Below are 54,280 nucleotides of genomic sequence, written 5' to 3'. Positions count from 1 at the left end.
AGGCGCCCGACGCCATCGAGACCTTCCGCTCGCTGGATCTGGATGCGGCGGCGGTGGTGGCCTACGGCCAGATCCTCAAGACCGGGGTGCTGGAGGCGCCGCGTCTGGGCTGTTTCAACCTGCACGGCAGCCTGCTGCCCCGCTGGCGGGGCGCGGCGCCCATCCAGCGCGCCATCATGGCCGGCGACCGCCAGACCGGCGTTCAGATCATGCGCATGTCCGAAGGTCTGGACGAGGGCCCGATCCTGCTGTCCGAGGTTATGGACATTCGCGACGACGATACCGCCGCCACCCTGTCGGACCGCATGGCCCACGTTGGCGCCGGGCTGTGGCCCCGCGCTCTGGCGGCCATCGAGCGCGGGGGCGCAACTCCGGTGGAACAGACGGGCGAGCCCACCTATGCGAAAAAGATCACCCCCGCTGAGGCGCGCATCGACTGGTCCCGTCCGGCGGCCGAAGTCGACTGTCACATCCGCGGCCTCTCACCCTTCCCCGGCGCCTGGTTCGAGGGGCCGGACGGCGCCCGCATCAAGGCGCTGATGTCCCGCGTAGAGGATGGCTCGGGCCCGGCCGGACACGCGCTGGACGACCGTCTTCTGATCGCCTGCGGGACCGGCGCGGTGCGCCTGGCGCGGGTCCAGCGCGAGGGCAAGGGGGCGCAGGCGACCGAGGAGTTTGTGCGCGGTTACGCCATCGCGTCAGGAACGGTGCTGGGCTGATGCCGCGCTATCGTCTGACGCTGGAGTACGACGGCTCGGTCTTCAACGGCTATCAGGCCCAGGACAACCTGCCGACGGTGCAGGGGGTGGTGGAAGCGGCGATTCTGGCCTTCTGCGGCCAGGCCATCCGGTTGCAGGCCGCGGGGCGGACAGACACCGGCGTCCACGCCACAGGTCAGGTGGTGCACGCGGACCTGGACAGGGACTGGCCCGCCCGGACCGTGATGAACGCGCTCAACGCGCACATGATCGCGGCGCCCGTGTCCGTGCTGGCCTGCGAGATCGGCGGGCTGGATGACCGGGGCGAGGAGTGGCACGCCCGGTTCTCGGCGCGCGAGCGGCGCTATCTGTACCGCATCCTCAACCGCCCGGCCCCGCCCGCCCTCGACAAGGGCCGGGTGTGGCATGTGAAGAAGCCGCTGGACGTGGACGCCATGCAGGCCGCGGCGCAGGTCTTCGTGGGCCACCACGACTTCACCACCTTCCGCGATGTGAACTGCCAGTCGAAGTCGCCGGAGAAGACCCTGGACGTGGCCCGGGTCACCCGCACCGGCGAGGAGGTTCACCTGACCTTCGCGGCCCGGTCGTTCCTGCACCGGCAGGTGCGCTCCATGACCGGCACCTTGGCCGAGGTGGGCGCCGGCCGCTGGACCCTCGAGGACGTGCGCGCGGCGCTGGACGCGCGTGACCGCGCCGCCTGCGGCCCCGTGGCCCCGTCCTGCGGCCTGTATCTGACCGGCGTGGGCTACTGAGCGATCAGCAGCTGCCCTGAACGGTGCACTGCACGCCCTGGCCTGCGGCCTCCAGATCCTGGCCCACGCCGCGCACGGTGTTGCAGGCGGACACGGTCAGGGTGAGGGCGGCGATGGCGAGTACGGCGATCTTGCGCATGGGAAATCTCCACGAAAATTCGATAGCGGAATGTCCAGCTTCGCCGTGGGTTCCGCAAGCGCAATAGGCGCCGCCGCACGCGATCTGCTAGTCACCGTGGCCATGACGCAAACCCGCTCCCAGCCGCAAGGCACCGCCGCCCGCCGCCTCGTCGAGACCCTCGTCGTGAACGGCATCGACACCGTGTTCTGCGTGCCGGGCGAAAGCTATCTGGCCGTTCTGGACGCCCTGGCCGACGTGAAGGACCAGATTCGGGTCGTCACCTGCCGCCACGAGGCGGGCGCCGCCAACATGGCCGAGGCCTATGGCAAGCTGACCGGCAAGCCGGGCCTCTGCATGGTCACCCGCGGGCCGGGCGCCACCCATGCTTCGATCGGCGTGCACACGGCGCATCAGGACTCCACGCCCATGATCCTGTTCGTGGGCCAGATCGCCCTGACCGATCGGGGACGTGGCGCCTTTCAGGAGGTGGACTACCGCGAGGTGTTCGGCGGCCTGGCCAAATGGGCCACCGAGATCGAGACGCCTGCCCGGACGGTCGAGATCGTGGAGCGCGCCTTCGCCACCGCCCTTCAGGGCCGCATGGGCCCGGTGGTCGTGGCCCTGCCCGAGAACATCCTGCACGACGACGGCGGACCGGCCCCGGTCCGCGCCGTAACGCCCGCGCGCTCGGCCCTGCCCGCCGCCTTTGTGGCGCAGGTGCGCGAGACGCTGGCGAAGGCCGAACGCCCCCTGCTGGTGCTGGGCGGGTCCGGCTGGACACAGGAGGCCTCGGACGCGGTGGCAGGGTGGTGCGAGCGCATCGGCCTGCCGGTCAGTCTGTCGTTCCGGCGCAAGGACATTCTGAAAAACGACCACCCCTGCTACGTGGGCGACCTGGGTCTGGGCTGCAATCCGAAGCTGATCGCCCGGGCGAAAGGCGCGGACCTGATCATCGCCGTCGGCGCCCGGCTGGGCGAAAACCCCACCCAGGGCTACACCCTGTTCGAGCGCGAGGGTCTGGCCGACCGGCTGATCCATATCCACCCCGGCCCCGAGGAGCTGGGCCGGGTCTGGCCGACCCTGCTGTCGGCGGCGGCGGACAATTCCCTTGCCGCCCTGGCGCTTTCAGAGATCGATCCGGGCCGCACCTGGCATGACGAGGCCGCGATCGGTCACGGGGACTATCAGGCGTTCTCCACCCCGGTCCCGGTCACCGGCGCGGTGAACATGAGCGAATGCATGGCGCATCTCAACGACGCCGTGCCGCCCGACGCCGTGGTCACCAACGGGGCGGGCAATTTCGCCGCCTGGCTGCACCGCTTCTATCGCCACAAGGCGTGCCGCACCCAGCTGGCGCCCACCTCGGGGGCCATGGGCTACGGCTTTCCCGCCGCCATCGGGGCCAAGGCCGTGCATCCGGACCGCGAGGTCATCTGCATCGCCGGCGACGGCGACTTCATGATGCTGGCCCAGGAGCTGGCCACGGCGGTCCAGCACGGGCTGAACATCATCACCGTGGTGGTGGATAACGGGACGTACGGCACCATCCGCATGCACCAGGAAGGCCACTATCCGGGCCGGGTCATCGCCACCGACCTGAAGAACCCGGACTTCGTGAAATATGCCGAGGCCTTCGGCGCGTTCGGGGTGCGCTGTGAACGGACCGAGGATTTCCCCTCGGCCCTGACGGCGGCCCGCGCGGCGGCGAAGACCCAGCCCGCCCTGATCCACCTGATCACCGACGCGAGGACATCGCTCCCAACCGCACCATCAGCGGGTTGCGCAAGGGGTAGGGGTTGCCCTCTCCCTCACGGGGAGAGGGGGTGATGTTACGGGTTTGTTTCTCTTCAGATTTGTCCACGCTCTAGGCCCGCACAGAGCCTATCCAGCCCATGGAGAGTCAAGGACTTAGGCCCTGAGGCGACACAGACCCTGCACAGGGAGCCCGGAGCCAATGGCCTTTTTGATCGACCCCCAGGAGCTGAAACCTGGCCTCATTCTCTTCCGCCGCGCCGACGTCCAGCACCGCAATTGGTACTGCCGCATCAAGGTGCCCGGTTCGGATCGCTACAAGACGGTCTCGCTCCGGACCGCCGATGTCACTTCGGCCAAGGAAGCGGCCTTCGACGCGGACGCGGACCTTCGCTTTCGGGTCAAGCACGACGTGCCGGTGTTCAATCGCACCTTCGCTCAGATCGCCAAGATGTATGCCGAGCATCAGAAAGCCCGGTCAGAGGCAGGCGAAATCACCCACCACCGGTGGGAGGTGGTGGACTCCATCATCCGAGCGCAACTCGACCGATACGTGGGACCGAAGCAGATCGCCCACGTCTCCCATGATGACTTCCTCGGCTATCCACTCTGGCGTCGCCAGAACGGTGAAGGCCGGGGCGGCCGCCCGGTGTCCGACGCCACCATCCGCTACGAAATGTCGATCTTCCGCTCCGTGCTCGCCTACGCGGCATCGAAGCGGTTCGTGCCCGAGAACCACGTCTACAAGGGCAAGCTACCCTTGGCGAAGGTCCGACGGGAGGAGTTCACCCCGGAGGAGTACCGCAAGCTCCATACCTTCGCGCGCGCCTGGATCAAGCGCGCCCGCAACGAGCGGTACCGCTGGCATCGGCAGCTCGCCTACAACTTCATTCTAATAATGTGCAACACGGGCATGCGGCCCGCTGAGGCGAAGAATCTCCGCTGGAGGGATGTGGCGATCCGCACGGATGCGGACGGACGTCGCCTTGTCGTTCTCAACGTGCGCGGCAAGGACAAGGCTCGCCAACTGGTCGCCGCCGGCAATGTCGCCGACTACCTGGAGCGAGTTCGCGACCTGACGAAAAAAGTCACGGCGCCCGAGGGCGCCGTCTTCATCAATGGCAAGGGCGATCCCGCAGCCACGCTCTATGCCGATCAAATCGAGGCGCTGCTTAGAGAAGCAGGCCTGCTTCTCAGCGCCTCAGGCTCGACCCGATCCACCTATTGCTTCCGCCACACCTACGCGACCTTCCGACTGACCGAGGGTGTCGACGTCTATTTCCTGTCGAAGCAGATGGGCACGTCGGTGCAGATGATTGAGGACCACTATGGGCACATCAACCCAGTGAAAAATGCTGGCCGCATCCTTCAAGGCCTTCCCGGTTGGGAGGCTGTTTAGCGCCAAGAGCGGACACCAACTGCCCGCCAACAAGACGACATTCCAATCGAGGCTCCGGGCTATCGAATGCCTGTGACCTCTCCGAGTGCCAAACACGGGAATCCGCTCTATTGCGGACAACAACATTCTCCGCCGCGATGCACTACCCGACCGTCACCTGATGCTCGGGGGTGAGGCAGCGGCCCAAATTGCTCGCTTCACCCCGCACAGCAGGAGAGCTTTGCTACATCCATGTCGAAGGTCTGTGCGGCGAGTTTCAGACCTTCGACCGTGGTCAGATAGGGGAAGATCGTCGCCCCCAGCTCGGCGGCCGTCATGCCGTGTTTGATCGCCAGCACCATCGTCTGAATTGCGTCCGCGCCTTCGGGGGCCATGATCTGCCCGCCGAGAAGGCGGTCCGTCGTCTTGTCGGCGATCAGTTTGATGAGCCCGCGTGTGTCGCGCGCTGCCAGTGCCCGGGGCACCTGATTGAGTGCGAGCAAGGACACCTTGATATCCAGTCCGCGCGCCCTCGCCGCCGTTTCAGTAAGGCCGACACTCGCGACCTGCGGGTCGGTGAATACCACCGCCGGCATGGTGCTGTTGTCGTAGCGATGGTCATTGCCGCCGACGGCGTTGCGCGCGGCCAGCTTCGCGGCATAGGCCGCCATATAGACGAACTGGTCACGCCCGGTGACGTCCCCGGCTGCGTAGACGCCTGGGGCCGTGGTCTCGAGATGGGCATCGACGACGATCCCGCCATGGCGGGACAATGCGACGCCCCGTGACTCCAGTCCCATGCCGTCACTGTTCGGCTGGCGGCCCGTCGCGATCAGCACCTGCTCTGCGGCGATGACCTCGACCGCCGCATCCCGGTCGCGCGCCGCGCCCTTGCCGGGCGGACGGTCGCAGGTGAGTTCGATCCCGTGCTTCGCGTGCACAATCCGCTGGTAGCCGACCCCGGTGCACACCCTGATACCCTCCGCCTCCAGATAGGTCTTAAGGGCGACGCTGAACTCCGGGTCCATGTCGGGCAACAGCCGGCTGCGGCAACAGATCGTGACGGCCACGCCAAGCCGGGCGAACATCTGTCCCAGTTCAACACCGACTACCCCACCGCCGATCACCAGCAGCGACCGGGGCAAACGTTCAAGCGCCAGCGCCGAAGTGCTAGTGAGCCACGGGACGCTATCCAGCCCCGGAATTTCGGGAACGGCGGCGCGCGCGCCCATCGCCAGAATAATCTTGCCGACCGGCATCGGTGCATCATCGACGAGCAACCTGCCGTCGACAAAGCGCGCCCGGCCTTCGACATAGGTCACGCCCGGATAGGCCGGCAGCAGGTCGACATATTTCTTCTGCCGCAGACCCGCGACCAGCTCATCCTTCGAGGCCGCGAGCGCAGCCCAGTCTTCCAGCTTGAGGCTGCCCCCCAGGCCGGGAAACCGACGGGAAGCCTGGCCGGCATGAACCGCTTCAGCGGCCCGGATCAATGTCTTGGACGGGACGCAGCCGACATTGACGCAGGTGCCGCCGATCGTCCCATGGCCGACCAGCGCCACCCGGGCACCCAGATCGGCTGCGGTGATCGCGGCGGAGAATCCCGCCGACCCCGCGCCGATGACGGCGACGTCGAAACTCGCATGGCCGGATTTTTTCGCGGTACCCGAACAGCAGTCGAGGTCCTTTGCGGGCTTGTTCATCGTGCAGTCCGTTCTGTTGGGTGGGCCAGTAGTGTCATGGGTTCAGCCGACGCGCGCGTGAGTGGCCTCAGACCATCGATCCGATGTCCGAGGCGAAGCTGGGGTAGGCAAAAATCATGGCCTTGATCTGGTTGGCGGTGAGCCCCGCGCCCATGGCCATGGCGAACAGATTGATCTGTTCCTCGGCCCCCGGCCCGATCAGATGCGCGCCGAGGATCAAGCCGGTTTTCTGTTCCACCAGCACCTTGAATCCGCTCGTGGTCGCCCCGACCCGCATCGACGAATACCAGCCGGAGGTCTTCTCGAAATGCGTATCGAACTCCAGACCCTTTTCCGTCGCCGCCGTCTCGGACAGCCCCACGGTCGCGACCGGCGGCAGGGTGAAGACCACGCTGGGTATCGGCGGATAGGACACGAGCCGTGCGTCCTTCCCGGCCAGAAGGTTCTTGCCCGCGATCCGCCCTTCATAGGCCGAGACCGGGGTCAGGTTCAGCCCGCTGTCGGCACAATCCCCGGCGGCGAAAATGGCGGGATTGGTGGTACGCATGGCGGCGTCGACCTTGATTCCGCGCTTCCCGGCGTCCACCCCTGCAGCCGGCAGGTTCAGATGGTCGATATTGGGCACGCGACCGGTCGCATGGACCACCAGATCGCAGGTCAGCACCTGGATGCCGGACGGCGTTTCATAGGACACGGCGAATTCGTCGCCCTGCTTCTCGACCTTGAGGACTTTCGCCTCGGTCTGCACGTCGATGCCCAGTTCGGTCGAGGCCTCCACCAGCATCGCCACCAGATCGGCGTCGAAGGGCCCGAGCGGCCGCCCGGCCATTTCCAGAACCGTGACGGCGCTGGCTCCGGCGCGTTGGGCGATATGGGCGAACTCCATGGCGATGAACCCCCCGCCGACAAAGACGATCCTGTCGGGGCGCTCGGACAACTCCAGAAATTCCGTGCTGGTCGTCAGCAGGTCCTCGCCGGGAATGTTCAGCGTCATCGGCCGTGCGCCGGTGGCGATGTGGAAATGCTTCGCGCGCAGGGTCTCGCCGTTTAGCGTGATCGTATCGCGCCCGATGAAGCGTGCTTCGCCATGCAGCGGGGTGATTCCGGCCTTGCGGAAGCCCGCTTCGATGCGCGACGGCATGGCGTCGGTGAAGGTGCGCTTGAACGCCATCATCTCGGGCCAGTTGACCGAGGGCCGCGCCTCCAGGCCCTTGCCGGCCATGGTGTGGGCCCAGTCCACGCCTTCGGTGACGGCAATCAGCATTTTCTTGGGATCACAGCCCCGCAGCGCACAGGTGCCGCCGTAGGGCAGGCTGTCGATGCTGGCGACTTTCCACCCCGCCGCCGCCGTCATCCGGGCGACGCCGTTGCCGCCGGTCCCGGCCCCGATCACGATCAGGTCGTAGTCATATGTGTCGGTCATGTCAGTCTTCTCCATTTCGGGGGCCTGCAGCCTCTGACGATCGGCGCTGTCCGGTGGGCCGTCGATCAGGTGGTCTTCATCCGCCGCCGACGCCGCCAGACGGCATAGACCGTCAACGCGGCGAACACGGCCAGCGCGGGCAGCAGCACAACATCGAGCCAGCCCGTCAGCGCAGAAAGCCCGACGACGCCCAGCAGCACCACCAGCACCGGAGCAAAGCAGCACAGCGCCACAATGACGGTGCCGATCACCCCCATCCGCAGCAGCAGGCTGTCGGTCCCGTCCGTCTTGTCAGCCTTGTCAGCCATAACGCCGTTTGATCCTGAAGACGCGCAGCCTTCCCCGGCTGCAGCCCGAGGCCGGGATGCACGCGATGCATTGCGTTGGTGGCCTGGTCCCACCCCCATGCGGGGGGGCGGGAGCTCTGGCGCCGATGAAGGCCGTCTTGTTGCCTGCGGGGCCTAGTTTTGTACGACGCGGGCGGGATAGCCGGCATTGGTCGAGGCGGCCGCGATCTGCGCGGCCGTGGCGCGCGCCGGGTCGTAGGTGGCGCGGGCCGTCTTTGCGGCGAAGTCCACTTCGACCGAGTTGACGCCCGGCACGCTCTCCATCGCCCTGCGCACCGTGATCGGGCAGGTGGCGCAGGTCATGTGCTCAATGGCGAAAGTCGTCTGCTGCTGGGCAGCGGCGGTCGCCGCCGGACGGTTCTGTGCCGGTCCATCAAACGCGACGGCGGCACCGACGCCAGCCACGGCCACAACGGCCAGGCCGATCAGAAATGTCTTTTTCATGGGTCTTTCCTCTCAGTAAAAATAGGGAGCCCACCAGTTGAGGGTGAGCGCGATGATGACGACGGCCAACCCGAACCAAAGGGCCAGTTTCGTGGTCCGCGCCGATTGCGGGCGAGCGCAGTAGGTCCCGTCCTCGCAGGGCGGCTTCGGCTTGAAATAGACGTGCCAGAACCCGTAGCCGAGCAGGGCCAGGGTGACGGCGGCGACATAGGGTTTGTACGGCTCAAGCGCCGTCAGGTTGGCGATCCACGCCCCTGAAATGCCAAGCATGACCAGCACCAGCGGAACGATGCAGCAGGCCGACGCCAGCACCGCGCCGATCAGCGCGCCGCCCGCGATCCATCGGCCCTGCTTCGCGCCCTCGTCCGGCGTTGATGCCGGTGGCTCCGGCTCCGGTGCTGAAAACATCGATAAGTTCTCTCGATTTCTTTCTGACTGATTTCAGCGTAATCCCTGTAGTTGCTACAGACACAAGGGCTTTTTTCATGGTGCTTCAGACGGGCTTGTTGCGGGCCCAATTGGCGAAGCTGACCGGGTGCAACCTCGAAACCATCCGCTATTACGAGAAGGTCGGACTGCTGCCCCCGCCGCCTCGTTCGGCCAACGGTTACCGGGTCTATTCGCCAGACCTGACGCAGCGGTTACGGTTCATCCTGCGTGCGCGGGATATCGGCTTCTCGATGGAGGAGACCCGCTCGCTGCTGGCGCTGACAGACACCGGGACCCAGACCTGTGCCGAGGTCAAACACAAGACCGAAGTGCAGCTGGAGGATGTGCGCGCCAAGATTGCCGATCTGCGGCGGATGGAACGGATCCTCGCCAACGCCGCCGCGAAATGCTCGGGCGGGGAAGTACCGGAATGCCCGGTTCTGGAGGCGCTTACGTCAGACTGAGGGCGCAGAGCGGACCCTGGTAAGGTCTGAAATGAGTCAGGGTCGGACATTCCCCTCTTCTGGCACGTCAACGTCGGCTGCTGACTCATAGCAAGGGTTTGGAGCGTCCGCTCTGGGCCCTATGTGCCTGCATCTGGGCGAGCTGCCTTGGGTACCGAGGTTCGAGCGAACCCGATCACGAGAATGGCGATCGTGACCAGTTGGACGGCCACTCCCTCGACCGTCGGATAGAGGCCGAGGATTTCGATGCGGGGGACCCAGGCGAGCGGATGGACATCGAGCCAGCCGGCCTCCTGTAGCGCCGCCACCCCCTTGCCGATGAGCACGACCGACAGAATGGCCATCAGGATTGAGCTCAAGGAGAAGAACCTGCTGATCGGCAGGCGCTTGCTGTAGGCCAGCATGGCCCAGGCCACCACGGCCAGGATCGCCACCGCTGTCAGGGCGCCAGCCAGCATGCCCGCATGGCCCCCTTGGGTCCAGATCGCCGCATAGAACAGGATGGTCTCGAACACCTCCCGGTAGACCACCACGAAGACCAGCAGGAACAGGAACCAAGCTGAACCCTTCGAGAGCGCCTTGGAGAGCTTGTCGCGTATATAGGCCTGCCAGGCGTCGGCATGCGACTTGCCGTGCATCCAGATGCCGACGGAGACGAGCACGACCGCCGCCAGAAGCGAGCCAAACCCCTCGGTGAGCTCCCGGCTGGCGCCGCTGATGGAGATGAAGAAGGTGGCGGCCGCCCAGGTGGCCCCGCCGGCGACCAGCGCGGCGATCCAGCCGCCGTGGACGTAGCGCAACACCTCCGGCCGTTCGGCCTTCCTGAGGAGGGCGATCATCGCCACCACGATCAGCAGGGCTTCCAGACCTTCGCGGAGCAGGATGGTGAAGGCACCGAGGAAGCTGGCGAGATTGTCCGCCTCCTGGGGCGCAAGGGCGCGTTCGGCCGTGTCCAGCAAGGCGTTCGCGCGGGAGACCCGGTCCTCGACCTCCTGGACGGGCGCGCCTCGGCTGATCGAGACGCGCAGGTCGGTCATGGCCGTCTCGACCCGACGCAGCAACGCGCCGTCGCGGGCGCCGAGCGCCGGCTCCAGCGGCTCGAAGCCGTCTAGATAGGCCGACAGGGCCAGGTCGGTGGCGGTCTTGCGGTCGCCCCGGCGATAGGCGGCCTCGCTCTCCGCCAAGCGCGTCCGGGCCAGGGTCAAGGTCGATCCCTGCGGGCGGGCGGCCGCCTCCGGGTGGCGGCGCAGATAGGCGGTGACCGCCCGCGCCTTGGTCTCGCCGATCCGGCTCGCCAACTCCGCCGGCGTGGCCTGGGTGACGGCGGCCAGATCGGGATAGGCGGCGCGGATCGTGGGATCGCCCTTCCAGAGGCGCTCGCCTTCGGCGGCCTCGGCGTCGGTGAAGGCGAAGCGGCCCACGTAGAAGGCCAGGGCCCAGCGGTCCTCGGCCGGCAGATGGGCGAAGCTGGCCATGGCCGTGCCCTCCAGGCCCTGATCGATCACCTGATAGAGGCCGAACACGCTGCGCTGACGGGCGCGCTCCACGTCGGCGAAGGCGATCGCGGGCGGGTCGAGCCCCTCGGCGCCGGGACCGTCGGCCTGGCCGGTGGCGCCATGGCACACCGCGCATTGTTCCGCATAGAGCGTCGCGCCCCGGCTCAGATCGGGCGGGAACGATGGGGCGAGCGGGCTCGGATAGGCCGTGAGCACCGCGCCGGCCAAGGCCTTGGCCTGGTCGCCGACGACGCGCGGGTCCGCCTTGTTCCGAATGGCGGCCTGCAGGGTCTCGGCGTCCCGGACCAAGCCGGCCTTGGCCGGGTTGGCCGGCAGGGCGTCCAGACGGGTCCGGATCTGGCTGCTGAACTCGATCATCTCGCCGTATTCGGCCGGGTTGACGACCTCGCCGTTGGCCACCGCGCCGGCGTAGTCGACCGCCACATAGTCCAGCAGCCGCCAGGCGACCTGGGCCTCTGAAGCGGACGGCGACTGGGCCAAGGCCGGGCTGGCCAATCCCATGGCGAACAGCAGGGCGAGCAGGCGGAGCAGAGGACGCATGGGAAACCTAGTTGTGAGCGGCTCGCATTAGCATTCGGACCGCGAGACTGTCGCGCTTAAAGCGACGCCGAATGATCGTGCAGGGCTTCGATCACCTTGCAGGCGGAGACCCGGCCGCCCGCGCATTCGGCCGTCATCCGCGAGAGCTCGCCCTTCAGGACCCTGAGCTGGGCGATCTTCTGCTTCACCTCGGCCAGGTGGCGTTCGGCGATGACGTTCGCCTCGGCGCACGGGCGGTCCGGGTGATCGGACAGATCCAGCAGGGAGCGGATCGAGTCCAGATCGAACCCCAGCTGGCGGGCATGCCGGATGAACGACAGTCGGCGCTCCGCTGCGTCGTCATACATGCGCCGGTCGCTGGCGGTGCGCGGCGGCGCGGGAAGGAGGCCGATCTCCTCATAGAAGCGGATGGTCGGGACCTTGACCCCGGTGGCGGCCGCCAGCTTGCCGATGGGGCGCAGGCCCGACGAAGCGGAAGAGAGCAGGGTCATCGCGTCATCCCGGATTGGAGAGCTGAAGGCCGAAGAGCGTCGGGGCAGGAGGGATCATCGGCCCAGCCCGATAAGGACAATGGCGATGCCGAAGGCGCCGATCGTGGAGGCGCCGGTGAGGGCCATGCCGAAGGCGCGCGCGGCCGCGCCCCGGGCGTAACCGAGGGCGAAGAACACCCGGCCGACCAGATAGAGCGCAACCAGCACCGGCAGCAGGATCATCTCCTCCCCGCGCAGCACGGTGGCCAGAACCAGGTGGGCGCCGACCGCCAGGACCGTCTGTTCGAGAGAATTTTGAAGCACGGCGGCCGGCACGGCGAGCCTGGAGCTAGGCGCCGCATAGGCGGAGCCCGGCCGGTCGGCCTCGGAGCGGAACCGGATGCTGGCGACGACCCTCACGCAGCCCGCAAGCCACAGGAGGATCAACAGGTCCGTCCTGAGCGCATAGGCAAATCGATCGGCTGTCGTCAGGTCCGCCGCGGCGCCCAGAAGCGAAGGCGGCAGCCAGAGCCAGGCCGCGACCACGGCAGCGACGGTTATGGCGACCGCCAGCGCGGACCGGATGGCGATCGCCGTCTGTTCGGCGGACAACGTCATCAGGACGCGCGCTTCAGGTTCGCCGACGCCGCCGGGGCCTTCGATTCCCGGGCGGCCAGCAACAGCAACCCTACGCCGCAGACGATGGCTGCATCGGCCAAGTTGAAGGTTGGCCAGTGCGCCTCGCCCCAATGGAGGTCGATAAAATCGGTCACCGCGCCGAAGCGCAGGCGATCTATCAGGTTTCCGGCCGCTCCGCCGACGACGAGGCTAGCGGCCGCCCCCGTCATGGCGCTTCGTGTCCGCCAGATCCACGCCAGCAACGCCCCGATGATCAGGATCGTCACGCCGCTCAACACCCAGCGCCCCATCGGGCCGGAGTCGGCAAACAAGCCAAAGGTGACGCCGGGATTAAAGCCGAGCCGAAGAGCCAGGAAGGGCGTGAGATCGATCGCGGTCTCAAGGCCGCTGCGGGCGAGCGTCTTGGCGACCTGATCCAGGCCCGCGACCGTCGCGGCCAGCCCGAACGCCGTCGCCTGAAGCCGGCCGGGGCCGCGCCGCGTAGGGAGCACTGTGATCATGAGGTCTCCTGTGAATCTCCTGCCTTTATGAGCCCTCTAGCCACTAGAGGATCAAGGCGTGTTTTCCGGCATGGCCGTCCTTTCGCCAAGCGATGCATTTTTCATCTTGATCCTCGAGCGACTGGAGGATGCATCCTCAACGGTGACAGGTGGAGATCCATGACCGAACGTCCCTTATCCTCTGAACCGGCGGCTTCCGGCTGCGGCTGCGGCACGGCCGTGAAGTTCGACGGCGCCACCCCGGCGTACCGCCGCATCCTGATGGCGGTGATCGCCATCAACGGCGCCGCCTTCCTGGCCATCGCCGGCGGCGCGGCCCTGCAGGGCTCGGCCTCCTTGGGCGCCAATGCGCTCGACTTCCTGGCCGACGCGGCCACCTACGGCATCAGCCTGGCCGTGATCGGACGCTCGGTCGCCGTGCGATCCGGGGCGGCCATGGTCAAGGGCACCAGTCTCGCGGCGCTGGCGCTGTTCATCCTCGCCTATGCGGTCTGGCGGGCCACCTCCGGGGCGCCCCCCGAAGGCTTCGTCATCACCGGACTGGGTGCCCTCGGCTTCGTCGCCAACGCCCTGGCCGCGCTCCTGCTGGTCCGTCATCGCGAGGGCGACGCCAATGTCCGCTCGGTCTGGCTATGCACGCGCAACGACCTGATCCAGAGCTTGGTGGTTGCAGCCACAGGTCTGGCGGTGTGGCTGACCGCCTCCCGCTGGCCCGACCTGATCGCGGGCGCGATCCTGGCGGTGGTCTTCCTGCACTCCGCCTGGTCGATCCTGAAACAGTCGCGCGATGAACTGAAGGCCGCGGCGTGACCGCCAGCTTCACCCCCGCGCTCGGCCATGCGGCTCTGAGCGGCCTCTATGATCCGGCGATTGCCCTGCTGACGCGCGAACGGTTGTGGCGCGCACGGCTGCTTGATGAGGTCGCTCCGTCTCCCGGCGAGACGATCATCGACCTCGGCTGCGGGACCGGCTCCCTCGCGCTCGCCATGGCCCGCCGGGCCCCGGAGGCCCGGATCATCGGTCTGGACCCGGATGCCGACATCCTGGCGCGCGCGGCGGCGAAGGCCGACCGCGAAGGTGGGACCGTCCGTTTCGTCCAGGGCTTCGCGCGCGACGCCGCCACGCTTCTGGGCGAGGGCCTCGCCAACAAGGTCGTCTCGAGCCTGGTCTTCCATCAACTGCCCATGTCGGAGAAGCGGGCGGGTCTGGCCGCGAGCGACGGGCGCTCAGGCTGGGCGGAACACTGCATGTCGCCGACTATGGCCGGCAGACGGGCGTGATGCGCCTTCTGTTCCGCCTGGTGCAGTTGCTGGACGGCTACGAAAACACCCAGCCGAACGCCGACGGCGTCCTGCCGACGCTGATGGCCGAGGCCGGTTTCGGGCAGGTTCGGGAGATCGACCTCATCCCGACCGCGACCGGATCCATCTCTCTCTACCGGGCGGTGCGACGATGAGGCGATTGATGTCGCGGCGAGCCGTGATATGGGACGGCATGGGATTCCCTTCGGCCAGGCAGGGTTGGATGGCGGCGCTGCTTGCGTCGTTCCTGGCCCTGTTCGTCCTGGTCTCCGCCATCGACGCCGCCGCCTGCGCGCCCGAAGGTGGAAGCTCGCAAGGCGTGGCGGCATCGGACCTGGTCGTCGTGTCAGACGCGGGCCACGGTAAAGGTGAGGGCGCGGCGGATCCTGTCGCCTGCGCCCACGGTCACTGCCATCACAGCGGCGTCACGGTTCCGCCCGCTGTCAACGACATGAAGTCCGCGGCTCTCGATCGCGCGCCCCTGGCACCGTCGCTCGACCAAGCGCCGGCCTCCCGCAGCCCCGCCGGACCCAAGCGCCCGCCCAGAGCCTGACGTGACCGCGCTTGCGCGCCTTCACGTCAACCTTCTGGGACATGAGACATGCCATCCCCTATTCGCCGCCTGCCGCCCCTGGCGATCGGCTGCGCTCTGGTCGCGCTGACCACCGTACTGCCCCGCCCCGCTTGGGCCGACCCCGCGCCATCGTTCCAGACCCTGCTCGAGCGGATCGGGGCCAGCCCGTCCGCAGCTGAAGCCGACGCCCTCCTCGAGGCGGCGGAGGCCCGGGTGCGTCAGGCCCGCGTGCGGCCCAATCCGACCGCGGCCCTGGAAGCGGAGAATGCGTTCGGCAGCGGCCCCTTCTCCGGCTACGACAACGCCGAGACCACGCTCTCACTCACGCAGGACCTCGAACTATGGGGCCGTCGCGGCGCCCGGGTCGAGGTGGCGCGGGCGGAGGCCGGAACGGCCGCGCTGCGTCGCGATCAGGCGGTCGTCGACGCCGCCGGACGGCTGGCGCTCGTCTATGCTGAAGCCGAGGCCGCCGAGCGGCGCTTCGCCTTGGCCGAGGAGGCGCTCGGCCTGACCATCGCGGACGCCCGCGCGGCCCTCGTGCTCGTGGAGGAGGGGCGCGAGCCCCTGCTGCGCGGCATCCAGGCCGAGAGCGAGGCGGCGGCCGCCCGCGCCACCCGGGACGAGGCGCAGGCGGAACGCGACGCGGCCTTCGCCCGCCTGACGGCGGTCGCCATGTTGCCCACGCCGGCGACGTCGATCGCCGACAGCCTGCTGGACGATGCGCCGCTGCGGACGCCCCTCGAAGCCGCCCCGGGGCGCCGGCGGTGCGCGTCGCCGAGGCCGAACGCGAGGCGGCCGAGCGGCGGATCGCCGTCGAGCGGGTGCGCGCGCGGCCGGATGTCAGCGCCAGCGTCGGCGTCCGGCGATACGAAGCCGAGGACGCCACGGCCCTAACCTTCGGCATCAGCATGCCGCTGCCGCTGTTCGATCGGAACCGGGGCAATATCGACGCCGCACAGGCGGAGTTCCGCGCCGCGGACGCGCGTCTGGCCGGAGCCCGGCAGGACGCGGAGGCCGACCGTCAGGCGGCCGTCGCCCGGCTCAACGCGTCGGTGAGCCGCGTCTCGGCGGCCGACGCCGGGGTGACCGCGTCGCAGGAAGCCTATCGTCTGTCCCGGATCGGCTTCGAGGCCGGGCGCATCTCGCAACTGGAGCTGCGCGGAACCCGCGCCGCCCTGATCACCGCCCGCAACGCCGCCGTCGACGCCCGCCTGGCGCGCGTCCGCGCCGAAATCGATCTCGCGCGCCTGCAAGGCGCGCGCCCTTTGGAGGGGCCCAATAATGCGCAAGCTGCAAGCCAACAGAACGCTGCTCATCGGCGCCGCCGCCGCCCTCGTCCTGCTCGGAGGCGGCGGGCTGTTCCTGGCCCTCAATAGCTCTGACGCGCCGCCGGCGGCGGAGGGGGAGGCCGCTCAAGCGGAAGAAGAGGGGCAGGCGGAAGGCGAGGGAGCCGAGGCCCCCGCAGGCGTCGTGCCGCTCACCGCCGATCAGATCCGCGCCGCCGGCATCGGCGTCGTCAGCGTCGGCGGCGGCGGCGGATCCGAGACGCGGCTGGCCGGACGCGTCGAGCCCATGGTCGACGCGCGCGCCGCCGTGGCCGCCTCGGTGGGCGGCCGGGTCGAGCGCGTGCTGGTCGCGCCCGGGCAGTCCGTGCGCGCCGGTCAGGCCCTCGCCACACTGGTCAGCGGCGACGCTGCGACCTTCCGCGCCGATGCGGACGCGGCGGCGGCGCAGGCCGAGGCCGCGCGGCAGGCCTATCAGCGCGATCGCAACCTCGCCGACCAAGGCGTGGTGGCCCGGCAGGAGGTCGAAGCCTCCCGCGCCCAATCTCTCAGCGCCGAGGCGGCGGCGCGCGCCGCCCGCGCGCGGGCCGCGGCGGCCGGATCGCCGAACGCATCGGGACGGCTGAGCGTGGCTAGCCCGATCTCGGGCGTGATCACCTCGGTGCAGGTCGGTCCCGGGGGCTTCGTGCCGCAGGGCGGCGTGGTCGCCGAGGTGACCAATCCCGCCCGGATCGAGCTGGTCTTCAATGCGCCGCCGGCCTTGGCCGTCCAGGTCCGCGCGGGATCCCGCATGAAAGCGACAGGACCCAACGGGGAGTTCGACGCCGTCGTCACCGGCGTGGCGCCGGGCGCCGGCGCCGACAGCGGGGCCACGATCATTCGCGCCCGGCCTGTGGGCGCGTCGCTGCCGCCGGCGGGGTCCGCCGTCACCGGCGCCATCGTCACCGGTGAACCCACTACCGGCGGTCTGACGGTCCCCAGCGAAGCCGTGCAGACCATCGAAGGCGCGACGGTGGTGTTCGTCCAGGTCCAGGGCGGCTTCCGGGCCGTCCCGGTGCTGGCCGGTCGCCAGGCGGGAGGGCGCACGGAAATCCTGCGCGGCCTCGAAGGGGGCGAACGCATCGCCGCCGCCAACGCCTTCCTGCTCAAGGCCGAGCTCGCCAAGGGCGAAGCCGAGCACGGCCACTAGGAGGCGACATGTTCAAGCTCATCATTGAAGCCTCGGTCCGCTTCCGCTGGTTCGTCGTCCTGGCGACCGCGCTGGTCGCCGCCCTGGGTCTGTTCGAACTGACCAAGCTGCCGATCGACGCGGTTCCAGACATCACCAACCGCCAGGTCCAGATCACTACGGTCGCCCCGGCGCTCGCGCCTGAGCAGATCGAGCGACAGGTCACCTATCCGCTCGAGACGGCGATGGCCGGGATTCCCGGCCTGACCAGCACCCGCTCGCTGAGCCGCAACGGCTTCAGCCAGATCACGGTCATCTTCACCGACCAGACGGACATCTATTTCGCGCGCCAGCAGGTGGCCGAGCGGCTCGCCCAAGCCCGCGAAAGCATGCCCGAAGGGGTGGAGCCCGCCTTGGCGCCGATCACCACCGGCCTCGGCGAAGTGCTGATGTGGACGGTGGACTATCTGCCGTTCAACAGCCGGAACCTCGCCAGGCCGGGGCAGCCCGGTTGGCAGCCGGGCGGCGTCTATCTGACCCCCGAGGGCGAGCGGCTGGCCACGCCCGAGGCGCGCGCCACCTACCTGCGCACCGTGCAGGACTGGATCGTCGCCCCGCAGATGCGGACCACGCCCGGCCTCGCCGGCGTCGACAGCATCGGCGGCTATGTCAAGGAGTACGCCGTCCGCCCCGACGCCGCCCGCCTGTCGGCCTATGGGCTGGGTCTGGGCGATCTCGTCACGGCCCTGGAGCGGGCCAACACCCAGGCGGGCGCCGGGTACGTTCAGCGGGCCGGCGAGGCGTTGACGGTTCGCACCGACGCATTGGCCTCCACGATCGAAGACCTCGCCCAGGCCCCGGTCGTCAATCGGGGCGGCTGGTGGTGCGCGTCGCTGATGTGGCGACGGTCGAGGTCGGGCAGGCGCCGCGGCTTGGCGGCGCCACCCGTGACGGCCACGAGGCGGTGCTCGGCACGGCGCTGATGATCGCGGGCGGGAACAGCCGCACCGTGGCCCTGGCCGCCGGCGACCGCCTCGAGGAGGTGCGCGAGACCCTCCCGCCCGGGATCGAGGCGGTGACGGTGCTCGACCGAAGCGCCCTGGTGAACTCCACCATCGGCACAGTGGCGCGCAATCTGACCGAGGGCGCCCTGCTGGTGATCCTGGTGCTGTTCCTGCTTCTGGGGAACCTGCGGGCGGCGAGCATCACCGCCCTGATGATCCCGATCAGCTTCCTGTTCGCCGTCATCGGCATGAACCGCTTCGGCATCAGCGGAAACCTGATGAGCCTCGGCGCCCTCGACTTCGGCCTGATGGTCGACGGCGCGGTGGTGGTGGTGGAGAACACCTTGCTGATGATGACCCAGCGTAGGGCTCAACTCGGCCGGATGCTCAGTCGACACGAACGGCTGGGCGTCGCCATGGCCGCCGCGCGGCAGATGGTGAAACCCGCCGCCTTCGGCCAGCTGATCATCCTGCTGGTCTTCACGCCGCTGCTGATGCTGGAAGGCGTGGAGGGCAAGACCTTCATCCCGATGGGGGCGACCGTCATGCTCGCCCTTGTCGGCGCCTTCATCTTCTCCTTCACCTTCGTACCGGCCATGACCGCGCTGTTGGTGCGCGATCCCAAGAGCGTTCACGTCGACGCCGAGGGCCAAGTGCAGGAGCATGAGACCCGCGTCCTGCGCTTCGCCCGCCGCTGGATCGAGCCGGCGATCCGCGCCGCAGTGGACAAGCCCAGGATCGTGCTCGTCTCGGCCCTGGGCGCCCTGGTCGTCGGCGGCCTGGCCTTCACCACCCTGGGTCGGGAGTTCATTCCCACCCTGGACGAGGGCGACATCGCCATGCAGGCCCTGCGCGTGCCGTCCGCTTCGCTGGATCAGTCCCTGGCCATGCAGATGGCGCTCGAGCGGGTCATCAAGGCGCAGCCCGAGGTCGAGACGGTGTTCTCGCGCACCGGCACGGCGGAGGCGGCCGTCGATCCCATGCCACGCAACATCTCGGACAGCGTGATCATCCTCAAGGACCGCGGCGAGTGGCCGGATCCCGGCCTCGAGAAGGAAGCGCTCATCGAACGCATCGAGGAGGCGGCGGGTCAGCAGATCGGGAATAATTTCGAGTTCAGCCAGCCGATCGAACTACGCTTCAACGAGCTGATCTCCGGCGTCCGGACCGATCTGGCGGTTCTCGTCTATGGCGATGACTTCGACACCCTGCAGCGCGTGGGCAACCAGGTCGCCCGCGCCCTGGAGGAAACGCCGGGTTCCGCCGACGTGCGGGTCGAACTGACGTCGGGGCTGCCCACGCTGACGGTCAGCGTCGATCGCTTCGCGGCCGCCAACTACGGCCTGTCGGCCGCGGACGTCTCGGAGGCAGTCTCCACGGCCATCGGCGGCACAGAAGCGGGCCGCATCTTCGAGGGCGATCGGCGCTTCGACGTCGTCGTCCGCCTGCCCGAGGCGGCCCGTAACGATCCCGCCAGCCTAGCCGCCTTGCCGATCGTCTCCTCGACCGGCGTGGTCGTGCCCCTGTCCTCGGTGGCGCGGATCCAGACAGCCGAAGGCCCGAACCAGATCAGCCGCGACAACGGCAGCCGGCGCATGGTGGTGCAGGCCAACGTCCGCGGCCGGGATCTGGGCGGCTTCGTCGCCGATGCGCAGACGCGAGTGGAACAGATCGACCTTCCGCCCGGCGTCCGGCTCGACTGGGGCGGTCAGTTCGAGAACCTCAAGCGCGCCGAACAGCGCCTGGGCCTCGTCGTTCCGATCGTCTTCATCCTCATCGGGGTGCTGCTGTTCATGGCCCTCGGGTCGTTCGCCGAAGCCGGTCTGGTGTTTGCCTGCGTCCCGCTCGCCCTGGTCGGCGGGGCCCTGGCGCTGCTCTTGCGCGGCATGCCGTTCTCGGTCTCGGCGGCCGTTGGCTTCATCGCCGTTTCGGGGGTGGCGACCTTGAATGGCCTGGTGCTCATGCAGGCGGTCCGGGAGCGTCTGACCGCGGGCCTGGCGCCGCGCGAGGCCGCGATCGAAGGCGCCTCCAGTCGTCTGCGGGCGGTCCTGACCACCGCCCTGGTGGCCATCGTCGGCTTCATCCCCATGGCCATAGCGCATGGGGCCGGGGCCGAGGTCCAGAAACCCCTGGCGACGGTGGTCATCGGGGGCCTTTTGACGGCGACGGCGTTGACCCTGCTGGTGTTGCCCACCTTCGCCGCCAAGGCGGTGAAGCATCGCAAGGCGGAAGGGATCGAGGACTGATGAGCGAACGAGACGAGGCGGAGGGCATCCAGCGCCGCATCCTGCTGGTGGTGCTGATCCTCAACGCCGCCCTGTTTGTCGGGCTTGGGATCGGCGGTCTGCTCGCCAATTCCAGCGCCCTGCTGGCCAACGCCCTGGACAATGCGTCGGACTCCGCCGTCTACCTGATCAGCTTCCTGGCTGTGGGCCGCGCCCTGATCTGGAAGACCCGCGCCGCCCGGGCCTCCGGGATTCTGCTGCTGATCTTCGCGGCGGGCGTCCTGCTCGACGTGCTGAGACGGACGCTGATGGGCACGGAACCGATCGGCTGGACGATGATGGGCATGGCGGTGGTGGCCGCCGTCGTGAATCTCGTGTGCCTCGAATTGATCAGGCGCCAACGCAGCGACGACGTGAACATGAAGGCCGCCGAGACCTTCAGCTTCAATGATTTCGCCTCCAACGGCGGCATCCTGATCGCGGGCGGCCTGGTTCTGTGGCTGGACCAGGCCTGGCCGGATCTGGTCGTGGGCCTGATCGTGGCCGCGATCGCCGTGAAGGGCGGCGTCGATATCCTCCGGGACGCCCGGGCCGAGGCGAGACCGGCGGAGAAGGTCTGAGCGGCGGCGCATTCCCACCATGGCGGCCACGCCCATGACCACACGGCCGGGGCCAATGCCCGGCAGCTGACCATCGCCCTGATCCTGACCGAGATCTTCCTCGTCGCCGAGGTGATCGGCGGCCTGATGTTCAACAGCCTGGCGCTGTTGTCCGACGCGGCCCACATGTCACCGACGCCGCGGCGCTCGCCACCGCCCTGGAGGCGATCAGGATCGGCCAGCGCCCCGGCCGACGACGAGCGCTCCTTCGGCTACCGCCGCTTCGAGATCTTGGCCGCGGCCTTCAACGTGGTCCTGCTGTTCGCCGTGGCGGGCTATGTCCTCTGCGAGAGCATCTTCGATCCGGAGCCTGTCGGCTCGCTCGGCATGCTCGGGATCGCCGCCATCGGCCTTGTCGTCAATCTTATCGCCATGCGGGCCCCGGCGGTCGGCAAGGACAAGAGCCTCAACATCAAGGGCGCCTATCTCGAGGTCTGGGCCGCCATGCCCGGGTCGCTTGGCGTCATCGTCGCGGCCATCGTCATCACCGTCACCGACTGGCGCTGGTGGACCCCGTCGCGGCCATCCTGATCGGCCTCTGGGTCCTGCCTCGGACCTGGATCCTGCTCTGCGCGGCTCAGCCGGGCGTAGGACCGGCGTGGGCGCCGCCCTGCCGGGTCTTGGGGGCTGGAGCCGGTGCCGGTGCCGGAGCGGCGTCTAAGCCCGGGGCGGGAGCCTCCATTTCGTCGCAGCAATCCATCCCGGCGCCGGGGGCCATGTCCTTGCAGCAGGCGCAGGCGTCCGCCGCGAGTACGGCACCGGCGCTGAGGACGAGGATGGCTGCTGCCGCGGCGGCGATTTTGAGGGTCATTCTGATCTCCCGGAGGCTGCCGCGCTTTGATCGGCTCATAGGCACCCGTCGTCAATGGGTGTCGCCTGTCAGTCGAGTTGGCGTATGAACATCCAATCTCCGGCACCCTGTGAATGTCCGCTGCTGGCGCTTCTCAGTCCCTATCGGCCTGCCTCAATTTGTTGAGCCGATCCGCACAAATCGCCACCACCGCGCTCCTGAGCACGCCCAAGCGTTCCAGCATCCACGCCAGCTCCTCGCCCGTCACCCTGTAGTGTTCGGAGTATCGCGCCTTCACATAGGCGGCGCGCAGCAGTTCGAAGCACCGCTTCTGGAACTTGGTTTCAGTCGGCCAGACCTCAGCCAATCGAGCATCAATCGGCTCGGCGGTATTCCGCAGTCGGACGAGGTTGTGAGACTTCGGCGTGTAGAGCGTCGCGACCAGCAACACGGCATTGTAGAAATGCTCGGCCGCCTGATGGAGATCGAAGGCCGCAACCTTCGGCGCGTCGTCAGCGATGGCGTGTTCGGCCTGCCGGAGAAACTGTTGCCCGGCCGTAAAATGTTCGCGGTAGTACTTCTCCGCTTCTCGCAGAGCCGCATCGTCGGGCAGCGGCTGCGGATCAACGAACGGGTGACCGGGCTCATCGGCCAGGACGATGCCTTCGCGGACGATATCGACGAAGAAGTAGCGGCCTTGGGTCAGCTGGTCGTTCACGTCATCGAGCGAGTGCACGATCAGGCTCACGGGCGTTCGCAGATCGGCTCCGGAGGCCAAGTCCTTGAGCAGCCGCTTCTCGGCTCCTTCCCAGAACTCCAGCACGTCCGTCAGTTTCTCGTGGCTGACAACGACCAGCATATCAAAGTCGGAGAAGTAGCGGCCAACGGGATCCTCGACCCAGTCGCCCCGCGCATAGGAGCCGTAGAGGATGACCTTGAGGATCTGTCCGTCCTTAACCCCCTCCGCCTTACGGCTGGCGATGGCGCTGGCGAACTCCTCGCGCAGCACGGCGATCACGTGGTCCAGTTCGCGGCGCTTGCCGGCGGGCAGGTGATCGAGACTCGTCTTCATCGAACGAGTCTTGCGCCTGCCGGCCTGCTTCGCAAGGCGAAGCTCCTCGCGGCCGGCCCGGTGGTATTCGCGGCGGATCACCATGAGGTCGGAGCTTCGTCTGTGGCGGACTCCTTGTCACCCCGAAACCCGCGCCGACCCTTTCGCTCCAGGACCGCTAGGACGGCGTCCCGCCGGTCGGATCGCAGCATCTCGGAGACCAGCAGGAAGCCGCCGAACAGGACGTTGCGGTCGTCGCCGGTCAGTTCGACCAGCCCGGCCTTCTGCACCAGCCCGCCGAGTTCGATCAGGCGGCGCGTGCGAGCGCGGCGCTCGCTCTGCCGTTCGTGGTGATCGGCCCGGCGTCGCATCGCCTCAACCCGCCGGACCAGAGCGGGGAGTTTGGCCAGCCGTGCCGCTGTCGCCCGAAGCCGGTGGAGTAGCTCTGTCCGCCTTTCCTCCGCGAAAGAAGGCTTCGCCCTGGACCCGCCAGCGGCGTTGAGCGGCGGCGTCCGTCTCGCCTGCCGCCGACAGAAGCGCCCCGGCCAGAGCCTCGACCTCCAGAGCGTCGGCGCCGGTGGCGATGACCAGCTCGCCGAGCTGGGCGACGCGGCGAGCCTTTAGCGCCGCCGTTCGTTCGGCGAGGGCGGCCAGTTCGGCGTCGATGGCCTTGGGCTTGCGCATGTGTGGCGGCTCCGCAGTGATCCGGGGAGCCGGCAGTCTAGAGCGGCGGTGAGTCGCGCGCGCCTCCGTAAGCTTGCGGTGGCGCGCGCGTGAGGCGCTACTTCGCGGCGGGCTTGCGACCGCGCTTCGCCGCTGGCTTTCGACCGCCCTGGCCGAGGCCCGAGGCCTTCGCCAATTCGGAGCGGGCCTTGGCGTAGTTCGGCGCGACCATCGGATAGTCCTTCGGCAGTCCCCACTTGGCGCGGTACTCGTCCGGCGTCATGCCGTACTTCGTCGTGAGATGCCGCCGCAGCGACTTGTAGCGGCTGCCGTCCTCAAGACTGATCAGATAGTCGGGGGTGATGCTCTTCTTGATTGGCACTGCTGGCGCCTGCGGCTCTGGCTCCGGCGCTGCCGGCTGCGACGTGCCGGCCAACGCTCCGTGGACGGCGGCGATCATCCCGGCCAGCGCGCCAGCCTCGATCTGGTTGTTCGAAACATAGGCCGAGACGATGTCGGCGGTCATGCCGATCAGGTCAGCGTCGGCAGTCGGATTGTCCATCAAGTCAGCCCCGCACACGGATGGTGTTGAAAGCACCAGCCTCGCACGTCTACCCGCCGCTTGAAAACCAGCCGGACGGAGGGACGGCGGCTTCTCCCCCTCCGTAGGCTTGCGGGACGCGAGCGCCCGTCACGACGGACATGCTGTCCGGAGTGCGCGCTTATACGTCGTTCCGACGTGCGCTTTGCTTCAGGGCGCTGCGGTCGTGGCTATCTACCACTTCTCGGCCAAGGTCATCTCCCGCTCGACCGGCCGCAGCGCCGTGGCGGCGGCCGCCTACCGTTCGGCCTCGCGCCTGTTCGACGAGCGCACCGAGCAGCACCGCGACTACAGCCGCAAGAGCGGCGTGCTGCACTCCGAGATTCTGCTGCCGGACGGCGCGCCGGAGCGCTGGTCCGACCGGCAGGCGCTCTGGAACGAGATCGAGTGGGGCGAGAAGCGCAAGGACGCCCAGCTCGCCCGCGAGATCGAGTTCGCCCTGCCGCGCGAGATCGGCCCCGACGACGGCATCGAGCTGGCCCGCAGCTTTGTCCAGCGGGAGTTCGTGGCTCGCGGTATGGTCGCTGACCTCAATGTTCACTGCGATGTCGGCGAGAACGGCCTGCCCAAGCCCCATGCACACGTGATGCTGGCGTTGAGGGAGGCGACCGCCGATGGCTTCGGTCCCAAGGTCCGGGACTGGAACAGCGCCGCCCTTCTGGAACACTGGCGTGCGGCCTGGGCCGACCACGTCAACGAACGTCTCGCCCAACTCGATCTCGACATTCGCATCGATCACCGCCCGCTCAAGGATCAGGCGTCGAGCTGGAGCCACAGTCGAAGATCGGCCCGGCCGCCGCGCGATTGGAAGCGCGCGGCCGGGCCTCGGTACGGGCCGAAGAGCATCGCGAGATCGCGCGGCGGAACGGCGAGCGGTTGCTGCGCGATCCGGCGGCGGCGTTTGAAGCGTTGACCCACACCCAGGCGACGTTCAGTCGCCACGACCTGGCGCGGTTCGTGTTCCGCCACACCGACGGCAAGGATCAGTTCGACCGGCTTCATGCCCGGCTTCTGGCCTCGTCCGAGTTGGTCCGACTTGAGCCGGACGACAGGGGCCGGGAGCGCTTCACCAGCCGGGACATGATCCGGGCCGAAGACGCGCTGGTGCGCGCGTCGGATCGGTTGGCGGACGGCTATCATCGCGGCGTCACCGAGCGGTCCCTGCGAGCGGCCGCCGCCGCGCAGAAGCGGTCCGACCGACCGCTGAGCGGGGAACAGGTGCTGGCGGTGGCGCATGTGCTGGCGTCCGGCCGGCTGGCGGCTGTGGTCGGCTACGCGGGCACCGGCAAGAGCGCCATGCTCGGCGTCGCCCGCGCCGCTTGGGAGGCAGAGGGCTATCGCGTCGTCGGAGCGGCCTTGTCCGGGATTGCCGCCGAGAACCTTGAGAAGGGTTCAGGCATCGCATCGCGGACGCTGGCGAGCCTGGAACATTCATGGGCGCGCGGGCGTGACCGGCTGTCCGCAGGCGACGTGCTGGTGATCGACGAGGCCGGGATGGTCGGCACGCGGCAGATGCGCCGCATCCTTGAGGAAGCGGACCGCGCTGGCGCCAAGGTGGTGCTGGCAGGCGATCCCGAGCAGCTTCAGGCCATAGAGGCGGGTGCGCCGCTCCGGCGGATTGTTGAGCGGCACGGCGCGGTCGAGATCGCGGAGGTACGCAGGCAGCGGGAGAGCTGGCAGCGGCAGGCGACGAAGGAGCTGGCTACCGGGCGCACGGCCGAGGCCTTGGGCCGCTATGAGGCGGCCGGAGCTGTTCATGGGCACGACACAAGCGACGAGGCCCGCCGCGCCTTGGTGGACGACTGGCTGGCGGACCGAAGGCGCGAACCGACCGGTTCGCAGATGCTGATGGCCTATACCCGAGCCGACGTGGCGGAGCTGAACCGGCTGGCCCGGGACGCGCTGCGGGCGGAGGGTCAGCTGGGACCCGATCAGCGGGTGGAGACCACGCGGGGCGAACGGGCGTTCGCAATCGGCGACCGAGTAATGTTCCTGCGCAATGATCGGTCGCTCGGGGTCAAGAACGGCTCGCTAGGGACTCTGCTGTGGCTCAGTGCAAGCGAGATGGAGGTAAGGCTGGATGACGGCCGCCACGTACGGTTCGACCGCAAAGACTATGCGGACCTGGCGCACGGGTACGCGGCGACGGTCCACAAGATGCAGGGAGCGACGGTCGACAGGACCTACGTTCTCGCCAGCCGGAGCATGAATCGACATGCGTCGTATGTGGCGATGAGCCGGCACCGTGACGCGGCCAGCTTGCGGTATGGGCGCGAAGAGTTTGCGGGAAGCGCCGAACTCGCTAGGACCTTGGGACGCAGCGCGCCCCGCGAGAGAATTACGGAAGTAGATCGAAGCCGTTCACGGTAGTCCGCCGCTGGCTGCCGAGGAGCAGACCCGGTAGAAATCCCGGCTTCGGCCTCATAGGCACCTCTACGCTGACGAGTCAGGCTACCTAAGCGGAATGACATCTCCCAAGCGGCATCACTGGTGGCCTCAAGTTCAGTCTCGCTACTGGACCGGCGCAGATGGCCTGGTGAATGTCGTGCGCGCGGACGGGACAGGCTTTCGCGCCAATCCGATCAACCTCGGAGTCGAGTCCGAGCTATACACCCGCTTCGGGCCGGATGATTCAAAGGACCCTTCGATCGAGGACTGGTTCGCAAACACCGTTGATCAGCCTGCAGGCCTACTCATCGACCATCTTTCGGATGCAAGCCTGCGTAAGCGCCACCCCTACGCCGGTGACCCGGACAAAGCGGCTGTCAGCCGGCAGTTGGGCATGCGCACACCCGGCTATATCGACGTTCATCCTTTGCCAGATGAAGTCCGTATGGCGGCAGCCCGCTACGTCGCCGCTCTTCTCGTCCGGCACCCACGTTACCTCAGCAAGCTGACCGAGTTTCATCGGCTCTCCGCACCAGACAACACCAGCGCCAAGTCAGCCGCTCTGGACAACATGGGCCACGTCTTCGGCGTTTACGTCGAGACGATCCTCTCAGCGACCTTTATGATCTCCCAACGCACCGGGACAGCCGAGTTCATCTACGCTGACGGCGGGATCGTTGTTGATGAGCCGTGGGCCCCGGACATTCCGTTCACCATGCACGTTCCCTTGACGCCGGACGTGGCGCTTCAGGTGCTGCCAGTGCCCAATCCCATTCCTCTTCGAGAGGTCCCAGTAATCGAAGCCACGAACCCCGGCGTGGCGCGCATGAACCGCATCACGCTTTCCGCCGCGCAACGTTTCGTCTTCACTCGCCAAGCTCCGCCCACGACCTTCATTCGTCGCTATTTCGGCGTACCGGCGCCCGCCAGCATCGGATACCGGTTCATAAATGGACGGCTAGAAACCCGGTACGAACCGGGGCACATGTGACGGCTGCCCGCAGCTTCGAACGAGCGCACGCGAGGCTCGTCTCCATCCCCAGCCGGCACCTAATCCGGTTCTTGTCTCGCGACGCCTAGAACCGACGGCATCTTTTGATTCACCAGAACGTCGAACGCACTTAGCGTTTCGGAGAAGTCCGCCAAGGTGCCTGCGTCATCGGCAATGAACATGCTGATGCCTTGGGCGATCTCCAACATTGAAGGATCATCACTGCAACGTGGCTCGATCTCCCTGAACGCTTGGCTCAGGTTGGCCTTGTGACTCTTCAACGGTATGTCGCCCTGGTGCGCGACCTCGTTGCGCAAATCTTCGAGCGCCTTCAATACTCGGTTCAGTTTGTCCGCATCTGCGGGGTCTTTCCGCCACATCGCGCACAGAAGGCGCGCCTTGTGCGGGAAACTGAGTTTGGGACCTTTGCCGAAGAGCTTGTCGGGGTGTGGCAACAGCTTCCGCAGCACGACTTCCAGTTCGTATTCGACGGCAGCGTGGAACGTCAGAACCTCGATCGCAAAGGTATCAAGCACCTCGCCCTTCTTCGCGATCCGAAAGATGGCTTCTATGCCATCATAATGTGCGCCAGCCATCTATGCTCCCCCGTTTGTACGACCATCAATGCCCGTACAAACGCCTGCATTCCACCCGATGATAACGGTCGGCTCTGGGCACCGGACATTCGCCCCGGGGGGGCACCAGTGACATTGCGGCTCGGTCCTGTGCCGTCGAGTCGGACTACGCAGCGAGCTTCGCGTCCATTATGTGGAGGCGATAGAGCCGTCCGTCGCGGTATGTGGCCTTCGCCTGTACCTCAAGCATCTTCGTGACCGACTGGGTGTAAATGTTCTCCCCGTCTGTGAAGGCCGGGTCGCGAACCTCAGCCGAAACGAAGTGGCCAGGTTCGTTGGGATCTTCCACCTTCAGCGAGCGGCTATGTACGACGACGCCATCTACCCGGAGGACAAGAGTTTCCATTTCACCCACCTCCAGTTCTGCCTTGGACCGGACAGCTTGTGCCATGGGGACGTCGAAAACGGTCGTATCGTCATTTGCGGCCAGACTTAGGGATTCACAAGACCGGCCAATAGGCGCGACAATCTGGGCCGCGGCGGGCCGGGACAGCTCGATCACGCGTTCGATATGTTCCCGCTCACGCTGCCGGTCGTCCTTCTCCAGCCGCATCAGGTCCAGCATCGCCTCAACTTCCAACTTCGCCTGCTTTTTTTGGCCTGCCCAGCGCTTCACCACAGCACCCACTATGTGCATGGCCAGCTTGGCCCCTGCACTGATGAGAACGGGCTTGAGCAGCGGGAGGACGCCCTTGGACATCTCCACAACGGCGTCGAACTGAACACAACCGTCCCGAGGCGGTGTCGCTCTGATCGCAAGCACCAGCTTACCGCGAGAGCTTGGTACTGATCCTGTCGCGAGGGTGTTTAGCCCCAGCGAGAGGGTCCGCTCTAACCCGATCAGTGCTTCGCCGAAGTAGCGCATGTCGATGACATGATCATCAGCGTCGAGGCCGTCGAACCTGATGTTGAACCGAAACTGCTCCACATGCCCCTCCGCCGTAAGAAGTGACGCTAACAGCCGCGGAGCGCCACTGCCAAATATGGGATCAAAGCACCGGCGGTTGCCGGCAACCATGCGCTCCTCTCAGCCCCAGTGTCGCAAGCGTACGGCTTCACTTACTTCGCCTGCCGTATATGGACGGGGAAGAAACGAAAAAGCCCCTCGGCCGGATCGGACATGTCCCGGGTAGGCGATCTGCACAGCCCGTACACACCGGTCCGCCGGTCGAAATTGCTCAGCCACTGTGGTAGGTTAGCAAGTCGCCTTCTCCCTCAAGGGGAGAGGGCCCCGCTGTCTAGACCAGCGCGCCGTGGCAGTGCTTGAACTTGCGGCCGGAGCCGCAGGGGCAGTCGGCGTTGCGGCTGGTGCGCTCCCAGCCCGGGGGCAGGGCGTCCACCGGCAGGCGGGCGCGGTCGTCGCCCGACAGGGCGCCTTCAGGGTTCTGGGCCGCCGGGTTCTTCATCTCGTTCTCGCCGGTCAGCGGATTGAGGTGAATCTCCTGGAAGTCGCCGGCGGGCGGGGGCGGCGCCTCGAAGCGGAACTCCACCGTCATGACCCACCGGGTGACGTTGTGGCGCAGATTGGTCAGCAGCGTCTCGAACAGCGAGAAGGCCTCGGTCTTGTACTCGTTCAGAGGATCGCGCTGGCCGTAGCCGCGCAGGCCGATGACGCCGCGCAGGTGGTCCAGATGGACCAGGTGCTCGCGCCACTGCATGTCGATCATCTGCAGCAGGAACTGGCGCTCCAGGCCGCGCATCTGGCCGGCGCCGATCTGGGCCTCGCGCTCCACCGCACGGGCCTCGGCGGCGGCCTGCAGCCGCTCCTCGATCTCCTCGTTGGACACGCCTTCCTCGGCGGCCCATTCGCGCACCGGGACGTCCAGGCCCAGGGTCTTGACCACATCCTCCTCGAGCCCGTCGATGTCCCACTGCTCGGCATAGGCCTTGGGCGGCATGTGCTGTTCCACGATGTCCGACACCGTGTCCTTGCGGAACTCGCCCACCAGCTCGGACAGGTCCTCGGTGTCGAGGAATTCCTGACGCTGCTCGAACACCGCCTTGCGCTGGTCGTTCACGACGTCGTCGTACTTCAGCAGGTTCTTGCGGATTTCGTAGTTGCGCTGCTCGACCCGCTTCTGGGCGGTCTCCACCGCGCGGTTCAGCCACGAGTGGCTGATGGCCTCGCCCTCGGCGACCTTGAAGGTCTCCATGATCGAGGCCAGGCGGTCGCCGGCGAAGATGCGCAGCAGGTCGTCGTCCGTGGACAGGTAGAATTTCGACGTGCCGGGGTCACCCTGACGGCCGGTCCGGCCGCGCAGCTGGTTGTCGATGCGGCGGCTTTCGTGGCGCTCGGTGCCCAGAACGAACAGGCCGCCGGCCTCCAGGGCCGCCTGCTTGTGCTGTTCGATATCGGCCTGGAGGCGGGCGGACTCGGCGGCCTCCAGTTCGGGCGTGATCTCATTGCCCATGGCGCGCTGTTCCTGGGTCCAGCGCGACATGCGCATCTCCAGGTTGCCGCCCAGCTGGATGTCGGTGCCGCGGCCGGCCATGTTGGTGGCGATGGTCACCGCACCGGGCAGGCCCGCGTCGGCAACGATGAAGGCTTCCTGTTCGTGGTGGCGCGCGTTCAGCACATTGTGCGGCACGCCCTTGCCGCTCTTCTTCTCGACGGTGAAGGCGTCCACGCCCAGCTTGTCCAGCAGCTTGACGCCGGTGGGATCGGTCTCCAGTTCGGTGCGCGTCCAGATCGGCTTGATGCGCCGCCCGCCCGCCAGCTGACTGGCCTTTTCCAGCGCCTCGGGCTTGAGCCGCCAGACCTCGGCTTCCCAGGCGTGGGTCTGCAGCAGCTCGGACAGTTTTTCGGACTTCTCGATGGAGACGGTGCCCACCAGGATCGGCTGGCCCGCCGCGTGACGGTCGGCGATGGTCTGGGCGACGGCCAGGTATTTCTCGGCGGCGGTCCGGTAGACCTCGTCGTCGTGGTCGATGCGCAGGATCGGCCGGTGGGTCGGCACCTCCAGCACGTCCATCTTGTAGATGTCGTGGAATTCCGACGCCTCGGTGGCGGCGGTGCCGGTCATGCCTGACAGCTTTTCGTAGAGGCGGAAATAGTTCTGGATCGTGACCGAGGCCAGGGTCTGGTTCTCGGGCATGATCTTCACGCCCTCCTTGGCCTCGATGGCCTGGTGCAGGCCTTCGGACAGGCGGCGGCCCTGCATGATGCGGCCGTTGAACTCGTCGATCAGCAGGATCTCCCCGCCCTTGACGATGTAGTCCTTGTCCCGATGGTACAGGGTGTTGGCGCGCAGGGCCTGGTTCACATGGTGCACCAGGGAGACGTTGGCGGCTTCGTAGAGGTCGACGGTGCCTTCGACCAGCAGACCGCGCTCGCGCAGCATGTCCTCGACCCGTTCCGAGCCGATCTCGGACAGCAGGGCCTGACGCTGCTTCTCGTCGTGATCGAAGGTGGTCTCGTCCTGGATCATCTCCTTCACGATGCCGTCGATGATCAGATACAGCTCCGACCGGTCGTCCGTGGGGCCTGAGATGATCAGGGGCGTGCGCGCTTCGTCGATGAGGATGGAGTCCACTTCGTCCACGATGGCGAAGTGGTGGCTGCGCTGGACCATCTCGCGCCGGTCATAGACCAGGTTGTCGCGCAGATAGTCGAAGCCGAACTCGTTGTTGGTGCCGTAGGTGATGTCCGCGGCGTAGGACGCCTGACGCTGGCCCTGGGACAGGCCGTTGACGATGACGCCGACCTCCATGCCCAGGAAGCGGTAGACCCGGCCCATCCATTCGGCGTCGCGGCGGGCCAGATAGTCGTTCACGGTGATGACGTGCACGCCCTTGCCGCTGAGGGCGTTCAGATAGACGGGCGCCACGGCCACCAGGGTCTTGCCCTCGCCGGTGCGCATCTCGGCGATGCCGCCCTTGTGCAGGATCATGCCGCCGGCCAGCTGCACGTCGAACTGGCGCTGGCCCAGCACCCGCTTCGAGGCCTCTCGCACCACGGCGAAGGCTTCGTTGAGGATCTTGTCCAGGCTCTCGCCCCCGGCGACCCGGTCGCGGAACATCTGCGTCATCATGCGCAGTTCGTCGTCGCTGAGCGCCTCCATCTTGGACTCCAGCGCATTGATGCGCTGGACCTGGGCCATGAAGGACTTGACCTGGCGGTCGTTGGAGGAGCCGAGAAACTTTTTGGCGAAGCCGAGCATGAAAAATCCGGTCAGGCGGTCGAGCGGGCGCTCGTTCTGCTAGGTGAGGGCCCAGGGAGGGTCGGCGGACGACGCCGGGGGCCGGAGGTGCGAAGGACCCCGGCGGCCACGCCCGCAAGGGAATTCGAGGCCGCGCGATCCATCGAAAACCCCTCGACTTGGGCGCGGGCGAGACTTAAGCACCGGCCTATCCCCTGTCAACGCGAGGGCTTTTGCGGCACGGTCCCGGCAAGGGTCCCGCAGACCCGGATTCGAGGAGCGCCTCATGGGTCAGACCCTTCGTCCTTTCACTGTCCTGATGCTGGTCCTGACGCTTGCGGCCTGCGGCCGCGGCGCCGGGGACGAAACCCCGCCCGAGCCGGGCGACCGGGCCGTGGCCCGGGTCGAGGGGGCCGCCATCTGGGCGTCGGACGTCAAGCGCGAGGCGGTGGCCCAGGGCCTGATCGGCGAGGGCGAGCCGCTGGACGTGACCTCGGACCTGTTCCGCCGGGTGCTGGACGAGGTGATCGACCAGAAGCTGCTGGCGCGCGAGGCGGACCGGCGCGGTCTGGCGGACAGTCCGCTGGCCCAGCGGCGGCTGGAGGCGACGCGCGAGCGCATCCTGGGCGACATGCTGGTGGAGACCACGGTCAACCGGGCCATTTCCGACGAGGCGGTTCAGACCCTGTACCAGGAGCAGCTGCGCCTGGCCCGGAACTCCGAGGAGATCCGGCTGCGCCTGATCATGTCGGCCACGCGTGAGGACGCAGACGCGGTGCGCGGCATGCTGGCCGCCGGGGCCAATTTCGAGCAGCTGGCCATGCAGCGCTCCACCGACGAGGCGACCCGCTTCTCGGGCGGCGACCTTGGCTACGCCACCCTGGACGTGATGCCCGCCGTCTATGCGGCCGCCCTGCGCGACGCCGCGGCGGGCGACACGGTGGGGCCGTTCGAGGCCGAGGGCGGCTGGGCCGTGCTGCGGGTCGAGGACCGCCGGCGCGAGACGCCCCCGACGCTGGAGCAGGCCCGGCCCCAGATCGTGCGCTATCTGACCTATGAGGAGGTGCGCCGCCTGCTGGAGCAGCTGCGCGGCCGCGCCGAGGTCGAGGTGATGCTGACCGGGGACCCCCTGGCCGTGCCGGGCGCCCCGGAGGAGCCGGACTCCGCCCCGCCGGCCGCTGCAGAGGCCCAGACGCCCCAGACCGAGGACGCCGCGTGAGCAAGACCCCTTCGCCCCGCAAGGGCGTCTCCACCTCCATCGAAAAGGCGCTGGATCCGTTCGCTTCGGCCCTGAAACGGGTGACGCCCGCCAGGGCGACGCCCGCGACGCCCGCAAAGACAGGCAAGCCCGGGCTGGCTGTGTCGCCGCTGGCCGTGCCCTTCCCCGCCATCCCGCCCATCGCGGGGGTGGAGATCGCCACCGCACGGGCGGGCTTCTACAAGCATGACCGCCACGACCTGACGGTGTTCCGCTTCGCCGAGGGAACCAGCTGCGCGGGCGTGTTCACCCGGCATCAGGTGGGCTCCGCGCCGGTGGACTGGTGCCGCCGGCATCTGGAATCCGACAACGGGGGCCAGGATGTGCGCGCCCTGGTGATCAACGCCGGTTGCGCCAACGCCTTCACCGGCAAGGCGGGGGCCGACGCGGCGCGGCGCACGGCCTCGGCGGCCGCCAAGCGCTTCGACTGCCGCCAGCGCGACGTGATGCTGGCCTCCACCGGGGTGATCGGGGTGGTGCTGGACGACCGCAAGATCGCCGCGCGCATGGCCGACATCGAGGCGGGGCTGACGGCCGACGGCTGGGCCGCCGCCGGCCAGGCCATCATGACCACCGACACCTTCCCCAAGGGTGCGTTCGCCGAGGCGAAGATCGAGGGCGTGACGGTGCGCATCGCCGGCATCGCCAAGGGCTCGGGCATGATCGCCCCGGACATGGCCACCATGCTGGCCTTCATCGTCACCGATGCGGACATCCACCCCAATGTGCTGCGCGCCCTGCTGAACCTGCATGTGCGCACCACCTTCAACAGCGTGACCGTGGACGGGGACACCTCCACCAACGACACCTGCCTGCTGTTCGCTACCGGCGCCTCGGGCGCGCCGCGCATCGGGCGGGTGGGCGACCGGCGGCTGGCGGACTTCTCGAAGGCGCTGGACGCGGTGATGCTGGACCTGGCCCACCAGCTGGTGCGCGACGGCGAGGGCGCGACCAAATTCGTCAAGGTGACGGTGGAGAACGCCCGCTCGCCCGGCTCGGCGCGCAAGCTGGCCCGCTCCATCGCCGACAGCCCGCTGGTCAAGACCGCCATCGCGGGCCAGGACGCCAACTGGGGCCGGGTGGTCATGGCCGTGGGCAAGACCGACGAGCCGGTGGACCGCGACCGCCTGTCGATCCGCTTCGGGCCGCACTGGGCCGCGCGGGACGGGGCGCCGGCGTCCGACTACGACGAGGCGAAGATGAGCGCCTACATGAAGAAGCCCGAGCTGGAGATCACGGTCGACGTGGGTTCGGGTCGGGCCGCGGCCACCGTCTGGACCTGCGACCTGACCAAGGGCTACATCGAGATCAACGGCGATTACCGCTCGTGAGCACCCCTCTACCCACCCTCCTCGTCGTCGCCGCCGCCCTGATCGATGCCGACGGCCGGGTGCTGATCGCCCAGCGGCCCGAGGGCAAGCAGATGGCGGGGCTATGGGAGTTTCCCGGCGGCAAGGTGGAGCCTGGCGAGCGGCCCGAAGCGGCCCTGATCCGCGAACTGCGCGAAGAGCTGGGCGTCGAGACGAAGGAGGCTTGCCTGGCCCCGTTCGTGTTCGCCAGCCACGCTTACGAATCCTTTCACCTGTTGATGCCACTGTATCTGTGCAGACGCTGGGAGGGTGCGGTGACACGCCATGAGCACGCCGCCCTGGCGTGGGTCAGGCCGAACCGCATGTCGGACTATCCCATGCCCCCCGCCGACGCACCGCTGGTCGCCTATCTGCGCGACCTTCTGTGATCTGAACCGCGGAGGGGCGGCATGAAACGGTTTGTGCGTCGGCTGGCCTCGGACGAGCGTGGAGCCACGGCCATTGAATACGGCCTGATCTGCGCCCTGATCTTCCTGGTCATCATCGGGGCGGTGACCCTGTTCGGCGAGACCGCGACCAATGTGTTCATCGGCGCGGCCAACGCCGTGTCCGGCGCGGCGTCAGGCGGCTAACTGCCCGCCGCGCGCTGGAAGCTCTCCACCAGCGATCCGGCCACCAGCCGCCAGCCGTCCACCAGCACGAAGAAGATCAGCTTGAACGGCAGGCTGATGATCACCGGCGGCAGCATCATCATGCCCATGGACATCAGCACGCTGGCCACCACCAGATCGATGACCAGGAACGGCACGAACAGCAAGAAGCCGATCTCGAAGGCGCGCTTCAGCTCCGAGATCATGAAGGCCGGCGTGACCACCCGCAGGGGCAGATCCTGGGCGCTTTCCGGCGGATCGATGCGCGACATGCGGGTGAACAGCTCCAGATCGCGCGGCCCCACCTGATCCAGCATGAAGCCCTTGACCGGCTCGGCCGCCGCGTCGAACGCCTGGGGCAGCTCCATCTGCTGGTCCATCAGGGGCCGGATGCCGGAATCGTAGGCCGCCTGCCAGGTCGGCGCCATGACGATGGCCGACAGGAACAGGGCCAGGGACACCAGCACCGCATTGGGCGGCGACTGCTGCATGCCCAGGGCGGTCCTGAGCAGCGACAGAACCACCACAATGCGGATGAAGCTGGTGGTCATGATGACGATGGACGGCGCCAGCGACAGCACGGTGATCAGGCCCACCAGCTGGACCACCCGCTCGGTCAGGCCCGCCCCCGTGCCCAGATCGATGCTGATGGCCGACCCGGACTGGGCGGCCTCCTGGGCGATGGCCGCCACGGGCAGGATCAGGCCCAGGCTCAGGCTGACCAGGGTGACGATCAGCGACAGGCGCAGGGCGCGCTTCAGTTCGGCGCGGGTGGGCAGGGCGAGCACGGCCGGCCGGGTCACGCCCCGCCATCCTTGCCGCGAGGCTCGATCAGCTCCTTGCCCTCGCCCAGCAGGATCAGCCGCTCCTCATCGTCCACACGGACCAGAATCAGGCGGCGGGCGGGATCGAGAACGAGGGTCTCGACCACCTGCATGCGGCGCTCGCCCCGCACGCCCTGGAAGCGCACCATCAGGCCAGGCGCATAGCGGCGCAGGGCATAGGCCGCCAGACCGATCAGGCCCAGCGTGATGGCCAGGCCCAGAATCGCCCGCGCGAAATCAAGAAAACCCATTCAACCGCCCCGCCGGCCACACGCCGGATTCGCGCCTCAGCATTAAGGATCGTGGTTAACGACCCATTGAGGAAACGGCCTGTTAACCATGCACCCGGCATTTTCCGCCCAGTAGCCATTGTGGCGGGAATCTCATGCGCCTGGACAACATCCCCCTGTTCGACGCCATCCGCGGCCGACTCGGCTGGCTGGAGGAGCGTCAGCGGGTCATCGCCCAGAACGTGGCCAATTCCGATACGCCGGGATTCGCCGCCCGGGACCTGCGTGCGCCAGACGACTTCGCCCACGCCATGATGCGTCAGACGCAGGGGGTGGGCATGATGCGCACCAGCACGGCCCACATAGCCATGGAGCCCCAGCGCGGGATCAACTACGCCTCCATGACCTCCCCCGATTCCGAAACCACGCTGGACGGCAATTCGGTGGTGGTCGAGGAGCAGATGCTGCGCATGGCCGAGAGCCGCATGGCCCACGACGCCGCCATCGGCTTCTACCAGAAGTCCCTGAACATGCTGCGCATGGCCGCACGCAAGCCCGGCGCGGGCTAAAGGAGTGAGCAATGCCTGATCCCGTCCCCCCCCGGAACCCGACCATGAACATCGCGGCCTCGGCGCTGCGCGCCCAGCAATCGCGCATGCGCGTCATTGCAGAGAACATCGCCAACGCCCAGTCCACGGCCCTGGTGGCGGGGGGCGAGCCCTATCGCCGCCAGATGCCGGTGTTCCAGACCCAGGCGCTCGACGGCGGCACCGGCGTCCAGCTGGCCGCGGTGCGGCGCGACATGGGTGAGTTCCGCATGGAGTACGACCCGTCGCACCCGGCCGCCAACGAAGAGGGCTATGTGATGCGGCCCAACGTCGACACCCTGGTGGAGGCCATGGACATGCGCGAGGCCCAGCGGGCCTATGAGGCCAACCTCAACGTCATCGAGACGGCGCGGGCCATGGACACCCGCATCCTCGACCTGCTGAAGCGCTAGGAGGCTTAAGCCATGAACCCCATGATGGCGGCGCGGGCCTATGCGGCCACCCAGGGCGCGGCGGCTCCCTCGGCGGCCGGCGGAAACGTCGCCCCGGCGGGCGGCTCGGAATTCTCGAACATCCTGCAGTCGGTGATCGGCGACACGGTGCAGCAGTCGCGCGCGGCCGAGACCCAGATGTCGGCCGCCATCCAGGGCCGCGCCGAACTGATCGACGTGGTCACCGCCGTGACCTCGGCCGAGGCCTCCCTGGAGACCGTCATGGCCGTCCGCGATCAGGTCATCAGCGCCTATCAGGAAATCATGCGCATGCCGATCTGAGGCTGAGGCCTCAGCGCCGCGGCGGCCCGCTCCGGCACCACTGGGACGCCACCCATTTGACCCCTTTCACGGGCGGCAGGCCCGCATGGCGGGTGCGCGTGTCGACACGGCCGTCCGGCAGGGTGTTGGCCCACATCAGGGCGTCGCCCCGCGCGCCCCTGTGCCTCAGCCCCGTGCTCTCGAAGGCCGTTTCACCGCCTTCATAGTCCTCATTGAGATAGACCAGCAGGGTCGCGATGCGCTGACCCTTTCGGGCCATGTCCTCGGCCAGACCCGGCTGGTCGGGCGTCAGATAGTCCACGTGCCAGTCGAAGGTTTCGCCGGTGTCGTAGCGCAGCACCTGCAACGGCTCCAGGCCATGGGCCGGCAGACCGGTCACCCGGATCACCCGCTCGCGCAGCAGAACCATGACCAGATCCAGAGACCACAGGTCGAAGGCGCAGGCGCTGTTGGTTCGCGCGCCCTCGCGCCGCCCCAGCCCCGTGGCCGGGTCATAGACCTCGGCGGGCCCGACCCGTTCCGACGCCCTCTGGATGATCCAGTCGCAGGCCGCCGGGGGCAGGAACCCGGGAATGGACAGCACGTGCGGACCCGGCGAGATCATCATGGGGCGCGGCGGCGCCAGCCATGACGCCAGATCGACGGCCCGCGCGGCCTGATCCCAGGCGGCCGCATCGTCCCGTCCGGCCGCGACAGGCCCGGCGTCCGGCGCCAGCACGGCGAGCTGATCGCGGGCCGTTCCGGATCCCAGGGCCGCAGCGCGGGCCAGCTGCCCCAGCGCCAGGGTCCAGTCCGGCGGCATGCGGAATCCCACCGCCGCCAGCACAGCGAGGCGGTGGGCCGCTTCGGCGTCGCCGTCGTCGGACGCGCGGCGCAGATCGACGGGGTCGGGCGGCTGCGAGGGATCGGTCATGATCAAGCCTTAGCGCGAGCCGCCCGGGACGCCAAAATCTCTCAAAGGCTCGCCAAGCCGCGCGAAGGTCGTCTAGACATTCGGCCGCGGCGCGCGTGCCGCGAAGCTGCCCGTTGGATATTCCCCATGAAGCGCATCCTGTTGGCGAGCGTCGCCGTCCTGGCCATCAGCTGCCCCTCGTGGGCCCAGGAACCCCAGCCGGCCCCGACGCCCCAGCCGGTACCTGCCGACCAGTCCGACGCGGACAGCCCCGAACAGCAGGAGCAGGAGCCGCGGCCCCTCGAGCAGGAGCTGGCGCAACAGGAAGCCGTGGGATCAGGCCCCACCGAGCCGCCTCCCGGCGCGGGTGAGACGGACGAGGCTGGGATGTGAACAACCCCATGGGCCCGGCGCGCGACATCCCCATCGATGTCACCCAGGGCACCTGGATGTCCGTGGATGTCAGCCCCGACGGAACCGAGATCGTCTTCGACATGCTGGGCGACCTGTATGTCATGCCCATCGGCGGCGGCCCGGCCACCAATCTCACCTCGGGCGTCGCCTGGGACATGCACCCCCGCTGGTCGCCGACGGGCGCTCCATCGCCTTCACCTCGGACCGGGGCGGCGGGGACAACATCTGGACCATCGACCGGGCCGGCGGCGAGACCACCCAGATCACCCGTGAGACCTTCCGCCTGCTGAGCCAGCCGGACTGGACTCCGGACGGCCAGTTCATCGTGGCGCGCAAGCACTTCACCTCCGGCCGTTCGCTGGGGGCCGGCGAGATGTGGCTCTATCACCGCTCGGGCAGCGGCTCCGGGGTGCAGCTGACCGAGCGCCGCACCCAGCAGAAGGACTCGGGCGAGCCCGTGTTCTCGCCGGACGGCCGCTATCTGTATTTCAGCGACGACGCCACGCCGGGCGGCACCTTCGAATACAGCAAGGACCCCAACGGTCAGATCTATGTGATCCAGCGCCTGGACCGGGAGACCGGCGAGGTGGAGCCCTATGTGACCGGGCCCGGCGGCGCGATCCGGCCGACCCCGTCGCCCGACGGCCGCTGGCTCGCCTTCATCCGGCGGGTCCGGTACCAGTCGACCCTGTATCTGATGGACATCGAGTCCGGCCGCGAAATCCCGATCCATGACGGGCTGGACCGCGATCTTCAGGAAACCTGGGCCATCCACGGGGTCTATCCGGGCATCAGCTGGACCCCGGACAGCCAGTCCATCGTCTTCTGGGCGGGCGGCCACATCCGTCGCATCGACATCGACAGCCGCGAGGTCGCGGACATCCCGTTCCGTGTCACCGACACCCGCCGGGTGCAGGACGCCCTGCGCCGCCCGGTTGAGGTGGCGCCCGAGCAGTTCGACGTGCGCATGGTCCGCTGGGCCGAGACCTCGCCCGACGGCCGCCGCGCGGTGTTCGAGGCCCTGGGCCATCTGTGGATTCGCGACCTGCCGACCGGACAGGCGCGCCGCCTGACCCGTCAGGACGACCATTTCGAGCTGTATCCGTCCTGGTCCCGCGACAGCCGCTCCATCGTCTACACCACCTGGAGCGACGACGAGCTCGGGACCATCCGCGTGGTTCCCGCCTCGGGCGGGAACGGCCGCGTGGTCAGCCAGGGGCCGGGGCACTATGTGGAGCCGACCTTCTCGCCCGACGGCCGGACCATCGTCTACCGGACCGTGTCGGGGGGCGGGCTGCGCTCGGGTCTCTACAGCCGCGACACCGGCGTCTACGCCATGCCCGCGGGCGGCGGAGAGCCGACCCTGGTGGTCGGTTCGGGCTCGCAGCCCCAGTTCGGCGCCGACAGCGACCGGTTGTTCTTCACGGCCTCGGGCGCCGAAGGGGTGCGGGAGTTCCGCTCCATCGACCTGGACGGCTCGGACGAGCGCACCCACCTGACCAGCCAGTATGCGTCCGAGTTCTTCATCTCGCCGGACCAGAACTGGATCGCCTGGACCGAGCGCTTCAACGCCTATGTGGCCCCCTTCATCGGCACGGGCCGGGGCGTGTCGCTCAGCGCCGGGGGCGGGGCCCTGCCCCAGACCCGGGTCACCCGCGACGCGGGCGAGTGGCTGCACTGGTCCGGCGATTCCAGCCGCCTGCAATGGTCGCTGGGGCCGGAGCTGTTCTCACGCGATCTGAACGAGGCCTTCGCCTTCGTCGAGGGCGCGCCCGAGACACTGCCCGAGGCGCCCGAGCGCGGGATCAATCTGGGCTTCAGCCATCCGACGGCGGCGCCCGACGGCGTGCTGGCCCTGACCGGCGCCCGGCTGATCACCATGAACGGCGACGAGGTGATCGAGAACGGGACCATCGTCATCGACGGCAACCGCATCGCGGCGGTCGGCCCGGCCGGATCGGTCACGGTCCCGGCCGGCGCGCGGACGGTGGACGCCTCCGGCGCCACCATCATCCCCGGCATCATCGACGGTCACTGGCACGGCTCCATGGGGTCCAACGAGATCATCCCGCAGCAGAGCTGGGTGAACTACGCGTCCCTGGCCTTCGGGGTCACGACCATCCACGACCCGTCCAACGACACCAGCGAGATCTTCGCCCACAGCGAACTGGCGCGGGCGGGCAGGGTGCTGGGGCCGCGCATCTTCTCCACCGGCACGATCCTGTACGGCGCCGCCACGCCCTTCACGGCGGTGGTGGAGGATCTGGACGACGCCCGGTCGACCCTGCGCCGGATGCAGGCGGCGGGCGCCTTCAGCGTCAAGAGCTACAACCAGCCCCGTCGGGACCAGCGTCAGCAGATCATCCAGGCCGCGCGCGAACTGGACATGATGGTGGTGCCCGAGGGCGGCTCGCTGTTCCAGCACAACATGACCATGATCGTGGACGGTCACACCACCATCGAGCACGCCATCCCGCTGGCCAATCTGTACGCCGATGTGCACCAGCTCTGGAGCCAGACGGGCGTGGCCTACAATCCGACCCTGACGGTGGCCTACGGCGGCAACTGGGGTGAGAATTACTGGTACCAGGAAAGCGAGGTCTGGCGGAACGAACGCCTGCTGCGCTTCGTGCCCCGCCGCATCGTGGACGCCCGCTCGCGCCGCCCCGTGCATGTGCCGGACAACGAGCTGAACCACATCTCGGTCGCCCGGGAGGCCGCACGCCTGGCCGAGCTGGGGGTGCCGGTCCTGCTGGGGCCGCACGGTCAGCGCGAGGGGCTGGGCGCCCACTGGGAGATGTGGATGCTGGAGCAGGGCGGCATGAGCCCGCACCAGGCGCTGCAGGCCGGCACCATCCAGGGCGCCCGCGCCCTAGGCATGGATCGCGACATCGGGTCTCTCGAGCCCGGCAAGCTGGCCGATCTGGTGGTGCTGTCGCAGAACCCGCTGGAGAACCTGCGGAACTCCACCTCGATCCGCTACACGGTGATCAACGGCCGCATCTTCGACGACAACATGGACGAGGTGGGCGGCCAGCCACGCCGCCCGTTCTGGTTCGAGGGCGAGGACGGCGACACCCTGGCCCCGGACGAGGCCATCGGCCAGGTCCACGGCCATGACCACGGCGAGCACTGACCCGGAAACCCTCTTTCCCTTGAGGGGGAAGAGGGTCCGCTTCTAGCCCCGCGCCAGCCGCATGAATTCCTCGCGGGTGCGGGGGTCGTCGCGGACCACGCCGATCAGGTGGCTGGTGATCAGGCTGGCGCCCGGCACATCGACGCCGCGCATGGTCATGCAGCTGTGCTCGGCCTCGATGATCACGCCGACGCCCTCGGGACGCAGCACCTCGTGGATGGTGCGGGCGATGTCGGCGGTCATCTTCTCCTGGATCTGCAGGCGCCGCGCGAAGCCGCGCACCACCCGCGCCAGCTTGGAGATGCCCACCACCCGGTCGGTGGGCAGATAGGCCACGTGCGCCTTGCCCACCACCGGCAGCATGTGGTGTTCGCAGAAGCTGACGAAGCGGATGTCCTTGAGGATCACCAGCTCGTCATAGCCGCCCACTTCCTGGAAGGTGCGCTCCAGATATTCGCGCGGATCGACCTCGTAGCCGGCGAACAGTTCGCGATAGCTGCGGGCCACGCGGGCGGGGGTGTCGATCAGCCTTCGCGGGCGGGATCGTCGCCGGCCCAGCGGATCAGGGTGCGCACGGCGGCTTCGGCGTCGGTCTGGGAGACGGGGGTGTTGTCGTCGGTCATGGGGCGTCCATAGCGGATCGTGGCGATGAGGGTCCAATCGAGGAGTCCTTTTCCATACGATTTCTCCGGCTGAAGGGATGCGATCAGCCGATCTTAGCCCCCTGTTAACCATGCCCCCGGCATTTTCTGCCCGGTGTATTGTCGACTGACGGGGCTGAGCGCGTGACGGGGACCGAGGTGATGGATGTGGGGCGCGACGCCCTGTGGCTGACCATCCAGCTGGCCTCGCCGGTGCTGATCGTGGGGCTGGTCGTGGGCGTCGTCATCGGTCTGTTCCAGGCCCTGACCCAGATTCAGGAAGCGACCCTGATCTTCGCACCCAAGATCATCGCCATCTTCGTGTCGCTACTGCTGCTTCTGCCGCTGATGGGCGCCCTGATGGGCGGGTTCTTCCAGCAGATCACCGAACGCATCGCGGGGATGTAGGGCGTCCATGGAGCCTTACGCCGCCGCCGATCAGGTCTGGGCCGGCGGGCTGATCTTCGCCCGCGTGGGCGCCATGCTGATGACCATCCCCGGCGTCGGTGAGGCCTATGTGCCGCCGCGCATCCGCCTGTCCATGGCCCTGGTCATCTCCATCGCCCTTGCGCCCGTGGTGGTGGGCTATCTGCCCCCCCTGCCGGCCACCATGGGCGGGGTGGCGGGCTGGGTGATCCGCGAGGTGGCGACCGGCCTGATGATCGGCGCCCTGCTGCGCATGATGCTGTCGGCCCTCGCGACGGCGGGGGAGATCGTCTCGCTGCAGACCACCCTGGCCTTCGCCCAGACCGCCAACCCGTTCCAGGCCCAGCCCGGTTCGACCCTGGCCGCCTTCCTGACCCTGCTGGGCGTGACCCTGATCTTCGCCACCGACACCCATCACCTGTTCATCGCCGGTCTGGCCGGCAGCTATGAAGTGATCCCGCCGGTCAGCCCCCTGCTGCTGAATGACTTCGCCGCCATGGCCGTGCGCACGGTGGGCGACAGCTTTCTGCTGGGGGTGCAGCTGGCCGCCCCGGTGCTGGTCTTCTCCATGATCTTCAACCTGGCCTCGGGGCTGGTGGGCCGGGTCATGCCCCAGTTCCAGATCTTCTTCGCCACCGCCCCGCTCAGCATCATCCTGGGCCTGTCGGTGTTCGCCCTCAGCTTGGGCGTGGTGGGCACGGTGTTCATCGAGCGGTTCCGCACCCTGGCCATGGGGTTCACCGGAGGCGCCGGTGGCTGAGGAAAAGGACCAGGAGTCCAAAACAGAAGAAGCCACCCCGCGAAAATTAGACGAGGCGCGGAAAAAGGGCGACGTCGCCAAGACCCCGGACCTGGCCAGCTGGCTGTCGCTGATGGGCGCCTCGGCGGTGATCCTGATCGGCGGCGGTTGGTTCACCAGCCGGATGGCGGCCGAGCTGATGCCGTTCCTCGCCCAGCCCCACGCCATGGTCGACGCCCTGCACGCCGGAGCCGGGATCGAGATCGGGACCCGCGCCCTGTGGGCCACGGTCCCCCTGCTGGGCGCCATCGCCCTGGCCACCATCGTCGGCGGCGCGGGCGGCAATCTGGCCCAGTCGGGCTTCCTGTTCACCGGCGAGAAGATCAAGCCGAAGCTGGAGAAGATCTCGCCCCTGAAGGGCGCCAAGCGCATCTTCGGTCCCGACGGCCTGATGCAATTCGTCAAGACCTTCCTCAAGCTGGTGGCCATCGTCGCCATCGCCTGGGTGGTTCTGAAGCCCCACACCCGCGAAATGGAGGCCATGGCGGCCATGAGCCCGGCGGCCATCCTGCCCATGGCCCGCGATCTCGCCGTCGCCATCCTGGGCGCGACCCTGGCCTTTCTGGGCGTCGCCGCCTTCGCCGATTTCCTGTGGCAGCGCCACCGCTTCGCCAGGCGCATGCGCATGACCCGCGAGGAGCTGAAGGACGACTACAAACAGGCCGAGGGCGACCCCCACGTGAAGGCCAAGCTGAAGCAGATCCGCGCCCAGAAGGGCCGCCAGCGGATGATGCAGAACGTGCCCAACGCCACGGTCATCGTCACCAACCCGACCCACTATTCCGTGGCCCTGAAATACGAGCCGGGCGAGGACGCCGCGCCGCTCTGCGTGGCCAAGGGCGTCGACGCCCTGGCCTTGAAAATCCGTGAAGTGGCCCGCGAGCACGAGGTGCCCATCATCGAGGACGTGCCCCTGGCCCGCGCCCTCTACGCCACGGTGGAGGTGGACGAGGTCATCCCCCGCGAGCATTTCGAGGCCGCCGCCAAGGTCATCGGTTTCGTGCTGAACAGCCGCAAGCGTCGCTGAGACTGAAACAGGGTATGCTGATGATCAGCGAATCGGCTGCGAGGCCCCCATGGAAGCCCTGACACGGGACATCCCCACCCGGATGCGCATCGACCCCTGGCTGGTGACGGCGGCGGTCTGCTTCGTCATCGCCGTGGCGGCGGCGGCCTATCCGGCCTTCCGCCACGACCCCTGGAGCGCCCCGGGGCTGATCCTGATCGTGACTCTGGCGGCGGTGGCCCTGATGGGGGTGATGGCGTTCGGCCGCGCCGATGCGGGCGAGCGGCGGCGCGCGGCGGGCGACGCGGCGGTGGACCTGCTGGACGCCATGGCCGAACCCGCGGCCCTGGTCTGGAGCGGCGGACGGGTGCTGGCCTTCAACGCCGCCTGGACCGAGGCGGGCGGGGCGACCACAGCCCTGCCGTCGGGCCGTTCTGCGAGCTCCCTCTACATGGCCTTCGCCCAGGCGCGCGGCGGCGAGCCGGGCCGCGCGATGCTCAGGATCGGCGAGCGGGACGTGGAGGTCCTGATCGGCGCGGCGGGCGACGGACGCTTCCTGGTGCGCCAGGCCCCCGAAAGCGTGCTGGCCCCCCGCGACCCGGCCCAGCCCGCACGGGCGCCGGTGGTGGAGACCGGCGACGGCCGCGCCATGGCGGCGGGTGCGCCCTTCGGGTCCGCCGTGCTGGCGGGCGAGGACCTGTTCGCCGGCAAGGTGGAGGAGGCCAATCCCGCCCTGGCCGTGCTGACCGGCCCCGCGGCCGCGCGCGACGCCGCCTTCGGCCAGCTGTTCCTGCCCCAGGGCGTGGCCGAGGCGCGCGAACGCATCGCCCAGGGCTCGTCCGGCCCCATCGAGCTGATCGCCAAGGCGTTTCCGGACCGCAGCCTGCACCTGTATGTGGCCCCCGAGGGCGAGGGACGGCGCATCTGGCTGTTCGACGTCACGGCCCAGAAATCCACAGAGATGCAGCTGGCCCAGGCCCAGAAGATGCAGGCGGTTGGCCAGCTGGCGGGCGGCGTGGCCCACGATTTCAACAACATCCTGACGGCCATGCGCCTTCAGACCGACGCCCTGCTGGAGCGCCACCCGGTGGGCGACCCGTCCTATGACGGGCTGAACGCCATCCGCCAGACCGTGTCGCGCGCCGCCAGCCTGGTGTCCAAGCTGCTGGCCTTCTCGCGCAAGGAGACGGTAAAGCGCGAACGGCTGGACCTGGGCGAGCTGGTGGCCGATTTCGCCGTCCTGCTGCGCCGCCTGCTGCACGAGGACGTGCGGCTGGAGACCGACTACGGCCGCGACCTGCCCACCGTGACCGCCGACCGGGGCCAGCTGGAGCGGGCGGTCATGAACCTGGCCGTCAACGCCCGCGACGCCATGCGCGGGGTGGTGGAGCCGGGCGCGGGGCTGGTCACCATCCGCACCCAGCGTCTGTCCGCCGATCAGGCCCGGGAGCTGGGCTGGGCCGCCGCGCCTGACGGCGACGTGGCCCTGATCGAGGTGGCCGACACCGGCCCGGGCGTGCCGCCCCAGCTGCTGGACAAGATCTTCGAGCCCTTCTTCACCACCAAGCCCGTAGGCGAGGGCACGGGCATGGGCCTGGCCACCATCTACGGCATCATGCAGCAGGCGGGCGGCCATGTGGCCGTGCAGAATCTGGAAGGCCCCAGCGGGATCGAGGGGGCGGCCTTCCGCATGTTCCTGCCCGCCGCGAACGAGAAGGATCTGGCCGAGGCTGTGCAGGAGCCCAAGCCCAAGAAATCAGCCCCGCGCGACCTGTCCGGCGCCGGCCGCATCCTGTTCGTGGAGGACGAATCCGCCGTGCGCCTGATCGCCGCCAAGCTGCTGCGTCAGCGCGGCTATGAGGTGATCGAGGCCGCCGACGGCGAAGAGGCCCTTCTGCTGGCCGAAGAGCACGCCGGCCAGATCGACATGCTGATCTCCGACGTGGTCATGCCCGGCATGGACGGCCCGACCCTGCTCAAGAAAGCGCGCATCTATCTGGGCGACGCGCCGGTCATGTTCATCTCCGGCTATGCCGAGAGCGATTTCTCGGACCTGCTGACGGACGAGGCCAATGTCTCGTTCCTGCCCAAGCCGCTGGACATCAAGACCTTGGCCGAGCGGGTCAAGCAGGAGCTATACGCCGCCTGATCAGCCCTTGCCGCCGCGCCGATCACGGCGGTCGCGGCGTCCGTCCCGATCCCGGTCCCGGCGGCGGTCGTCGCGCCACTCGCGGCGATCGTGGCGGTCCCGGCGGTCATAGTGCCGGGGGCGGGGCGTGTAGACCGGCGCCACATAGACCGGCGCCCCATAGCCGTACGTGGGCGGGCAATAGTATTCGCTGACCCCATAGGCGTTGTGCCGGTAGTAGCAGTTGGCTGTGCTGGCGGCGATGGAGTCGGCCGCCAGGGCCAGGCCCTCCAGAAAGGCCGGATCGGTGACGCAGCCGGACACCCCGGCTCCGGCGGCGCAGGCGACGGCGAGATTGCGCATCCGGCGAATGATCGGTCGGGACATCGACGACCCCTTTCAGCGGCGGCCCTCCCGCCGTCCATCAGACCCTGGGGCCGAACCTTGGTCGCTGACAAGCCGGGAAGCCCTGACCATCCCTGACGCGAGGCCCGGGCCGCCGGCCAGGATGAAAGAGTTGTAACGCGCGCCGGACTTGTTCTCCTGCCGGGGGGTGATACCCCTTCATCCTGGGTTTTTCGGGAGCTTCGCCATGATCGACCGCCGTCGCCTTCTCTTCACCGCCGCCGCGGGGGCCGGTCTGGCCGCCTCCGGCCAGGTTCTGGCCTTCGCCCGTCAGGACACCGCCGAGGCCACCCTCGAAGGCCTGATGGAGCGCATCGTCCAGCAGATGGTCATGACGTCGCCCGAGACGGTGACCATGCTGGGCCTGGACACCGGGCCGATGGCCGCCCTGAAATCGCGCCTCGACGACCGCTCCGCAGCCAAGATCGAGGCTGACAAGGTGGTGTTCCAGGGCTTCATGACCGAGATGGAGTCCATCGACCGCGCGGCCCTGCCCGCGCGCAGCCAGATCCACTACGACACGGTCAAATACTTCGGCGATACGGTCGCCTCCAGCTACGAGTTCCCTTACGGCCAGGGCTTTCCGTCGCCCTATACGGTCAACCAGCTCGGCGGGTCCTACAACAGCGTCCCGGACTTCCTGGACGCCCAGCACCGTATTGAAACGGCCGAGGACGCGGAGGCCTATCTCTCGCGCCTGGAGGCTTTCCCAACGGCCCTGGACCAGGAAACCGAGCGGATGCACGCCGATTTCGCGGCGGGCGCCGTGCCGCCCGACTTCATCATCGAGCGCACTGTGGGTCTGCTGGGAAATCTGACGGGCACGCCGGCGGGCGAGTCGGTCATGACCACCTCCATCGCGCGCCGCGCCGCCGAGGCGAATCTGCCCGGCGAATGGGGTGAGCGCGCCCGCCGCATCGTCGAGGGCGGCATCTATCCCGCCGTGGAGCGTCAGGCCGAAGCCCTGCGCAGCCAGCGGGCGAACGCCACCCATGATGCGGGCGTGTGGCGGCTGCCCCGCGGCGAAGACTATTACCGCTTCGGCCTGCGCTATTTCACCACCACCGAGATGACGGGCGCCGAGGTGCACGCCATGGGGCTGGAGCAGGTGGCCGAACTGAGCGCCCGCGCGGACCAGATCCTGCGCGCCGAGGGCCGCACCGAGGGCACCGTCGGTGAGCGCATCTCGGCCCTGGCCCGCGATCCCGCCCAGGTTTATCCCAACACCGACGCGGGCCGTGAGGAGCTGCTGGCCTCCCTGAACGCCCAGATGGCCGACATGCAGGCCCGCCTGCCCGCCTATTTCGGCCGCATCCCGGTCTCGCCGGTGGAGGTGCGCCGCGTGCCGGTCACCACCGAGGCGGGCGCGCCGGGCGGCTATTACCAGCCGCCGGCTCTGGATGGCTCGCGTCCGGGCGCCTACTACATCAACCTGCGGGACACGGCTGAATGGCCGAAATTCACCCTGCCCACCCTGACCTATCACGAGGCGTCGCCGGGCCATCACCACCAGATCGCCCTGCAGATGGAGAACGACGACGCGCCCATGCTGATGAAGCTGCTGGGCTTCTCGGCCTATTCCGAAGGCTGGGGCCTCTACGCCGAACAGTTGGCCGACGAGATGGGCGTCTATGACAACGACCCGTGGGGCCGTCTGGGCTACCTGCAGTCCTTCATGTTCCGCGCCGTGCGCCTTGTGGTGGATTCCGGGCTCCACTCCGAACGCTGGAGCCGCGAACAGGCCATCCGCTACATGGTCGAGACCCTGGGCGACGCCGAGAGCACGGTCACCACCGAGGTGGAGCGCTACTGCGTCTGGCCAGGTCAGGCGGCCAGCTACAAGGTGGGCCAGACCGTGTGGGGCAACCTGCGCACCCGCGCCATGACCCAGCTGGGCGACCGCTTCGACATCAAGGGTTTCCATGACACGGCGCTCAACGCCGGCGGCGTGCCGCTGACCGTGCTCGAACGTGTGGTGGACGACTGGATCGCGGCCCAGCGGGGCTGACGCCGCCTCAGTCCGCCGTCATCCCCTCCGCCTGTCTGAAGCGGTTGTGGATGGCGGTGGCGGCCACCGCCGCCTCGGCCGAGGCCACGGTCAGCTGGTTGAGGCCGCGCACCACATCGCCGGCCGCATAGAGGCCCGGCACGCTGGTCTGCTGGTGATCATCCACGGCCAGACGTCCGTCCTCGCCCAGGGCCGCGCCCAGATCCACGGCCAGGCCGCACTCGGGCGTGGTGCCCAGGGCCGAATAGACCGCATCGAAGCTGGTCTGCTTTCCGCCCCATGACAGGGCGATCAGCCGGTCGCCCTCGATATGCACCTGCTCGATGGTGGTCTCGATCACCGGCACGCCCAGACGCTTCAGGTCGTCGCGCCGGGTCAGGGCCACGGGCGGCCCCACATGGATCAGGCAGACCTGCTCCGAATAGGTGCGCACGAAGGCCGCCTCCCGCGCCCCCAGATCGCCGTCGCCGATCACCGCGATGGATTTGCCGATGGCCTCGAAGCCGTCGCAGATGGGGCAGATGCGCACCAGCCCCCGGGCGATGGCGTCCTCGACTCCGGGCAGGTCCGGGTGATGGTCCACCACCCTGTGGCCAGCAGCACGGCGCGGGCGGTGATCCGCACATCCCCCAGCCGCGCGGTGAAGCCGTCGCCCTCGCGCGCCAACCCCTCCACGAACACCGGCCGGATCTGCGCCCCGTACTCCTCGGCCTGAAGCCGCATGCGGGTCAGGATGGCGTCGCCGCCGATGCCCTCCGGAAAGCCCGGCATGTTGTGGCTGAGCGGGATCCAGGCCGCGCGCGGCTCGCCCCCGTCGGCCACCAGCACCGAGCGCCGGAACCGCGCCAGATAGGTGGCCGCCGTCAGCCCCGCCGGGCCCGCGCCGATGATCAGGACATCGACCGCCGTCACGGCTCCCCGCGCGCGGGGGCGTGATCCTGCTCCACATAGGCGCGCATGACCTTCAGGTCCGCCGCGATCTGGAACAGGGCCACGTACAGCTCGCAGAACGACCGCCACAGCAGGGCCCCGATGGACAGCACCAGCAGGCCGATCACCAGCGTCGGGATCGCCAGCACCCACGACAGCCAGCCCGGCTCGTTCAGCGCCAGCCCCACGGCGCCGCCCACCACCGCGAACCCGCCCAGCACGATCAGCGCCAGCCCGGCCCAGTAGATCAGATGGATCACCGGCCCGGTCAGCAGCCGGTCGAAGGTCAGCAGATCGGTCAGGATCTCGCCCGGCGACGCCTTGCGGAAGGCTCCAGCGACGGACGGACAGTGGGCGCCCGGGCGGGCGAAAGGGGACGACGCGGCATGGCCGGTTGCTCCGAACGAAGACCACCCAGCGCTATCAGCGCCCCCGGTTTCGCGCAACGGGCGAATGGCCCGCCGCCGCGGCGGGCTTTGCACCGGCGGCCGCGCTCGCTATACCCCGCCCGACACTTTTCTCCCCAACCGGAAGGCGACGAAGCATGACCAGGATCAAGGTCGACAACCCCATCGTGGACATCGACGGCGACGAGATGACCCGGATCATCTGGCAGATGATCAAGGACAAGCTGGTCTTTCCGCATCTGGACCTTGAGCTGGACTACTACGACCTGGGCATGGAGCACCGGGACGCCACCGACGATCAGGTGACCATCGACGCGGCCGAGGCCATCAAGAAGCACGGCGTCGGCGTCAAATGCGCCACCATCACCCCGGACGAGGCGCGGGTCGCGGAGTTCGGCCTCAAGAAGATGTGGCGCTCGCCCAACGGCACCATCCGCAACATCCTCGGCGGCGTGGTCTTCCGCGAGCCCATCATCTGCTCCAACGTGCCCCGTCTGGTGCCCGGCTGGACCCAGCCCATCATCGTCGGCCGCCACGCCTTCGGCGACCAGTACAAGGCCACCGACTTCCTGTTCCCCGGCAAGGGCACCCTGTCCATCAAGTTCGTCGGCGACGACGGCGCGGTCATCGAGCACGAGGTGTTCAAGGCCCCCTCGGCCGGCGTGGCCATGGGCATGTACAACCTCGACGACTCCATCACCGAGTTCGCCCGGGCCAGCCTGGCCTACGGCCTGGCGCGCAACTACCCGGTCTATCTGTCCACCAAGAACACCATCCTCAAGGCCTATGACGGCCGCTTCAAGGACATCTTCCAGAAGGTCTTCGACGAGGAGTTCAAGGCCGAGTTCGACGCCCGCGGCCTGACCTATGAGCACCGCCTGATCGACGACATGGTGGCCGCGGCCATCAAATGGTCCGGCGGCTTCGTCTGGGCCTGCAAGAACTACGACGGCGACGTCCAGTCCGACGTGGTGGCGCAGGGCTTCGGCTCGCTGGGCCTGATGACCTCGGTGCTGATGACCCCCGACGGCAAGACCCTGGAGGCCGAGGCCGCCCACGGCACCGTCACCCGCCACTACCGCCAGCACCAGAAGGGCGAGGCCACCTCCACCAACTCCATCGCCTCGATCTTCGCCTGGACCCGCGGCTTCAAGCACCGCGGCAAGCTGGACGGCAATCAGGCCCTGATCGACTTCGCCGAGACCCTCGAAAAGGTCGTCGTGGACACGGTCGAGAGCGGCCACATGACCAAGGACCTGGCCCTGCTGGTCGGCGACCACCAGAGCTGGCTCACCACCGAGGGCTTCCTCGACAAGGTGGCCGAGAACCTGACAAAGGCCATGGCCTGATCCACCGGCCCCGAGGACGCTTCTGGGGCCGATTTTGAGACCTGAGCAGCGGCGCCGACCCCGGTCGGCGCGCTTGCCAATTTCAGACCCTGTCGCCCCTAGAACCCCGGCAGCGGCGCGTCCGGGTCCAGCCCCACCGCCCTGCACGCCGCCTTTCTCGCATTGGCCCGCACCCTGCGGATCTGCTCCTTGAAGGCCTCCCGCTCGGCGTACCGGTGGGACCAGTAGCGCACCAGAATCGGATCGCGCGGCCCCGGATCGTCCGGGTCCACCCGGAACCGCTCGCCCACCCGCCCGTCCTTGTTCATGACGATGTCGTACAGGGTCTCAAGGTCGATGGTCTCGATGGTCACCGCCGGCCCGCCCCGTTTCTCCGCCATCCGGCCATAGGCCTCCGACAGCCGCGCCAGCTTCTCCGCCTCCACGAACAGCCGCGCCCGCATGGCCCGCACCGAGGCCGCCATGGCCTGTTCGGCCAGAGCCGCCGGATCGCCCAGCATCGCTTCGTCGTCCGCGCCCGGCGGCCCGAACAGGCCCGCCTCCGGGTCCGGCCGCGTCTGGTCCGCCCGCTCCTCCTCGGCGATGGCCTCGGCGTGGGCCCGCGCATCCGCATCGGCGCTGCGCTTCTTGCTCCAGCCCCCCTCCCAGGCATGGCGATAGATGGAGCTGGGCGACACCTTCCACCGCACCGCCAGCTCCTTCGCCGTCGCCCCGTTCCGGTACGCCTCCCGGATCTCGTTCCAGCTTTCCTCGCTCAGCCGAAACCACGTCGGCTGCGCCTCTTCGATCTTGCGTGTCATGGGGTGATGATGGCGCAGGCCCGAACGCGTGCGGACAAATCGCCCCCAAACGACCGCCCGATCCTTGCGGATCAAGACCTTGGGGCTCCGAACGCGGCGGCGTATGGCGCGCCCCACCCCAACCCCCACCCCAACCCCAATCCCCGTCATCGTCCGGCTTGACCGGACGATCCAGACTCACGGCGCCGCGTGCGTGCGCAGCGCCCGACGAGGCGCCTGGTCAAACCCATTCCTGTCCCGCTACCCTGGGTTGGCGGGGGACAACGCATTGGCGGATCAGAACGTCACAGGCAGCAATTGGTCGGACGATGAGCTTGACGCCATCGTTGCGGACCACTTCGCCATGCTGCGCGCCCAGTCCGAGGGGGAGCCCTATGTGAAGGCGCACCACGCCCGGGCCCTGATGGAACAGACAGGCCGCTCCCACCGCTCGGTCGAGTTCAAGCACATGAACATCTCGGCCGTGCTGGCCGAACTGGGCCTGCCCACCATCCGCGGCTATCGCCCCATGGCCAACTATCAGGCCGCCATCTTCGATGCGCTGGATCGCTATCTCGACGCCCGCCCCGATGCCTGGGCCCTCGGCCTGCCCGACCAAGCCTCCGGCCTCGCCGAAGAGGGCGCGGTCTATTCCTCCCCCATCGGGGGAGGGGGACCGCCGCAGGCGGTGGAGGGG

General features: G+C 68.3%; 56 protein-coding genes and 4 pseudogenes (1 of these 60 cut by a window edge). 35 read left to right on the top strand and 25 right to left on the bottom strand.

Annotation, left to right across the window (positions count from 1 at the left end; all coding sequences use genetic code 11):
- Both fmt and truA read left to right on the top strand, forming a co-directional pair.
- Positions 1-719 carry the 3' portion of a methionyl-tRNA formyltransferase gene (gene fmt, locus MBEBAB_RS02000; protein ID WP_021696251.1) on the top strand. Its footprint begins 196 nt before the window's first position, so 719 of the gene's 915 nt are visible here — the last part of the coding sequence; its start codon lies off the left edge, out of view; its stop codon occupies positions 717-719.
- Positions 719-1,471 carry a tRNA pseudouridine(38-40) synthase TruA gene (gene truA / locus MBEBAB_RS01995; RefSeq protein ID WP_021696250.1) on the top strand — a complete coding sequence of 251 codons (753 nt, stop codon included), beginning with the start codon at positions 719-721 and terminating at the stop codon, positions 1,469-1,471. The genes fmt and truA overlap by 1 nt, the downstream gene beginning before the upstream one ends.
- Positions 1,472-1,475: 4 nt before the next feature.
- Here truA and MBEBAB_RS01990 read toward each other — a convergent pair whose 3' ends face one another.
- Complete coding sequence (locus tag MBEBAB_RS01990; protein ID WP_021696249.1) at positions 1,476-1,610, bottom strand: entericidin A/B family lipoprotein; 135 nt, start codon at positions 1,608-1,610, stop codon at positions 1,476-1,478.
- 30 nt (positions 1,611-1,640) lie between these two features.
- Here MBEBAB_RS01990 and MBEBAB_RS01985 point away from each other — a divergent pair, with 30 nt between their 5' ends.
- Both MBEBAB_RS01985 and MBEBAB_RS16755 read left to right on the top strand, forming a co-directional pair.
- Positions 1,641-3,419 carry a thiamine pyrophosphate-binding protein gene (locus MBEBAB_RS01985; protein WP_021696248.1) on the top strand — a complete coding sequence of 593 codons (1,779 nt, stop codon included), beginning with the start codon at positions 1,641-1,643 and terminating at the stop codon, positions 3,417-3,419.
- A gap of 127 nt (positions 3,420-3,546) precedes the next feature.
- A complete protein-coding gene (locus MBEBAB_RS16755) occupies positions 3,547-4,743 on the top strand; it encodes a tyrosine-type recombinase/integrase (protein WP_045318690.1) in 1,197 nt (398 codons plus the stop codon).
- 197 nt (positions 4,744-4,940) lie between these two features.
- Here the strand turns inward: MBEBAB_RS16755 and merA are convergent, their stop codons facing one another.
- From merA to MBEBAB_RS01955, 5 genes are all read right to left on the bottom strand, one after another.
- Positions 4,941-6,425, bottom strand: a complete 1,485-nt coding sequence (gene merA, locus MBEBAB_RS01975; protein WP_021696246.1) for a mercury(II) reductase — start codon at positions 6,423-6,425, stop codon at positions 4,941-4,943.
- Positions 6,426-6,492: 67 nt separating this feature from the next.
- On the bottom strand, positions 6,493-7,848 hold the full coding sequence (locus MBEBAB_RS01970; RefSeq protein ID WP_021696245.1) for a dihydrolipoyl dehydrogenase family protein: 1,356 nt from the start codon (positions 7,846-7,848) through the stop codon (positions 6,493-6,495).
- 65 nt (positions 7,849-7,913) lie between these two features.
- Positions 7,914-8,156 (bottom strand): mercury resistance system transport protein MerF, encoded by a 243-nt coding sequence (gene merF, locus MBEBAB_RS01965; protein WP_021696244.1) that lies wholly within the window; start codon positions 8,154-8,156, stop codon positions 7,914-7,916.
- A gap of 153 nt (positions 8,157-8,309) precedes the next feature.
- Entirely contained in the window at positions 8,310-8,639 is a 330-nt protein-coding gene (locus tag MBEBAB_RS15430; RefSeq protein ID WP_021696243.1) for a cation transporter, read from the bottom strand.
- A 12-nt stretch (positions 8,640-8,651) separates the two neighbouring features.
- On the bottom strand, positions 8,652-9,047 hold the full coding sequence (locus tag MBEBAB_RS01955; RefSeq protein ID WP_021696242.1) for a mercuric transporter MerT family protein: 396 nt from the start codon (positions 9,045-9,047) through the stop codon (positions 8,652-8,654).
- 77 nt (positions 9,048-9,124) lie between these two features.
- Between MBEBAB_RS01955 and MBEBAB_RS01950 the strand changes: the two genes are divergently transcribed.
- Entirely contained in the window at positions 9,125-9,532 is a 408-nt protein-coding gene (locus tag MBEBAB_RS01950; RefSeq protein WP_045318677.1) for a MerR family transcriptional regulator, read from the top strand.
- Between the two features lie 119 nt (positions 9,533-9,651).
- On the opposite strand, the gene MBEBAB_RS01945 is transcribed toward MBEBAB_RS01950, so the two are convergent.
- From MBEBAB_RS01945 to lspA, 4 genes are read right to left on the bottom strand one after another with little or no spacing between them, the layout of a single operon-like run.
- Entirely contained in the window at positions 9,652-11,589 is a 1,938-nt protein-coding gene (locus MBEBAB_RS01945; protein ID WP_021696240.1) for a cytochrome c/FTR1 family iron permease, read from the bottom strand.
- 56 nt (positions 11,590-11,645) lie between these two features.
- Positions 11,646-12,080, bottom strand: coding sequence for a MerR family transcriptional regulator (locus tag MBEBAB_RS01940; RefSeq protein ID WP_021696239.1), 435 nt, complete (start codon positions 12,078-12,080; stop codon positions 11,646-11,648).
- A 54-nt stretch (positions 12,081-12,134) separates the two neighbouring features.
- A complete protein-coding gene (locus tag MBEBAB_RS01935) occupies positions 12,135-12,677 on the bottom strand; it encodes an MAPEG family protein (RefSeq protein WP_021696238.1) in 543 nt (180 codons plus the stop codon).
- Positions 12,677-13,198, bottom strand: a complete 522-nt coding sequence (lspA, locus tag MBEBAB_RS01930; protein WP_021696237.1) for a signal peptidase II — start codon at positions 13,196-13,198, stop codon at positions 12,677-12,679. Before lspA ends, MBEBAB_RS01935 begins: the two co-directional genes overlap by 1 nt.
- A gap of 159 nt (positions 13,199-13,357) precedes the next feature.
- On the opposite strand from lspA, the gene MBEBAB_RS01925 reads away from it, so the two are divergent.
- From MBEBAB_RS01925 to MBEBAB_RS01890, 10 genes and pseudogenes are all read left to right on the top strand, one after another.
- The gene (locus tag MBEBAB_RS01925; RefSeq protein ID WP_021696236.1) at positions 13,358-14,008 is read left to right on the top strand and encodes a cation efflux transmembrane domain-containing protein; all 651 of its coding nucleotides are present in this window, start codon (positions 13,358-13,360) and stop codon (positions 14,006-14,008) included.
- Positions 14,005-14,478 (top strand): class I SAM-dependent methyltransferase, encoded by a 474-nt coding sequence (locus MBEBAB_RS01920; protein ID WP_021696235.1) that lies wholly within the window; start codon positions 14,005-14,007, stop codon positions 14,476-14,478. The genes MBEBAB_RS01925 and MBEBAB_RS01920 overlap by 4 nt, the downstream gene beginning before the upstream one ends.
- Complete coding sequence (locus MBEBAB_RS16750) at positions 14,478-14,654, top strand: hypothetical protein (RefSeq protein ID WP_021696234.1); 177 nt, start codon at positions 14,478-14,480, stop codon at positions 14,652-14,654. The genes MBEBAB_RS01920 and MBEBAB_RS16750 overlap by 1 nt, the downstream gene beginning before the upstream one ends.
- A gap of 68 nt (positions 14,655-14,722) precedes the next feature.
- Positions 14,723-15,052: a hypothetical protein gene (locus MBEBAB_RS15980; RefSeq protein ID WP_052516705.1), complete on the top strand. Its 330-nt coding sequence runs from the start codon at positions 14,723-14,725 to the stop codon at positions 15,050-15,052.
- Between the two features lie 48 nt (positions 15,053-15,100).
- The gene (locus tag MBEBAB_RS17065; protein ID WP_021696233.1) at positions 15,101-15,967 is read left to right on the top strand and encodes a TolC family protein; all 867 of its coding nucleotides are present in this window, start codon (positions 15,101-15,103) and stop codon (positions 15,965-15,967) included.
- Positions 15,880-16,449: a TolC family protein gene (locus tag MBEBAB_RS17060; protein WP_242397028.1), complete on the top strand. Its 570-nt coding sequence runs from the start codon at positions 15,880-15,882 to the stop codon at positions 16,447-16,449. Before MBEBAB_RS17065 ends, MBEBAB_RS17060 begins: the two co-directional genes overlap by 88 nt.
- Positions 16,355-17,545 carry an efflux RND transporter periplasmic adaptor subunit gene (locus MBEBAB_RS01905; protein WP_045318676.1) on the top strand — a complete coding sequence of 397 codons (1,191 nt, stop codon included), beginning with the start codon at positions 16,355-16,357 and terminating at the stop codon, positions 17,543-17,545. Before MBEBAB_RS17060 ends, MBEBAB_RS01905 begins: the two co-directional genes overlap by 95 nt.
- Before the next feature lie 8 nt (positions 17,546-17,553).
- Positions 17,554-20,774, top strand: a pseudogene (locus tag MBEBAB_RS01900) (efflux RND transporter permease subunit).
- Complete coding sequence (locus MBEBAB_RS01895) at positions 20,774-21,373, top strand: cation efflux transmembrane domain-containing protein (protein WP_021696229.1); 600 nt, start codon at positions 20,774-20,776, stop codon at positions 21,371-21,373. The pseudogene MBEBAB_RS01900 and the gene MBEBAB_RS01895 overlap by 1 nt, the downstream one beginning before the upstream one ends.
- 111 nt (positions 21,374-21,484) lie before the next feature.
- Complete coding sequence (locus MBEBAB_RS01890; protein ID WP_021696228.1) at positions 21,485-21,943, top strand: cation diffusion facilitator family transporter; 459 nt, start codon at positions 21,485-21,487, stop codon at positions 21,941-21,943.
- 413 nt (positions 21,944-22,356) lie between these two features.
- On the opposite strand, the gene MBEBAB_RS01880 is transcribed toward MBEBAB_RS01890, so the two are convergent.
- From MBEBAB_RS01880 to MBEBAB_RS01865, 4 genes are all read right to left on the bottom strand, one after another.
- Positions 22,357-23,358, bottom strand: a complete 1,002-nt coding sequence (locus MBEBAB_RS01880; protein ID WP_021696227.1) for a HEPN domain-containing protein — start codon at positions 23,356-23,358, stop codon at positions 22,357-22,359.
- Complete coding sequence (locus tag MBEBAB_RS01875; RefSeq protein ID WP_021696226.1) at positions 23,352-23,624, bottom strand: conjugal transfer protein TraD; 273 nt, start codon at positions 23,622-23,624, stop codon at positions 23,352-23,354. The genes MBEBAB_RS01880 and MBEBAB_RS01875 overlap by 7 nt, the downstream gene beginning before the upstream one ends.
- A gap of 4 nt (positions 23,625-23,628) precedes the next feature.
- Positions 23,629-23,937 (bottom strand): conjugal transfer protein TraD, encoded by a 309-nt coding sequence (traD, locus tag MBEBAB_RS01870; protein ID WP_021696225.1) that lies wholly within the window; start codon positions 23,935-23,937, stop codon positions 23,629-23,631.
- Positions 23,938-24,034: 97 nt separating this feature from the next.
- Positions 24,035-24,478: a Ros/MucR family transcriptional regulator gene (locus MBEBAB_RS01865; RefSeq protein ID WP_021696224.1), complete on the bottom strand. Its 444-nt coding sequence runs from the start codon at positions 24,476-24,478 to the stop codon at positions 24,035-24,037.
- A gap of 205 nt (positions 24,479-24,683) precedes the next feature.
- Between MBEBAB_RS01865 and mobQ the strand changes: the two genes are divergently transcribed.
- The 3 genes from mobQ (at position 24,684) to MBEBAB_RS01855 (ending at position 27,896) form a co-directional block, all read left to right on the top strand.
- On the top strand, positions 24,684-25,430 hold the full coding sequence (mobQ, locus tag MBEBAB_RS17055) for a MobQ family relaxase (protein ID WP_021696223.1): 747 nt from the start codon (positions 24,684-24,686) through the stop codon (positions 25,428-25,430).
- Positions 25,322-26,887 (top strand): Ti-type conjugative transfer relaxase TraA, encoded by a 1,566-nt coding sequence (gene traA, locus MBEBAB_RS01860; RefSeq protein WP_242397023.1) that lies wholly within the window; start codon positions 25,322-25,324, stop codon positions 26,885-26,887. Before mobQ ends, traA begins: the two co-directional genes overlap by 109 nt.
- Before the next feature lie 94 nt (positions 26,888-26,981).
- Complete coding sequence (locus MBEBAB_RS01855; RefSeq protein ID WP_148291402.1) at positions 26,982-27,896, top strand: DUF4238 domain-containing protein; 915 nt, start codon at positions 26,982-26,984, stop codon at positions 27,894-27,896.
- Positions 27,897-27,955: 59 nt separating this feature from the next.
- On the opposite strand, the gene MBEBAB_RS01850 is transcribed toward MBEBAB_RS01855, so the two are convergent.
- The 3 genes from MBEBAB_RS01850 to secA form a co-directional block, all read right to left on the bottom strand.
- Positions 27,956-28,492, bottom strand: coding sequence for a hypothetical protein (locus tag MBEBAB_RS01850; protein WP_045318674.1), 537 nt, complete (start codon positions 28,490-28,492; stop codon positions 27,956-27,958).
- A gap of 145 nt (positions 28,493-28,637) precedes the next feature.
- Positions 28,638-29,459 carry a DUF7946 domain-containing protein gene (locus MBEBAB_RS01845; RefSeq protein ID WP_045318673.1) on the bottom strand — a complete coding sequence of 274 codons (822 nt, stop codon included), beginning with the start codon at positions 29,457-29,459 and terminating at the stop codon, positions 28,638-28,640.
- A 310-nt stretch (positions 29,460-29,769) separates the two neighbouring features.
- Positions 29,770-32,691 carry a preprotein translocase subunit SecA gene (gene secA / locus MBEBAB_RS01840; protein WP_021696220.1) on the bottom strand — a complete coding sequence of 974 codons (2,922 nt, stop codon included), beginning with the start codon at positions 32,689-32,691 and terminating at the stop codon, positions 29,770-29,772.
- Between the two features lie 265 nt (positions 32,692-32,956).
- Between secA and MBEBAB_RS01835 the strand changes: the two genes are divergently transcribed.
- From MBEBAB_RS01835 to MBEBAB_RS01820, 4 genes are read left to right on the top strand one after another with little or no spacing between them, the layout of a single operon-like run.
- The gene (locus MBEBAB_RS01835; RefSeq protein WP_021696219.1) at positions 32,957-33,889 is read left to right on the top strand and encodes a peptidylprolyl isomerase; all 933 of its coding nucleotides are present in this window, start codon (positions 32,957-32,959) and stop codon (positions 33,887-33,889) included.
- Positions 33,886-35,259, top strand: coding sequence for a bifunctional glutamate N-acetyltransferase/amino-acid acetyltransferase ArgJ (argJ, locus tag MBEBAB_RS01830; protein ID WP_021696218.1), 1,374 nt, complete (start codon positions 33,886-33,888; stop codon positions 35,257-35,259). Before MBEBAB_RS01835 ends, argJ begins: the two co-directional genes overlap by 4 nt.
- Positions 35,256-35,666: a (deoxy)nucleoside triphosphate pyrophosphohydrolase gene (locus MBEBAB_RS01825; protein ID WP_021696217.1), complete on the top strand. Its 411-nt coding sequence runs from the start codon at positions 35,256-35,258 to the stop codon at positions 35,664-35,666. The genes argJ and MBEBAB_RS01825 overlap by 4 nt, the downstream gene beginning before the upstream one ends.
- A gap of 21 nt (positions 35,667-35,687) precedes the next feature.
- Positions 35,688-35,870, top strand: a complete 183-nt coding sequence (locus tag MBEBAB_RS01820; protein ID WP_021696216.1) for a Flp family type IVb pilin — start codon at positions 35,688-35,690, stop codon at positions 35,868-35,870.
- Here the strand turns inward: MBEBAB_RS01820 and fliP are convergent.
- Positions 35,867-36,649: a flagellar type III secretion system pore protein FliP gene (fliP, locus tag MBEBAB_RS01815; protein ID WP_370541063.1), complete on the bottom strand. Its 783-nt coding sequence runs from the start codon at positions 36,647-36,649 to the stop codon at positions 35,867-35,869. The two genes, MBEBAB_RS01820 and fliP, sit on opposite strands and share 4 nt — an antisense overlap.
- A gap of 38 nt (positions 36,650-36,687) precedes the next feature.
- Positions 36,688-36,963, bottom strand: coding sequence for a flagellar biosynthetic protein FliO (locus MBEBAB_RS01810; RefSeq protein WP_021696214.1), 276 nt, complete (start codon positions 36,961-36,963; stop codon positions 36,688-36,690).
- Positions 36,964-37,097: 134 nt separating this feature from the next.
- Here MBEBAB_RS01810 and flgB point away from each other — a divergent pair, with 134 nt between their 5' ends.
- The 3 genes from flgB to fliE are packed head-to-tail and all read left to right on the top strand — an operon-like array spanning position 37,098 to position 38,263.
- On the top strand, positions 37,098-37,511 hold the full coding sequence (flgB, locus tag MBEBAB_RS01805) for a flagellar basal body rod protein FlgB (RefSeq protein ID WP_021696213.1): 414 nt from the start codon (positions 37,098-37,100) through the stop codon (positions 37,509-37,511).
- Positions 37,512-37,522: 11 nt separating this feature from the next.
- Positions 37,523-37,942 (top strand): flagellar basal body rod protein FlgC, encoded by a 420-nt coding sequence (gene flgC / locus MBEBAB_RS01800; RefSeq protein WP_370541061.1) that lies wholly within the window; start codon positions 37,523-37,525, stop codon positions 37,940-37,942.
- Positions 37,943-37,954: 12 nt separating this feature from the next.
- Positions 37,955-38,263, top strand: a complete 309-nt coding sequence (gene fliE / locus MBEBAB_RS01795) for a flagellar hook-basal body complex protein FliE (protein ID WP_021696211.1) — start codon at positions 37,955-37,957, stop codon at positions 38,261-38,263.
- A 10-nt stretch (positions 38,264-38,273) separates the two neighbouring features.
- Here fliE and MBEBAB_RS01790 read toward each other — a convergent pair whose 3' ends face one another.
- The gene (locus tag MBEBAB_RS01790; RefSeq protein WP_148291401.1) at positions 38,274-39,176 is read right to left on the bottom strand and encodes a prolyl hydroxylase family protein; all 903 of its coding nucleotides are present in this window, start codon (positions 39,174-39,176) and stop codon (positions 38,274-38,276) included.
- 126 nt (positions 39,177-39,302) lie between these two features.
- Between MBEBAB_RS01790 and MBEBAB_RS16695 the strand changes: the two genes are divergently transcribed.
- Genes MBEBAB_RS16695 through MBEBAB_RS01780 form a run of 3 tightly spaced genes read left to right on the top strand, consistent with a single transcriptional unit; the run spans position 39,303 to position 42,705 of the window.
- Entirely contained in the window at positions 39,303-39,548 is a 246-nt protein-coding gene (locus MBEBAB_RS16695) for a hypothetical protein (protein WP_021696209.1), read from the top strand.
- Entirely contained in the window at positions 39,545-39,859 is a 315-nt protein-coding gene (locus tag MBEBAB_RS17050) for a hypothetical protein (protein ID WP_242397022.1), read from the top strand. Before MBEBAB_RS16695 ends, MBEBAB_RS17050 begins: the two co-directional genes overlap by 4 nt.
- A 35-nt stretch (positions 39,860-39,894) precedes the next feature.
- Positions 39,895-42,705: an amidohydrolase family protein gene (locus MBEBAB_RS01780; protein WP_242397021.1), complete on the top strand. Its 2,811-nt coding sequence runs from the start codon at positions 39,895-39,897 to the stop codon at positions 42,703-42,705.
- 42 nt (positions 42,706-42,747) lie between these two features.
- On the opposite strand, the pseudogene folE reads toward MBEBAB_RS01780, so the two are convergent.
- Positions 42,748-43,328, bottom strand: a pseudogene (gene folE, locus MBEBAB_RS01775) (GTP cyclohydrolase I FolE).
- Positions 43,329-43,490: 162 nt separating this feature from the next.
- Between folE and fliQ the strand changes: the two are divergent.
- Genes fliQ through cckA form a run of 4 tightly spaced genes read left to right on the top strand, consistent with a single transcriptional unit; the run spans position 43,491 to position 47,726 of the window.
- Positions 43,491-43,754: a flagellar biosynthesis protein FliQ gene (fliQ, locus tag MBEBAB_RS01770; RefSeq protein ID WP_021696206.1), complete on the top strand. Its 264-nt coding sequence runs from the start codon at positions 43,491-43,493 to the stop codon at positions 43,752-43,754.
- A gap of 7 nt (positions 43,755-43,761) precedes the next feature.
- Positions 43,762-44,532: a flagellar biosynthetic protein FliR gene (fliR, locus tag MBEBAB_RS01765; RefSeq protein ID WP_021696205.1), complete on the top strand. Its 771-nt coding sequence runs from the start codon at positions 43,762-43,764 to the stop codon at positions 44,530-44,532.
- Entirely contained in the window at positions 44,525-45,598 is a 1,074-nt protein-coding gene (gene flhB / locus MBEBAB_RS01760; RefSeq protein WP_021696204.1) for a flagellar biosynthesis protein FlhB, read from the top strand. Before fliR ends, flhB begins: the two co-directional genes overlap by 8 nt.
- A 49-nt stretch (positions 45,599-45,647) precedes the next feature.
- Positions 45,648-47,726, top strand: coding sequence for a cell cycle histidine kinase CckA (cckA, locus tag MBEBAB_RS01755; RefSeq protein WP_021696203.1), 2,079 nt, complete (start codon positions 45,648-45,650; stop codon positions 47,724-47,726).
- On the opposite strand, the gene MBEBAB_RS14900 is transcribed toward cckA, so the two are convergent.
- Complete coding sequence (locus tag MBEBAB_RS14900; protein WP_021696202.1) at positions 47,727-48,092, bottom strand: hypothetical protein; 366 nt, start codon at positions 48,090-48,092, stop codon at positions 47,727-47,729.
- Between the two features lie 205 nt (positions 48,093-48,297).
- Here MBEBAB_RS14900 and MBEBAB_RS01750 point away from each other — a divergent pair, with 205 nt between their 5' ends.
- Positions 48,298-50,118, top strand: coding sequence for a DUF885 domain-containing protein (locus tag MBEBAB_RS01750; protein ID WP_021696200.1), 1,821 nt, complete (start codon positions 48,298-48,300; stop codon positions 50,116-50,118).
- Positions 50,119-50,125: 7 nt separating this feature from the next.
- Here MBEBAB_RS01750 and MBEBAB_RS01745 read toward each other — a convergent pair.
- Together MBEBAB_RS01745 and MBEBAB_RS01740 are read right to left on the bottom strand one after the other, a co-directional pair.
- Positions 50,126-51,030, bottom strand: a pseudogene (locus tag MBEBAB_RS01745) (NAD(P)/FAD-dependent oxidoreductase).
- Complete coding sequence (locus tag MBEBAB_RS01740) at positions 51,027-51,494, bottom strand: DUF4282 domain-containing protein (RefSeq protein WP_021696198.1); 468 nt, start codon at positions 51,492-51,494, stop codon at positions 51,027-51,029. The pseudogene MBEBAB_RS01745 and the gene MBEBAB_RS01740 overlap by 4 nt, the downstream one beginning before the upstream one ends.
- A 98-nt stretch (positions 51,495-51,592) precedes the next feature.
- On the opposite strand from MBEBAB_RS01740, the gene MBEBAB_RS01735 reads away from it, so the two are divergent.
- Positions 51,593-52,804 carry an NADP-dependent isocitrate dehydrogenase gene (locus MBEBAB_RS01735; RefSeq protein ID WP_021696197.1) on the top strand — a complete coding sequence of 404 codons (1,212 nt, stop codon included), beginning with the start codon at positions 51,593-51,595 and terminating at the stop codon, positions 52,802-52,804.
- 98 nt (positions 52,805-52,902) lie between these two features.
- On the opposite strand, the gene MBEBAB_RS01730 is transcribed toward MBEBAB_RS01735, so the two are convergent.
- A complete protein-coding gene (locus tag MBEBAB_RS01730) occupies positions 52,903-53,604 on the bottom strand; it encodes a helix-turn-helix domain-containing protein (protein ID WP_045318671.1) in 702 nt (233 codons plus the stop codon).
- Between the two features lie 268 nt (positions 53,605-53,872).
- Between MBEBAB_RS01730 and MBEBAB_RS01725 the strand changes: the two are divergent.
- Positions 53,873-54,280: pseudogene (locus MBEBAB_RS01725) on the top strand (DUF3883 domain-containing protein); the annotation flags it as partial.

This window comes from Brevundimonas abyssalis TAR-001 (assembly GCF_000466985.1).
Lineage (GTDB): Bacteria > Pseudomonadota > Alphaproteobacteria > Caulobacterales > Caulobacteraceae > Brevundimonas > Brevundimonas abyssalis.
This window is presented reverse-complemented; position numbering and strand designations above follow the sequence as displayed.

Excerpts from the sequence above, each read along its gene's own strand:
- MBEBAB_RS01865 (WP_021696224.1), bottom strand. The coding sequence starts at position 24,478 with ATGGACAATCCGACTGCCGACGCTGACCTGATCGGCATGACCGCCGAC.
- flgC (WP_370541061.1), top strand. The coding sequence starts at position 37,523 with ATGCCTGATCCCGTCCCCCCCCGGAACCCGACCATGAACATCGCGGCC.
- MBEBAB_RS01820 (WP_021696216.1), top strand. The coding sequence starts at position 35,688 with ATGAAACGGTTTGTGCGTCGGCTGGCCTCGGACGAGCGTGGAGCCACG.
- MBEBAB_RS01880 (WP_021696227.1), bottom strand. The coding sequence starts at position 23,358 with ATGGTGATCCGCCGCGAATACCACCGGGCCGGCCGCGAGGAGCTTCGC.
- merA (WP_021696246.1), bottom strand. The coding sequence starts at position 6,425 with ATGAACAAGCCCGCAAAGGACCTCGACTGCTGTTCGGGTACCGCGAAA.
- MBEBAB_RS01895 (WP_021696229.1), top strand. The coding sequence starts at position 20,774 with ATGAGCGAACGAGACGAGGCGGAGGGCATCCAGCGCCGCATCCTGCTG.
- MBEBAB_RS01945 (WP_021696240.1), bottom strand. The coding sequence starts at position 11,589 with ATGCGTCCTCTGCTCCGCCTGCTCGCCCTGCTGTTCGCCATGGGATTG.
- MBEBAB_RS01750 (WP_021696200.1), top strand. The coding sequence starts at position 48,298 with ATGATCGACCGCCGTCGCCTTCTCTTCACCGCCGCCGCGGGGGCCGGT.
- MBEBAB_RS01955 (WP_021696242.1), bottom strand. The coding sequence starts at position 9,047 with ATGTTTTCAGCACCGGAGCCGGAGCCACCGGCATCAACGCCGGACGAG.
- truA (WP_021696250.1), top strand. The coding sequence starts at position 719 with ATGCCGCGCTATCGTCTGACGCTGGAGTACGACGGCTCGGTCTTCAAC.
- MBEBAB_RS17065 (WP_021696233.1), top strand. The coding sequence starts at position 15,101 with ATGCCATCCCCTATTCGCCGCCTGCCGCCCCTGGCGATCGGCTGCGCT.
- lspA (WP_021696237.1), bottom strand. The coding sequence starts at position 13,198 with ATGATCACAGTGCTCCCTACGCGGCGCGGCCCCGGCCGGCTTCAGGCG.
- fliE (WP_021696211.1), top strand. The coding sequence starts at position 37,955 with ATGAACCCCATGATGGCGGCGCGGGCCTATGCGGCCACCCAGGGCGCG.
- MBEBAB_RS01875 (WP_021696226.1), bottom strand. The coding sequence starts at position 23,624 with ATGCGACGCCGGGCCGATCACCACGAACGGCAGAGCGAGCGCCGCGCT.
- MBEBAB_RS01790 (WP_148291401.1), bottom strand. The coding sequence starts at position 39,176 with ATGACCGATCCCTCGCAGCCGCCCGACCCCGTCGATCTGCGCCGCGCG.
- flgB (WP_021696213.1), top strand. The coding sequence starts at position 37,098 with ATGCGCCTGGACAACATCCCCCTGTTCGACGCCATCCGCGGCCGACTC.
- MBEBAB_RS15430 (WP_021696243.1), bottom strand. The coding sequence starts at position 8,639 with ATGAAAAAGACATTTCTGATCGGCCTGGCCGTTGTGGCCGTGGCTGGC.
- MBEBAB_RS01730 (WP_045318671.1), bottom strand. The coding sequence starts at position 53,604 with ATGACACGCAAGATCGAAGAGGCGCAGCCGACGTGGTTTCGGCTGAGC.
- MBEBAB_RS01935 (WP_021696238.1), bottom strand. The coding sequence starts at position 12,677 with ATGACGTTGTCCGCCGAACAGACGGCGATCGCCATCCGGTCCGCGCTG.
- MBEBAB_RS01810 (WP_021696214.1), bottom strand. The coding sequence starts at position 36,963 with ATGGGTTTTCTTGATTTCGCGCGGGCGATTCTGGGCCTGGCCATCACG.
- fliR (WP_021696205.1), top strand. The coding sequence starts at position 43,762 with ATGGAGCCTTACGCCGCCGCCGATCAGGTCTGGGCCGGCGGGCTGATC.
- MBEBAB_RS15980 (WP_052516705.1), top strand. The coding sequence starts at position 14,723 with ATGGCGGCGCTGCTTGCGTCGTTCCTGGCCCTGTTCGTCCTGGTCTCC.
- MBEBAB_RS01950 (WP_045318677.1), top strand. The coding sequence starts at position 9,125 with ATGGTGCTTCAGACGGGCTTGTTGCGGGCCCAATTGGCGAAGCTGACC.
- MBEBAB_RS01940 (WP_021696239.1), bottom strand. The coding sequence starts at position 12,080 with ATGACCCTGCTCTCTTCCGCTTCGTCGGGCCTGCGCCCCATCGGCAAG.
- MBEBAB_RS01970 (WP_021696245.1), bottom strand. The coding sequence starts at position 7,848 with ATGACCGACACATATGACTACGACCTGATCGTGATCGGGGCCGGGACC.
- traD (WP_021696225.1), bottom strand. The coding sequence starts at position 23,937 with ATGCGCAAGCCCAAGGCCATCGACGCCGAACTGGCCGCCCTCGCCGAA.
- MBEBAB_RS16695 (WP_021696209.1), top strand. The coding sequence starts at position 39,303 with ATGAAGCGCATCCTGTTGGCGAGCGTCGCCGTCCTGGCCATCAGCTGC.
- MBEBAB_RS16755 (WP_045318690.1), top strand. The coding sequence starts at position 3,547 with ATGGCCTTTTTGATCGACCCCCAGGAGCTGAAACCTGGCCTCATTCTC.
- MBEBAB_RS01925 (WP_021696236.1), top strand. The coding sequence starts at position 13,358 with ATGACCGAACGTCCCTTATCCTCTGAACCGGCGGCTTCCGGCTGCGGC.
- MBEBAB_RS01990 (WP_021696249.1), bottom strand. The coding sequence starts at position 1,610 with ATGCGCAAGATCGCCGTACTCGCCATCGCCGCCCTCACCCTGACCGTG.
- MBEBAB_RS01850 (WP_045318674.1), bottom strand. The coding sequence starts at position 28,492 with ATGGCTGGCGCACATTATGATGGCATAGAAGCCATCTTTCGGATCGCG.
- cckA (WP_021696203.1), top strand. The coding sequence starts at position 45,648 with ATGGAAGCCCTGACACGGGACATCCCCACCCGGATGCGCATCGACCCC.
- MBEBAB_RS01985 (WP_021696248.1), top strand. The coding sequence starts at position 1,641 with ATGTCCAGCTTCGCCGTGGGTTCCGCAAGCGCAATAGGCGCCGCCGCA.
- MBEBAB_RS01855 (WP_148291402.1), top strand. The coding sequence starts at position 26,982 with ATGACATCTCCCAAGCGGCATCACTGGTGGCCTCAAGTTCAGTCTCGC.
- secA (WP_021696220.1), bottom strand. The coding sequence starts at position 32,691 with ATGCTCGGCTTCGCCAAAAAGTTTCTCGGCTCCTCCAACGACCGCCAG.
- MBEBAB_RS01735 (WP_021696197.1), top strand. The coding sequence starts at position 51,593 with ATGACCAGGATCAAGGTCGACAACCCCATCGTGGACATCGACGGCGAC.
- MBEBAB_RS14900 (WP_021696202.1), bottom strand. The coding sequence starts at position 48,092 with ATGTCCCGACCGATCATTCGCCGGATGCGCAATCTCGCCGTCGCCTGC.
- MBEBAB_RS01835 (WP_021696219.1), top strand. The coding sequence starts at position 32,957 with ATGGGTCAGACCCTTCGTCCTTTCACTGTCCTGATGCTGGTCCTGACG.
- MBEBAB_RS01905 (WP_045318676.1), top strand. The coding sequence starts at position 16,355 with ATGCGCAAGCTGCAAGCCAACAGAACGCTGCTCATCGGCGCCGCCGCC.
- merF (WP_021696244.1), bottom strand. The coding sequence starts at position 8,156 with ATGGCTGACAAGGCTGACAAGACGGACGGGACCGACAGCCTGCTGCTG.
- MBEBAB_RS16750 (WP_021696234.1), top strand. The coding sequence starts at position 14,478 with ATGCGCCTTCTGTTCCGCCTGGTGCAGTTGCTGGACGGCTACGAAAAC.